The organism is Gemmiger formicilis (genome assembly GCF_900167555.1).
Lineage (GTDB): Bacteria > Bacillota > Clostridia > Oscillospirales > Ruminococcaceae > Gemmiger > Gemmiger formicilis.
In genome coordinates this window covers 1-53,636 of the sequence record NZ_FUYF01000014.1, presented here as the reverse complement: position 1 = coordinate 53,636, position 53,636 = coordinate 1, and the positions used below count along the sequence as shown (strand labels likewise).

Annotated in this window: 50 protein-coding genes; 30 read left to right on the top strand and 20 right to left on the bottom strand. The window is 56.6% G+C overall.

Annotation, left to right across the window (positions count from 1 at the left end; all coding sequences use genetic code 11):
• The 3 genes from B5D32_RS11060 to B5D32_RS11050 form a co-directional block, all read right to left on the bottom strand.
• Positions 1 to 1,418 (bottom strand): transposase (locus B5D32_RS11060; RefSeq protein WP_078785082.1); only part of this gene is annotated, 1,418 nt, incomplete at its 3' end.
• 297 nt (positions 1,419 to 1,715) lie between these two features.
• Positions 1,716 to 3,035: a sensor histidine kinase gene (locus B5D32_RS11055; protein WP_078785081.1), complete on the bottom strand. Its 1,320-nt coding sequence runs from the start codon at positions 3,033 to 3,035 to the stop codon at positions 1,716 to 1,718.
• The gene (locus B5D32_RS11050) at positions 3,032 to 3,754 is read right to left on the bottom strand and encodes a LytR/AlgR family response regulator transcription factor (protein ID WP_078785079.1); all 723 of its coding nucleotides are present in this window, start codon (positions 3,752 to 3,754) and stop codon (positions 3,032 to 3,034) included. The genes B5D32_RS11055 and B5D32_RS11050 overlap by 4 nt, the downstream gene beginning before the upstream one ends.
• Before the next feature lie 187 nt (positions 3,755 to 3,941).
• Here B5D32_RS11050 and B5D32_RS11045 point away from each other — a divergent pair, with 187 nt between their 5' ends.
• From B5D32_RS11045 to B5D32_RS11020, 6 genes are all read left to right on the top strand, one after another.
• Complete coding sequence (locus tag B5D32_RS11045) at positions 3,942 to 4,364, top strand: response regulator transcription factor (RefSeq protein WP_078785078.1); 423 nt, start codon at positions 3,942 to 3,944, stop codon at positions 4,362 to 4,364.
• Entirely contained in the window at positions 4,361 to 6,478 is a 2,118-nt protein-coding gene (locus tag B5D32_RS11040) for a hypothetical protein (RefSeq protein ID WP_078785076.1), read from the top strand. The genes B5D32_RS11045 and B5D32_RS11040 overlap by 4 nt, the downstream gene beginning before the upstream one ends.
• A gap of 316 nt (positions 6,479 to 6,794) precedes the next feature.
• Positions 6,795 to 8,132, top strand: a complete 1,338-nt coding sequence (locus tag B5D32_RS11035; protein ID WP_276327548.1) for a TrkH family potassium uptake protein — start codon at positions 6,795 to 6,797, stop codon at positions 8,130 to 8,132.
• A 15-nt stretch (positions 8,133 to 8,147) separates the two neighbouring features.
• Positions 8,148 to 8,795 (top strand): potassium channel family protein, encoded by a 648-nt coding sequence (locus B5D32_RS11030; protein ID WP_078785074.1) that lies wholly within the window; start codon positions 8,148 to 8,150, stop codon positions 8,793 to 8,795.
• Between the two features lie 209 nt (positions 8,796 to 9,004).
• Positions 9,005 to 10,108, top strand: a complete 1,104-nt coding sequence (locus tag B5D32_RS11025; protein ID WP_242943447.1) for a sensor histidine kinase — start codon at positions 9,005 to 9,007, stop codon at positions 10,106 to 10,108.
• Positions 10,101 to 10,793 carry a response regulator gene (locus tag B5D32_RS11020; protein WP_078785071.1) on the top strand — a complete coding sequence of 231 codons (693 nt, stop codon included), beginning with the start codon at positions 10,101 to 10,103 and terminating at the stop codon, positions 10,791 to 10,793. The genes B5D32_RS11025 and B5D32_RS11020 overlap by 8 nt, the downstream gene beginning before the upstream one ends.
• Positions 10,794 to 11,035: 242 nt before the next feature.
• On the opposite strand, the gene B5D32_RS11015 is transcribed toward B5D32_RS11020, so the two are convergent.
• Complete coding sequence (locus B5D32_RS11015; RefSeq protein WP_078785070.1) at positions 11,036 to 11,701, bottom strand: NAD(P)H-hydrate epimerase; 666 nt, start codon at positions 11,699 to 11,701, stop codon at positions 11,036 to 11,038.
• Between the two features lie 52 nt (positions 11,702 to 11,753).
• A complete protein-coding gene (locus tag B5D32_RS11010; protein ID WP_078785069.1) occupies positions 11,754 to 12,290 on the bottom strand; it encodes a methylated-DNA--[protein]-cysteine S-methyltransferase in 537 nt (178 codons plus the stop codon).
• 354 nt (positions 12,291 to 12,644) lie between these two features.
• On the opposite strand from B5D32_RS11010, the gene B5D32_RS11005 reads away from it, so the two are divergent.
• From B5D32_RS11005 to B5D32_RS10995, 3 genes are read left to right on the top strand one after another with little or no spacing between them, the layout of a single operon-like run.
• On the top strand, positions 12,645 to 13,019 hold the full coding sequence (locus B5D32_RS11005; protein ID WP_078785068.1) for a NifB/NifX family molybdenum-iron cluster-binding protein: 375 nt from the start codon (positions 12,645 to 12,647) through the stop codon (positions 13,017 to 13,019).
• A 16-nt stretch (positions 13,020 to 13,035) separates the two neighbouring features.
• Positions 13,036 to 13,437, top strand: coding sequence for a C-GCAxxG-C-C family protein (locus B5D32_RS11000; protein WP_078785067.1), 402 nt, complete (start codon positions 13,036 to 13,038; stop codon positions 13,435 to 13,437).
• Between the two features lie 6 nt (positions 13,438 to 13,443).
• Positions 13,444 to 14,085, top strand: a complete 642-nt coding sequence (locus tag B5D32_RS10995) for a DNA-3-methyladenine glycosylase family protein (protein WP_078785066.1) — start codon at positions 13,444 to 13,446, stop codon at positions 14,083 to 14,085.
• A gap of 82 nt (positions 14,086 to 14,167) precedes the next feature.
• Here B5D32_RS10995 and B5D32_RS10990 read toward each other — a convergent pair whose 3' ends face one another.
• The gene (locus tag B5D32_RS10990; protein WP_078785065.1) at positions 14,168 to 15,343 is read right to left on the bottom strand and encodes a pyridoxal phosphate-dependent aminotransferase; all 1,176 of its coding nucleotides are present in this window, start codon (positions 15,341 to 15,343) and stop codon (positions 14,168 to 14,170) included.
• Positions 15,344 to 15,510: 167 nt separating this feature from the next.
• Here B5D32_RS10990 and B5D32_RS10985 point away from each other — a divergent pair, with 167 nt between their 5' ends.
• The 8 genes from B5D32_RS10985 (at position 15,511) to hcp (ending at position 24,900) form a co-directional block, all read left to right on the top strand.
• Positions 15,511 to 15,927: an SseB family protein gene (locus B5D32_RS10985; RefSeq protein WP_242943446.1), complete on the top strand. Its 417-nt coding sequence runs from the start codon at positions 15,511 to 15,513 to the stop codon at positions 15,925 to 15,927.
• A 16-nt stretch (positions 15,928 to 15,943) separates the two neighbouring features.
• Positions 15,944 to 16,909: a ketopantoate reductase family protein gene (locus B5D32_RS10980; RefSeq protein ID WP_078785063.1), complete on the top strand. Its 966-nt coding sequence runs from the start codon at positions 15,944 to 15,946 to the stop codon at positions 16,907 to 16,909.
• A gap of 937 nt (positions 16,910 to 17,846) precedes the next feature.
• On the top strand, positions 17,847 to 19,382 hold the full coding sequence (locus tag B5D32_RS10975) for a replication initiation protein (protein ID WP_159447030.1): 1,536 nt from the start codon (positions 17,847 to 17,849) through the stop codon (positions 19,380 to 19,382).
• Positions 19,383 to 19,659: 277 nt separating this feature from the next.
• Entirely contained in the window at positions 19,660 to 20,514 is an 855-nt protein-coding gene (locus B5D32_RS10970) for a ParA family protein (RefSeq protein ID WP_159447029.1), read from the top strand.
• Position 20,515: 1 nt separating this feature from the next.
• Positions 20,516 to 21,778: a ParB/RepB/Spo0J family partition protein gene (locus tag B5D32_RS10965; RefSeq protein ID WP_078785060.1), complete on the top strand. Its 1,263-nt coding sequence runs from the start codon at positions 20,516 to 20,518 to the stop codon at positions 21,776 to 21,778.
• Complete coding sequence (locus B5D32_RS10960; protein ID WP_078785059.1) at positions 21,759 to 22,241, top strand: hypothetical protein; 483 nt, start codon at positions 21,759 to 21,761, stop codon at positions 22,239 to 22,241. Before B5D32_RS10965 ends, B5D32_RS10960 begins: the two co-directional genes overlap by 20 nt.
• 442 nt (positions 22,242 to 22,683) lie before the next feature.
• Positions 22,684 to 23,262: an HD domain-containing protein gene (locus B5D32_RS10955; RefSeq protein WP_078785058.1), complete on the top strand. Its 579-nt coding sequence runs from the start codon at positions 22,684 to 22,686 to the stop codon at positions 23,260 to 23,262.
• A 69-nt stretch (positions 23,263 to 23,331) separates the two neighbouring features.
• A complete protein-coding gene (gene hcp, locus B5D32_RS10950; RefSeq protein ID WP_078785057.1) occupies positions 23,332 to 24,900 on the top strand; it encodes a hydroxylamine reductase in 1,569 nt (522 codons plus the stop codon).
• An 82-nt stretch (positions 24,901 to 24,982) separates the two neighbouring features.
• On the opposite strand, the gene B5D32_RS10945 is transcribed toward hcp, so the two are convergent.
• Entirely contained in the window at positions 24,983 to 25,864 is an 882-nt protein-coding gene (locus tag B5D32_RS10945; protein ID WP_200805190.1) for a DUF362 domain-containing protein, read from the bottom strand.
• 545 nt (positions 25,865 to 26,409) lie between these two features.
• On the opposite strand from B5D32_RS10945, the gene thiM reads away from it, so the two are divergent.
• The 6 genes from thiM (at position 26,410) to B5D32_RS10915 (ending at position 32,386) form a co-directional block, all read left to right on the top strand.
• A complete protein-coding gene (thiM, locus tag B5D32_RS10940) occupies positions 26,410 to 27,231 on the top strand; it encodes a hydroxyethylthiazole kinase (RefSeq protein WP_078785056.1) in 822 nt (273 codons plus the stop codon).
• Positions 27,218 to 27,859, top strand: coding sequence for a thiamine phosphate synthase (gene thiE, locus B5D32_RS10935; RefSeq protein ID WP_078785055.1), 642 nt, complete (start codon positions 27,218 to 27,220; stop codon positions 27,857 to 27,859). Before thiM ends, thiE begins: the two co-directional genes overlap by 14 nt.
• The gene (locus B5D32_RS10930) at positions 27,852 to 28,499 is read left to right on the top strand and encodes an HAD family hydrolase (protein ID WP_078785054.1); all 648 of its coding nucleotides are present in this window, start codon (positions 27,852 to 27,854) and stop codon (positions 28,497 to 28,499) included. The genes thiE and B5D32_RS10930 overlap by 8 nt, the downstream gene beginning before the upstream one ends.
• Positions 28,500 to 28,727: 228 nt before the next feature.
• Positions 28,728 to 29,525, top strand: a complete 798-nt coding sequence (thiD, locus tag B5D32_RS10925; protein ID WP_078785053.1) for a bifunctional hydroxymethylpyrimidine kinase/phosphomethylpyrimidine kinase — start codon at positions 28,728 to 28,730, stop codon at positions 29,523 to 29,525.
• Entirely contained in the window at positions 29,522 to 30,691 is a 1,170-nt protein-coding gene (gene cytX, locus B5D32_RS10920) for a putative hydroxymethylpyrimidine transporter CytX (protein ID WP_078785052.1), read from the top strand. The genes thiD and cytX overlap by 4 nt, the downstream gene beginning before the upstream one ends.
• Before the next feature lie 210 nt (positions 30,692 to 30,901).
• Complete coding sequence (locus B5D32_RS10915; protein ID WP_078785051.1) at positions 30,902 to 32,386, top strand: flotillin family protein; 1,485 nt, start codon at positions 30,902 to 30,904, stop codon at positions 32,384 to 32,386.
• Positions 32,387 to 32,550: 164 nt separating this feature from the next.
• Here the strand turns inward: B5D32_RS10915 and B5D32_RS14975 are convergent, their stop codons facing one another.
• From B5D32_RS14975 to B5D32_RS10895, 4 genes are read right to left on the bottom strand one after another with little or no spacing between them, the layout of a single operon-like run.
• Positions 32,551 to 33,171 (bottom strand): hypothetical protein, encoded by a 621-nt coding sequence (locus B5D32_RS14975; RefSeq protein WP_143402739.1) that lies wholly within the window; start codon positions 33,169 to 33,171, stop codon positions 32,551 to 32,553.
• A gap of 5 nt (positions 33,172 to 33,176) precedes the next feature.
• Complete coding sequence (locus tag B5D32_RS10905) at positions 33,177 to 34,583, bottom strand: ABC transporter ATP-binding protein (RefSeq protein WP_078785050.1); 1,407 nt, start codon at positions 34,581 to 34,583, stop codon at positions 33,177 to 33,179.
• Positions 34,580 to 35,275: an energy-coupling factor transporter transmembrane component T gene (locus B5D32_RS10900; protein ID WP_078785049.1), complete on the bottom strand. Its 696-nt coding sequence runs from the start codon at positions 35,273 to 35,275 to the stop codon at positions 34,580 to 34,582. The genes B5D32_RS10905 and B5D32_RS10900 overlap by 4 nt, the downstream gene beginning before the upstream one ends.
• Positions 35,272 to 35,874 carry an MptD family putative ECF transporter S component gene (locus tag B5D32_RS10895; RefSeq protein ID WP_078785048.1) on the bottom strand — a complete coding sequence of 201 codons (603 nt, stop codon included), beginning with the start codon at positions 35,872 to 35,874 and terminating at the stop codon, positions 35,272 to 35,274. The genes B5D32_RS10900 and B5D32_RS10895 overlap by 4 nt, the downstream gene beginning before the upstream one ends.
• Positions 35,875 to 36,065: 191 nt before the next feature.
• On the opposite strand from B5D32_RS10895, the gene B5D32_RS10890 reads away from it, so the two are divergent.
• The gene (locus B5D32_RS10890) at positions 36,066 to 36,563 is read left to right on the top strand and encodes a cob(I)yrinic acid a,c-diamide adenosyltransferase (RefSeq protein ID WP_078785047.1); all 498 of its coding nucleotides are present in this window, start codon (positions 36,066 to 36,068) and stop codon (positions 36,561 to 36,563) included.
• Positions 36,564 to 36,678: 115 nt separating this feature from the next.
• Here the strand turns inward: B5D32_RS10890 and B5D32_RS10885 are convergent, their stop codons facing one another.
• The 7 genes from B5D32_RS10885 to B5D32_RS10855 all read right to left on the bottom strand — a co-directional run bounded on the left by B5D32_RS10885 (position 36,679) and on the right by B5D32_RS10855 (position 43,993).
• Positions 36,679 to 37,908 (bottom strand): glycerate kinase type-2 family protein, encoded by a 1,230-nt coding sequence (locus tag B5D32_RS10885; protein ID WP_078785046.1) that lies wholly within the window; start codon positions 37,906 to 37,908, stop codon positions 36,679 to 36,681.
• Between the two features lie 1,001 nt (positions 37,909 to 38,909).
• A complete protein-coding gene (locus B5D32_RS10880; RefSeq protein WP_078785045.1) occupies positions 38,910 to 39,347 on the bottom strand; it encodes a hypothetical protein in 438 nt (145 codons plus the stop codon).
• A gap of 4 nt (positions 39,348 to 39,351) precedes the next feature.
• Positions 39,352 to 40,254 (bottom strand): DMT family transporter, encoded by a 903-nt coding sequence (locus tag B5D32_RS10875; RefSeq protein ID WP_143402738.1) that lies wholly within the window; start codon positions 40,252 to 40,254, stop codon positions 39,352 to 39,354.
• A gap of 50 nt (positions 40,255 to 40,304) precedes the next feature.
• The gene (locus B5D32_RS10870; protein WP_200805189.1) at positions 40,305 to 41,756 is read right to left on the bottom strand and encodes a glycoside hydrolase family 1 protein; all 1,452 of its coding nucleotides are present in this window, start codon (positions 41,754 to 41,756) and stop codon (positions 40,305 to 40,307) included.
• A 22-nt stretch (positions 41,757 to 41,778) separates the two neighbouring features.
• Complete coding sequence (locus tag B5D32_RS10865) at positions 41,779 to 42,177, bottom strand: PTS lactose/cellobiose transporter subunit IIA (protein WP_242943445.1); 399 nt, start codon at positions 42,175 to 42,177, stop codon at positions 41,779 to 41,781.
• Between the two features lie 165 nt (positions 42,178 to 42,342).
• Positions 42,343 to 43,593 carry a PTS sugar transporter subunit IIC gene (locus tag B5D32_RS10860; RefSeq protein WP_078785043.1) on the bottom strand — a complete coding sequence of 417 codons (1,251 nt, stop codon included), beginning with the start codon at positions 43,591 to 43,593 and terminating at the stop codon, positions 42,343 to 42,345.
• 82 nt (positions 43,594 to 43,675) lie between these two features.
• Complete coding sequence (locus tag B5D32_RS10855) at positions 43,676 to 43,993, bottom strand: PTS sugar transporter subunit IIB (protein ID WP_078785042.1); 318 nt, start codon at positions 43,991 to 43,993, stop codon at positions 43,676 to 43,678.
• 449 nt (positions 43,994 to 44,442) lie between these two features.
• Between B5D32_RS10855 and B5D32_RS10850 the strand changes: the two genes are divergently transcribed.
• The 6 genes from B5D32_RS10850 (at position 44,443) to B5D32_RS10825 (ending at position 51,622) form a co-directional block, all read left to right on the top strand.
• A complete protein-coding gene (locus B5D32_RS10850) occupies positions 44,443 to 46,329 on the top strand; it encodes a BglG family transcription antiterminator (protein WP_159447028.1) in 1,887 nt (628 codons plus the stop codon).
• A 60-nt stretch (positions 46,330 to 46,389) separates the two neighbouring features.
• A complete protein-coding gene (locus B5D32_RS10845) occupies positions 46,390 to 47,172 on the top strand; it encodes an HAD hydrolase family protein (RefSeq protein ID WP_078785040.1) in 783 nt (260 codons plus the stop codon).
• A 265-nt stretch (positions 47,173 to 47,437) separates the two neighbouring features.
• Positions 47,438 to 48,730: an ATP-binding protein gene (locus B5D32_RS10840; RefSeq protein ID WP_078785039.1), complete on the top strand. Its 1,293-nt coding sequence runs from the start codon at positions 47,438 to 47,440 to the stop codon at positions 48,728 to 48,730.
• Positions 48,731 to 48,932: 202 nt separating this feature from the next.
• Positions 48,933 to 50,252: an ATP-binding protein gene (locus B5D32_RS10835; RefSeq protein ID WP_242943444.1), complete on the top strand. Its 1,320-nt coding sequence runs from the start codon at positions 48,933 to 48,935 to the stop codon at positions 50,250 to 50,252.
• A 121-nt stretch (positions 50,253 to 50,373) separates the two neighbouring features.
• The gene (locus B5D32_RS15225) at positions 50,374 to 50,550 is read left to right on the top strand and encodes a hypothetical protein (RefSeq protein WP_159447027.1); all 177 of its coding nucleotides are present in this window, start codon (positions 50,374 to 50,376) and stop codon (positions 50,548 to 50,550) included.
• A 346-nt stretch (positions 50,551 to 50,896) separates the two neighbouring features.
• Entirely contained in the window at positions 50,897 to 51,622 is a 726-nt protein-coding gene (locus B5D32_RS10825; protein ID WP_078785037.1) for a recombinase family protein, read from the top strand.
• Here the strand turns inward: B5D32_RS10825 and B5D32_RS10820 are convergent.
• On the bottom strand, positions 51,600 to 52,457 hold the full coding sequence (locus B5D32_RS10820) for a Fic family protein (RefSeq protein WP_242943443.1): 858 nt from the start codon (positions 52,455 to 52,457) through the stop codon (positions 51,600 to 51,602). The genes B5D32_RS10825 and B5D32_RS10820 overlap by 23 nt on opposite strands.
• 737 nt (positions 52,458 to 53,194) lie before the next feature.
• Positions 53,195 to 53,636, bottom strand: a 442-nt coding sequence (locus B5D32_RS10815) for a transposase (protein WP_200805188.1), incomplete at its 5' end; no start/stop codon positions are given.

The window sequence follows — 53,636 nt, the reverse complement described above, 5'->3', positions numbered from 1 at the left end:
CGCTCTGTACCGTCCTTCGCATGGGAGGTATAGTGAGAACTGAGATCCAAATGTCTGCCGTTCTTGCAGATAAAGCAGTCATCCGGTTCGTAATAACCCATGTTTTCCATTCTGCCAACCTGTTCCTTTGAAGAACGCTTTTTCCCCGATTCATAGTTGGCGGGCTTAATAAATGCAGTCTGGCCATTTTCAAACAGCCAGCGGTAATTGGCAAGACTTTCATAGCCGGAATCCGCCACGACATTGCGATAGGATTTTCCGTGCTTATGCCATAAATAGGTCAAAAACGGAATCAGCGTGCCGAAGGCCGCTCTGTTGCTGAATACGCCAATGCCGGTTATGAAACCGCTATTGACAGCAAACTGAACATTATATCCGGGTTTTAGCTGGCCATTGCGCATATGGTCGTCTTTCATATGCATAAAAGTGGCATCTGTGTCTGTCTTGGAATAGCTGTTGCGATTCTCCCCGCAAATTGCCTTCTTTCTGTTATACTCCATCCAGCGGCGATACAAGAGAGCCAGTTCATCCCGCTCCCGAACGATTTCCGGCTTATGGTGCCCGCGGCCTTTTTTCACTTCAATGCCCTGTGCCTCGATTTCCGTATTGAGTTGTTCCAGTCTTTTCTCAACCTTAGTCGAGGTCAGATTTCCTTGCGAACATACCAGTTCTTTCAACCGTGCCTTGATTTTCTCAAGCTGTTTGCTTACCTGCTTTAGCCATACGAATGTATACCGATTTGCTTTGCTTTCGATTTTGGTTCCGTCCACAAACACCTCGGAGTACTCGGTATACCCTTTATTCTCCAGCTTCTTTACATATTGAAAGAACAAATCCTCAAACGCTTCCTGCAGGTTACGGTTGCCCCGAAATCTTGCTATAGTGCAGTGATCCAGTGTTTTCTGATCCTCCAGCAGCCAGCGGAATACCAGATTCTCCCTGCACAATTCCTCTATTTTACGGCTGGAATATACGCCCTTCATATAGGCGCACACCGGTACTTTAAATAACACACGCGGCTCTATCTGCGATTTTCGGATTCCCGAATAAGCTCTATACAACTTTGTATAATCCAGTCCCTCAAGCTGGATGCTTGCCTGATAGAGTGCGTTGTGTTTCGATATTCTTATTTCTGTCGGCATCCGAAATTTTAACTGTTGACTTTTTTCCAAAATTTCGATATGCTGTTTTTGCTTTTGAGTTTTTTTGTTCACAACTATTAACTTAAAGCAAAAGACCGAAGTTGTAAAGCCAAAAAAGGCTTTACAACTTCGGTCTTTCTTTTTGGGGGATGTGAAACAGCCCCTCAGACTGTCGAAAAACTCTTGTAGGGGCGAGCATTGCTCGCCCGTGCCCGTTTGCCTTGCAGGAAACTGTCCCGGAAAATGCGTTGCTGCGGTAAGTTGGCGGGCGACCAATGGTCGCCCCTACTAGCCCGTTAAAATTAAAACTTCGCCTTTTCCGGCAGGTTTGTAGGGGACGCATATATGCGTCCCGTGCGGTTTACCCGTTATACCGCATTATCGGGACGGCTGCGGCGGGCGGCATATATGCCGCCCCTACAAGCCAACCCATTATATTCATTATAGTATATGGTCGCGGGCGGGGCGTGCCCTGCCCCTACTAGTCCATTAAAACTAAAAGTAAAGCTTTAGAATTACCACGCTACTACATACGCAATAAGGCAGGAATGCAATTTTTGGACAGTCATTCTCTTATCCGCAGAGCATGACCTTGGCGGTGAAGGTGCCGTTCTGATGGGTAAAGGTACTGGTGCCGCCGGTTTTCTCCGCAATACGGGTGACGGACTGGATACCGATCCCGTTTTCCCTCCGCTTGGAGGAGCGGAAAACGCCGTTCTTTTCGTTGATCTCGCCGTCAAACGCATTTTCAACCTCGATCAGCAGAATCCGGTCGGCGTGAACACAAGCGGTCAATTCGATATGCCGCCTGCCCGGTGCGGTGCGAAGGCTTGCCTCCAGCGCATTTTCCAGCAGGTTGGAAAGCACGAGACACATATCGATCTCGTCAACCGGCAGTGTTTCCGGCAGGTCGAGTCTGGCGCGGAAGGGGATCTCATCGCGCTTTGCCATGGCGCAATAATAGCCGACAACACTGTCAGCCGCACGGTTTTCACAGAAGCACATATCAAGATTCGGGATGCGGGAGACGGTTTTTGCAAGGTAGCTTTTCAGGTTCTCCAGGTCACCTGCCTCGGCCAGCGCAGAAATTTGATTTAATTGGTGGCGCATATCGTGCCGTGCCTGCCGCGCTTCCTCGATGGCGGTCCTGAGGTTTTCATAGCGCTGCTGCTGCATCGAAAGAAACTGGTTTTCCTGCTGCAGCTTCGCATTGCGGTTGAGACTGGTTGCCATCAGCAGGAAAACTGCATTGAAGCAGAACATAAAGACCAGAAGCGCACTGCTCAGCACAATATAGCCCTGCAGTACGCGGCTTGTCTGGAGCGTTGACTGATAGCGCGGGATCATGAAAAGGTTCAAAAGAATGAACGCCAGCGGCAGGACCCAGAACACATACCAGGTCTGCGCAAAATTGTCGTCCTCGACCATCGCACGCACCGTATGTGTCGCAGGATAATACGCGGCCAGCACGATGACCCAGCAAACGGCATTATAGAACACACAGGCGCCCAGGCAGAGCCACGGTCCGTCCGGCGGCAGCTGCAGATTCCGGATGATCGCGGCGCTGACGGCACGGGACAGGCTGTTCACGCACGCGAACACCGCGCAGACGGACAGCGCAATCGTGCCGGATTTCCAGAGGGAGATGGTAAGCGTTCTGGTATACAGGCAGACCGCAGCCAGCGCGACCCCCGCAAGGGCAAAGACCGTGGAAGCATGAAGCCGATAGCAGGCAAGCCCGCTGCCGATGCACAGGCACGCCATCAAGGGAAAAAGCCAGGCGGCCAGCCTTCCGGGGGACTGCTTCAGATAGGTTTTTACAGGGAAATATCCAAGCAAAAGGCCGGGGAGTACGACGAGAAGCTCCAAAATCGGACGCAGAATATCCTTCATTTCATACGCTCCCTTTGCAGCAGAAATTCCATAAACGCCTGCCGGGCAGGCTTTAAAAGCTCCTGACTGACATAGACGCTGCTGCCGTCTGTCATGCAGAAGGCACCGTCCCGAAAATCTGCGGCGTGCTCTAAATTGACGATCATGCCTCTGCCGCAGACGAAAAAGCGGGGATCTTTTTTCAGAGGCTCGGTGAACACCTTAAAGCTCTGGCGGGTGACCAGCGTTTTCAGGGCAGTCGTGCGGATGTTGATCAGATGTGCAAAATGCTCTGCCGAGATAATGTCCCGGTAGCAAAGACGGACATCGCTGCCGCTGACCTTCACCGTCAGGACCGGCTCGGGGCGGGGGAGTCTTGCAAGCATCTCGGCAAGCAGGGCGGAAAGCTCCTCCTCGGAAAAGGGCTTCACGAGATAGTGGAGCGCACGGACCTGAAAGCCCTCCAGCGCGTGGTCGGTTGAGGTCGTGGTAAAAACCAGAAGGCAGTCTGCATCCGTTTTGCGCAGCTCCTTTGCAGCGTCCATGCCGCTCATCCCGTGCATGTAAATATCCAGAAACGCGGCGGTAAAGCGCTGCTCTTTTTCTGCGGCGAGAAAGCTCTCGCCGCTTTCAAATTCCAATAGCTCCGCCTCGGCGCCGCACAGGCGCAGCTGCCGCGCAAGGCGCGTTTTCAGCTGCGCGCGCTCGGTCTCAAGATCATCCACAATTGCTATTCTCATGCCGGACTGGCTCCTTCGGAAAAGATTCTATGTTAATTATACCACAACTGTCCGACTCCGGCACGGCGGAAAAACCCGATTTCGTGCCGGAATTGGGGCTTTCGTGCCAAAAGGCTTGAAAAGCCTGCACCGTTCCGTATACTGAAAGCAGAAACAGTCGACGACGGCAGAAAGGAGGCGGAGCGCTATGTACCACATTGCCGTGCTGACAAAGAGCGAAACGCAAGAGACCTTTTACAGAGAACAACTTTCACGGTTCTGCGCAGAGCGCGGTCTGTTTCCCAGGGTGGACTGCTACCGCGGGCAGGAGGTATTCTTTGAGGTCGCGCGCAAAAATGCGCCGACCAACGCTGTAATTTCCCTTCCGGGCGTGGATGGGCTGAATGCAGTGGAGCACCTGCGGGCGCTTTTCCCGGAAACGCGCATCATCTGGTGCAGCGAGCTGGATTTTTCCCTGCATGCGTTCCGGCTGCGCGTAGACTACTTTCTGCTGGAGCCGATAACGGAAGAAGCATTCCGGCAGGGGCTTTATGTATGGGTAGAGGAAAAACAACCGTCTGCTTCGCCCCGAGCGGATCACAACCAACACAGCAAGGAGGATCACCGATGAAAAAGAGAAACCCGATTTATACTGCAGGCAGCTTCCTGCTGGCAGGAGCATTGACCCTGTCGATGGCAGCCTGCAGCGGAGCACAGGCACCGGCGGAGGCCACGCAGACGCCTTCCGCCACAGCAACACCGGCTGCCACAGCCGCACCTGTCGAGGAAACGACCCCTTCCGCGCCGGTATCCGGCGCACTCCCCGTGAAGGCCTTGCAGCCCAAGCAGGTCGACGAAAACCCCTACATGGCAAAGAGTGATGCGAACATCCATCACGACGGCTATAACACCGATTCAACCGACGAGATCCTGCCGCTCGGCATCTATCCGGAGATCCATGTCTCCTATGAGACGACAAACGCGAATGCGTCTCCTGCCATTTACTTTGACAGCTACGGCCATGCAGTCGTTCCGCTGCTCGGCGGCATCGCCATCCGCGATCTGAATGCGGAGGAGACAAAGACGCTCGGTTATTTTTCCCCGAAGCAGCATGACGGCGGCAGCTACCTGATCCAAAGCTCCTACACCTTCCTGGACGCTGAAAACCGCATCGTCTGCCCGACCAGCAACAACCATGTACTGATGCTCCGCGCAACGGACGAGGAGGGCAATGTCCTTCCCGAGTTTGAAAAGGTGCTTGACATCGACATCAAGGCGGCGGCAGAGGCCGCGCTCGGCAAGGAGCTGACGCAGAATCTTCTTTCCGTGGTATTTGACTACGACGGGAACCTCTGGTTCGCCACCGGCGGCTTCCGCATCTATCCCGAGCGCCAGCAGCAGGGCGTTCTCGGCTATATCGCCCACTCGGCAATCGAAGCGATCCTCAACGGTGAGCAGACAGACCTGTCGAAGGCGGTTTTCGTCTACGAGCTGGCGCCCGGCGAGGGCGCGGAGAACGGCATTGCCGCCTCCAAGGACGGCGCGGTCATTCTGACCAATAAGAATTGCTATCTGCTGCGCGCCAACAACGGTGTCGAGGCTGTCTGGTGTACGCCGTATGAGAGCGTCGGCGCGAAGGTCAGCGGTGAAGGCGACAAGACCACCGGCGGCGGTCTTGCGTGGGGCGGCGGCTGCTCGCCGACGCTGACGCCGAACCTTGTGATGTTCACCGACAATGCAGACCCCGTGAATCTTCTTGCGCTCGACATGAAAACCGGTGAGGTCGTGGCAAAAACGCCGGTGCTCGATGATCTGCCCGATGGCTATCAGGTGGCAATCGAGAACTCTGCAATCGTCTACGATGACGGCGCGGGCACGGTCAGCACGATTGTCTGCAACTGGTTCGGCGCGGGCAACGCAGGCCTTGCCGACCCCAACAACGATTCTTCGATCCAGAGCTACGCCAACATTTATGACCAGAACTGGCTGATGAAGGGCAATGCCATGATCGCCCCCGGCGTCGAGCGCGTGGACACCGTGAAAACCGACAGCGGCTACGAGATGAAGAGCATCTGGACCCGAAACGATCTGAGCGACACCGCGATCATGAAGCTCTCCACCGCAACGGGCTATATCTACGGCTATGTGCAGGATCTGACCACGGGTATGTGGCAGTACATCATTCTCGACTTTGAAACCGGCGAGACTGTCTTTACGATGGATGTATCCAACAAGTACGGCTACAATAATATGGCCATCGGCATGTACACCGGCAACAGCGGAAATGCACTCTACTGCCCAACCGGCTATCTGGAGCTGCTCCGCCTGCAGGACCGCTTTGTCTACCTGCCCGAGCTTCCGTACCGCGAAGTCGATCTCGATCAGGCGGCAAGAAATGTGCTTGCGCAGGATCAGTTTGCACAGGACGGCGGCGAAGGTACGGTTGCAAGCTGGCGCAATACCGCAACCATCCGCAATGTGCACCCCAATACCACGGTTGCCTTCCGCATGAACAACCTGTCCGGCAGCACCTCCGATTTGACGCTCTACGCCTATGGTGCAGACGGCAAGCTTGTAAAGGTTGCCCCCGAGCTGTGGTCGATCACCGACGAGACCGGCGCGGCTGCGACGGAGCTGACGGACGGCGCGCTCTATGAGCTGCGCGTGACCGTCGCCGACGGCGGCGATTTCGACCTGAGCGAGACGGAAAAGGAAATCAAGCTGTCCGTTGTGCTTGGAAAATAAGTGGGTTTTGAGAGGCTGCTGCACATTCCTCCCAAAAAGACCCCAAAAAGACCGAAGTAAAAGCCATAAAATGCTTGGAGGTTCACACCGTCAAGCAGACAGAAAAACAGTATTCGTTATCGTTCGCCGTTTCCACAAGGAAACGGCGAATTTTTCGTGCAAAGAAGAAACAGCCAATGCACGATCCTCTCCGAAGCATCGGATGCAATGCAATCTTAACGCAATCTTAATATTCCGGCAGAAAAGCTTAACACCATCTTTAAACGGGCGGCGCTATACTGTATTGTACGAAAATTCTGCTGGAGTGTGATTTCTCTTGCCATTTCATCGGCGTTTAGCCTGTAAGCTCAATTACTTTCAGTCCATAATTCTGATGTTTGCAGCGGTTATCCTTATCGGGGCGGCACTTCTGATGCTGCCGATTTCTGCGCAGGAGCGCACCGTCACCCCTTTCCATGAGGCATTATTCACAGCAACCTCCGCCGTCTGTGTCACAGGGCTGGTTGTGCGGGATACGGCTTCTCACTGGTCAGCGTTCGGTCAGGCCGTGTTGATGGTGCTGATCCAAATCGGCGGCTTGGGTGTGATCACAGTCGGCGCGTCTTTCTCGCTTTTATCAGGTCGGCGCATTTCCCTGTCCCAGCGCGGGCGGATGCAGGAGGCCATGTCTGCTCCAAAAGTCGGCGGCATTGTACGGCTGACAGGCTTTGTGATCCGTACCTCTTTGATGATAGAAGGAATCGGCGCGCTTTGTATGCTCCCGGTTTTCTGCCGGGATTTCGGCGTTTCCGGGATATGGAAAGCCGTTTTTCATTCCGTCTCCGCTTTCTGCAATGCGGGCTTTGATTTGATGGGTACCCCCGACATGCCTTTTGTCTCGCTGACCGCATATCGCGCAGACCCGGTTATCAACCTGACGATTTCCGCCCTGATCGTTGTGGGCGGCGTCGGCTTTCTGACATGGGATGACGTGCGGACCAATCGGCTTTGCTTTCATCGCTATCGGCTGCAGAGCAAAGTGATTCTGGCGGCAACAGCGCTCTTAATTTTGCTGCCAACGCTATACTTTTTCTGCTTTGAATTCAAAGGCAGCACACTGCGGGAGCGGCTGCTGCTCTCGCTGTTCCAGTCCGTAACGCCCCGAACAGCGGGATTCAATACGGCAGACTATACGTCACTGTCCAGCAGCGGGCGCGGCCTTACCATTCTGCTGATGTTCATCGGCGGTTCACCGGGTTCTACGGCGGGCGGCATCAAGACAACAACGGCGGCAGTGCTTGTCGCCAATGCGTTTGCTGTATTCCACAGGCAGAAAAGCCCCGAAATGTTCGGGCGGCGGATGGAAGAAAAAGCGGTCCATGATGCCGCAGCTATTTTTACACTGTATCTCGTCCTTTCGCTGACGGGAGCGTTTGTCATCAGCACGGTGGAGACGCTGCCGCTGTCCGAATGTCTGTTTGAAACGACCTCGGCCATTGCTACCGTAGGGCTGTCTCTGGGGTTGACACCGCATCTTGGAATCGTCTCACAGGGGATTTTAATTTTCTTGATGTTCATTGGGCGCGTCGGCGGACTGACTATGATTTATGCAGCGCTCTCCGGCAGCAAAAGCAGCGTTGCACGGCTGCCGCAGGAACGCATCACCGTAGGATAAAGAAAGGTACATACCATGAAATCTATTTTACTGATCGGGTTGGGTCGATTTGGCCGCCACATCGCAGAGGAGCTGAACAAGCTCGGCCATGAGGTCATGGCGGTGGACGAAAACGAGGACCGTGTCAACGCCGTTCTGAGCATTGTGACCAACGCCCAAATCGGCGACAGCACCAACGCGGAATTCTTGGAGGCGTTGGGCGTCCGCAATTTTGATGTCTGTATTGTGGCGATCAGCGGAAATTTTCAGAGCTCGCTCGAAACCACTTCTCTGCTGAAAGAGCTGGGCGCAAAAATGGTCGTCTCCCGTGCGGAACGGGATGTGCAGGCTAAATTTCTGCTGCGCAACGGTGCGGATGAGGTGCTTTACCCGGAAAAGCAGCTGGCCAAGTGGGCGGCCATCCGCTACGGGTCCGACCATGTGCTGGATTATATCGAGCTGGACCACGACCACGCCATTCTGGAAGTAGCTGTGCCGTCCGCGTGGATCGGAAAGACCGTTGGCGACATCAATATCCGCAAGAAATACAGCATCAACATTCTGGGCATCAAGCGCAACGGGATTGCCGATGTCAACATTGACTCGGACACGGTTCTGCCCGGTGACGGCACATTGCTGGTGCTGGGCGAGGGCAAGGCCCTGAGCCGGTGCTTTCATATCTGATCGTTTGCAAGGGAAGTGGTTCATTTGAGAACGGCACTGCTGATTTTGCTGTTTCTGGCCGCAGGACTTTTTCTTGTTTTTATCGGTGTCCAATGTGATGCGTTCTGGCGCAGCGTTCGCCGCGCACAATTTGAGCGGCGTGAAGGCTTCCGGCGCTGGTAATGCCGCCCGAAATATGGTATGATACCCTTCAGAAGGGAGGATTTGCTGTGAATATTAAAAAGCCATCTCCTGATACAATGAAAGAACAGGCCGTCCGACAGGCAAAGGATCTTTTGATCACGGTGCTGATTCTGACCGCTGCAACCGGCATCGGCAATATTTTCTGGTATTTCTCTTTTACCAAAAATATCATATCGGTGTATATTCTGGGGACATTGCTGACCTCGCTTTTTACCAAAAGCTATTTCTACGGCTTTTTAAGCTCGTTTTCCAGCGTGCTTCTTTTCAATTTTTGCTTTACAGAGCCCCGCCTGACGCTGCACGCATACGAGCGCGGCTACCCTGTCACCTTTGCCATTATGCTGATCGTTTCCATCATTACGGTCACATTGGCGATTCAGAATATCCGCAATGCCGAGGAAAAAGAGCGCGCTGCCGTCCGCGCCAAGAATGAACAACTGCGCGCCGATTTGCTGCGCACGATTTCCCACGACCTGCGTACCCCGCTGACATCCATTTCCGGCAATGCCTCCAACCTCATCAGCAACTATGAGAAGATGGACGACCCCACCCGCAAGCAAACGTTTCTGGACATCTACGACGACTCTATGTGGCTCATCAATCTGGTGGAGAACATTCTTTCCATCTCCCGCATTGAGGATGGGCGGATGAATCTGTCCATCTCTACAGAGTTAGTAAGTGAAGTGTTTGAAGAAGCCCTGCGCCATACCAACCGGCACAGCGGGCAGCACACGATTACTGTACAGATGGACGATGATCTGCTGCTGGCGCACATGGATGCCAAGCTGGTTGTGCAGGTCCTGATCAATCTGGTGGATAATGCCATCAAATACACGCCTGCCGGGTCGCACATTGTCCTTTCCGCTGCGGCGCAGGGGGAAAGCGCCGTAATTCGGGTAAGCGATGACGGCCCCGGTATTCCCGACGAAGCAAAAGAAAAGGTCTTTGAAATGTTCTCCACCGGGGAAAAACGCATTTCGGACAGCCGCCGCAGCCTTGGGCTGGGACTGGCCTTATGCCGCACGATCATCGCAGCCCACGGCGGCACCATTACACTGTCCGACAATAAGCCGCACGGCTGCATCTTTACTTTTACACTGCCCCTTGGGGAGGTTTCTTTGCATGAATAAACCCTTGATTCTGGTTGTGGAGGACGATGCGCCTATCCGCAACCTGATTACCACGACACTGAAAACGCAGGATTACAAGTACATTGCGGCGGCTACTGCGTCCGAAGCACTCCAACAGGCAACGATCCATGCACCGGATGTGATGCTGTTGGATCTTGGTCTGCCTGATCTGGACGGTATCGAGGTGATTCGCCGTATTCGCAGTTGGTCTGCGATGCCCATCATCGTTATCAGTGCCCGCAGCGAGGACAGCGATAAAATCGAAGCCTTGGACAGCGGCGCCGACGACTACCTGACGAAACCGTTCTCGGTAGAGGAGCTGCTGGCGCGGCTGCGGGTAACGTTCCGCCGCATCTCGATGCTGCAAAACGCCGCCGGTTGTTCGGTTTTTACCAACGGTGATCTGCAAATTGATTTTGCGGCTGGCTGTGCCACCTTGAAAGGGCAGGAACTGCACCTGACGCCCATCGAGTACAAGCTACTCTGCGTCATGGCCAAGAATTGCGGCAAAGTGCTGACCCATACTTATATCACCCACGAAGTCTGGGGCAGTTCCTGGGACAATGACGTGGCCTCGCTGCGTGTTTTTATGGCTACGCTGCGCAAAAAGCTGGAATCCGAGCCGGATTCGCCGCAGTATATCCAGACGCATATCGGCATTGGATACAGGATGCTGAAGGTGTAAAGAGATTTAGCCGAAAGAGGTATAATAAAAACTCGCAAAATTGCGGAAAAGTATGGAGCCTCCCCCTATCCTTCGCTAAACTTTGATTTAGCGAAGTTGTGTATGGAGGGCTTTTACCCTATCGATTTTGGAATCGCAGCGGTTGCTATAGTCCCCCCTAGTGAGCAAGACAAAAGCACTTTCCCTTATTTGCAATGCAAATATAAGGGAAAGTGCTTTTTGGTAAGGGCAAAATTCCGCGTTTAAAGCTGTGCAAGACCTGCCGGGTGCCATTCGTCCCGGATGCCGATGTCGGCACAGACGATCTCACCGCAGAAGGGTGCGGAGCTTGGAGCTGTGTGCAGAGGCTTGCAGCTGTCAAACGTCACGGTCAGGTCTGCGCGGACGGCTCCCTCGGCGGCCTCACCCGTATCGGTGTTGATGCCGCTGGGCAGATCGACGGCCAGCACGAATGCGCCGCTTTCCCGCTGACGATTCATCAGCGTACAGGCAGCCAGCCCGGCCGGGCGAAGGCTGCCGTGAAACCCGGTGCCATACAAAGCATCCACGACGGCGTCAAAGGGCTGTGCTGCCAGCGCTGCCGCATCGCGGCATTTGGTGACCGGCAGGTCTGCCAGGCGTGCATAGTTCGTCATGGCATCGGGCGTTTTAGGGTCGCCCTCGGCCAGCAGGACGACCACGCGCCAGCCATCTTTGGCGGCGGCGCGGGCCATCACAAGGCCGTCTCCGCCGTTGTTGCCCTTGCCGCAGACGATGAGCAATGCCCCACCCTGCGGAAGGCGCGCCCGCAGCTGGGTGTAGGCGGCCAGCCCGGCGTTTTCCATCATTTGCAGATAGGGCAGGCCGTGGGCGTTGCCTGCACGCTCGATCTCCTTCATCTGCGCAGCGGTCACAATGCGGTGCTTCATAATTTGTGCCTTCCTTTATCACGGTATAACATTTTGTAATCAACTGTACAAATTATAGCAGTGCCGTGCCCGTTTTGGGCACAAAAAAGCGGGTCATGTCGGTCTGCTCCAGCGCCAGCAGCTTTACCTTTCTGTCAATGCCTCCGGCATATCCGGTCAGGCTGCCGCCGGTGCCGACCACGCGATGGCACGGAATGATAATAGAAATTTTGTTATGCCCGACAGCGCCGCCCACGGCCTGCGCAGACATCCGGGGCCTTCCCTGCTTTTCCGCAAGCTGCCGCGCGAGTTCACCGTAGGTCACGGTCTGCCCGTAGGGAATTTGCAGCAGCAGCGCCCACACCGCCTGCTGAAACGCCGAGCCAGCCGGGTGCAGCGGCGGCAGAAAGCTCGGCTCCCGCCCCGCAAAGTAAAGGTCCAGCCAGCGCCGGGCCTCGGAAAGGACCGGCGTTTCCCGTTCGGTATGCTCGGCGGGCAGTCCGTCGGCAAAATATTTCGCGCCGTCGAACCACAGCCCGGTCAGCCCGACCTCGTCCGCCGCCAGCAGGATACGGCCCAACGGGGCGTCATAATGTTGAATATATGTCATCGTATATGCACCTCACCGGCTGAAAAACAGGCCGTAACGGCCCGCAGCCTTTTTATCATTATACCGCATTCCGCTGCAAAGCTCTATCCGTATTTTGCAAAATATCCAAGGTGGTTGCCTTTCAGACCGTCTAAAAATTGCACTCTCGCCTTATTGCGTGTGTAGGGGCGACCAATGGTCGCCCGCCAGCCTACCGCCGCAGCGCATTTTTCGGGATAGTTTTCTGGCAAAGCAAACGGACGCGGGCGAGCAATGCTCGCCCCTACAAAAGTTTTTCGACAGTCTGCAAGACTGTTGCCTTTTTCCCGCCAATCCCCTATAATCATGGGTAATGACAAATAAAGGAGCACTACCATGAAAATTGCAATACCCTATCAAAACGGCCAGGTTTTCCCACACTTCGGCCATGCACCGCAGTTTAAATTCTACACCATCGAGAGCGGCATGATTTTACACACCGAGGTCGTCGAGACCGCGGGCAGCGGCCACAGCGCTGTGACGGCCTTTCTGATGCGCGGCGGCGTTGACACGCTGATCTGCGGCAGCATCGGCGCGGGCGCACAGACTGCCGTAGCCGGGGCCAACATCAGGCTGTACGCCGGTGTCAGCGGCGACGCTGACAAGGCCGTGCTGGCGCTGCTGGCCGGAAAGCTCGTCCATGACCCCACTGCTGTTCACTGCGGCCACCACGACGGCGAGCACCACTGCGGCGGGCATCACTGCCACTGACAAGGAGGCTTGCACCATGACCCTTACCGAACGTGCAGCCGCAGCTGCAGAATTAAAAACCACCGGGCAGTGCAACTGCACCCAGTCTGTTGTAAAGGTATTTGAGGACAAGCTGCCCGTGGAGGGCGACACCCTGCGGATGCTGGCAGCAGGCTACGCTGCCGGTATGGGCTGCCTGGAGAGCACCTGCGGCGCACTGATCGGCGCTGTGATGGTGGCCGGCATCCTGACGGAGGGCCGCGGCACGCCCGCTGTGGCACGCGCACTGGTCCGGAGCTTTGAACAGCGGTGCGGCGCGACTATCTGCAAGGAGCTGAAGGGCGTTGCCACCGGCGTGCCGCTCTGCCCCTGCCCCGAATGCGTGCGCAATGCCGTGCTGGCGCTGGGCGACGTACTGCCCGACGCCGTAAAGGAGTGAGCGCCGATGTTTTTTGCCTACGGGGAAGCCGAGCTTGCCTACCTGCGTGCCAGGGATAAGCGGCTGTGTGAGGTCATCGACAAAATCGGGCATGTGGACCGCGTCGTCGATACCGATTTGTTTTCGGCGGTGGTACACCACATCATCGGCCAGCAGATCTCGACGAAGGCGCAGGCCACGATCTGGCAGCGGATGCAGGACGCACTGGGCACCGTGAACGCCGAGACGATCCTGGCTGCCGGTGTTCCCAAATTGCAGGCGCTGGGCATGACCTTTCGCAAGGCGGAATACATCACCGATTTTGCCGAGCGCGTCCACAGCGGTGCGTTCGATCCGGAGGGCATCCGGCAGAAAAGCGACGAGGACGCCATCCGCGAATTGAGCGCCCTGAAGGGCATCGGTGTTTGGACGGCGGAGATGATTTTGCTGTTCTGTATGCAGCGGCCCAACATTTTCAGCTACGACGACCTTGCCATCCAGCGCGGTCTGCGGATGGTCTACCACCACCGCAAAATTGACCGCAAGCTGTTTGAAAAGTACCGCCGCAGGTTCAGCCCCTATTGCAGCGTGGCCAGCCTGTACCTGTGGGCCGTGGCAGGCGGAGCGATTCCGGAAATGCGTGATTATAAACCGAAAACCGCACGATAAAAAAGGCAGCCGACCCGCTGTAGCTCTGTCAGCGGGTCGGCTGCTCTTTTACATTTTAAATTTGCCACGGAGTTATAAAGCCTTACCGCGCTGCTCTTGCCGGAATTTTGCCGCGCAGCGTCTCAAGGCGGTTCAGCGCGTCGTTCAGCGTCTCGTCCTTCTTGGCAAAGTGGAAGCGGATCAGGTGGTTGACAGGCTCCCGGAAGAAGCTCGAGCCCGGCACCGCGCCGACACCGACCTTAGCGGCCAACTCCTCGCAGAACTTCAAATCGCTGTCATAGCCGAATTCGGAAATGTCCATCATCACATAATACGCACCCTGCGGTACGTTGTGGACAAGGCCCAGAGCGTCCAGGCCCTTGCAGAACAAATCGCGCTTGTGCGTGTATTTTGCCAGCAGGTCATCGTAATAGTCCTGGCCGAATCGCAGTCCCGGGATGATGGCCTCCTGCAGGGGAGCCGCCGCGCCGACGGTCAGAAAGTCGTGTACCTTCTTGGCGCGCTCAATGATGGGCGCGGGCGCAATGACGTAGCCCAGCCGCCAGCCCGTGACCGAGTAGGTCTTGGACAGCGACGAGCAGGAGATCGTCCGCTCCCACATATCGGGCAGCGCAGCAAAATAGGTGTGGGTGTGCGGCGCGTAGACGATGTGCTCATACACCTCGTCGGTGATAACATAGACATCATACTTTTTGGCAAGGCCCGCAATCAGCTCCAGCTCGTCCCGGGTGAACACCTTGCCGCAGGGGTTCGAGGGGTTGCACAGGATCAGCGCCTTCGGGTGTTGGCGGAAGGCATTCTCCAACACCTCGGGGTCAAAGGTAAATTCCGGCGGCGTCAGCGGCACATAAATTGGCTCCGCCCCGGTCAGGATCGTGTCCGCGCCGTAGTTCTCGTAAAACGGCGAGAAGATAACGACCTTGTCCCCCGGGTTCGTCACGGTCATCATGGCGGTCATCATCGCCTCGGTGCTGCCGCAGGTCACAACGATCTCACTGTTGGGGTCAATTGTCCGGCCCATATAGCGGGTCTGCTTGGCGGCCAGCGCCTCGCGGAAGTTCTGCGCGCCCCAGGTGATGGAGTACTGGTGGTAGTCCTCGTGCGCGACCTCGGCCAGACGGTCCAGAATTGCTTTGGGCGGGTCAAAATCCGGGAAGCCCTGGGAAAGGTTCACCGCGCCGTATTGGTTGGAGATACGGGTCATGCGGCGGATGACGGAATCGGTAAAGCCTGCGGTACGGTCAGAAAGCGGCTGCATTGGTAGATCACCCCTGTTGTTTATTCCTATCTGTTTGCTTGGTTACTTTGCATTGTACCGCGGCAGCGCGGGTTCGTCAATGCCGTTCCGCGGAAATTTTGCATTTTGGAAAATCGCTGGTATAATAAAGGAAACAGACAAATCGTAAATCGGAAAGGATGTTCCCGATGCCGCAAGATAAATCCTTACAGATGAATCAAACCATCGAAACTGCCATTTTGCAGCTGCAGCAGTCCCCTACCCCGGAGCAGCTGGCCCACACACTGACCGTCGTCCGCCGCTGTATGCAGGCAGGCGGGCAGTGGATCGTGGCCGTCGAGCCTGTCCCCGGTGGCGGGCAGGTGCAGCCCCGGGTCGTGACGACGGCGGACGGCGCAAGCTGGTGGTACGCCTTTACCTCGTTTGAGGAGCAGATGAAAAGCCCTGACACGGTGAAATCGACCTTCCTTGCAGACATTGACAAGCTGTTTGCCGCAGCGCTCTCGACACCGGAAATTGCGGGCATTATTGTAAATCCGTGGCACTGCACCCTGCAGCTGGATAAGGAGCTGATCCGCATCATCCAGCCGGGCCGTGCCGGCTGACGGGAGGATGTAGACGATGAAAATTCAATCTGTTGCTATTTTGGGGGCCGGAGCCGTCGGCTGCTATGTGCTGTGGGGCCTGGCCGACAAGGCCGCTGCCAACACCCTGCAGCTTGGCGTCGTGGCGGAGGGTTCCCGCGCCGAGCGGCTGCGGCAAAACGGCTGCACGATCAACGGGCAGGTCTATCACCCGCAGGTCTGGACCCCGCAGCAGGCCCACGGCGTCGATCTGCTGATCGTCGCGCTGAAATACGGCGCACTGCCCGGCGCGCTGGACAGCATCCGCACCATTGTGAGCGAACGCACCGTTGTCATGAGCCTGATGAACGGCGTTGACAGCGAGGAGCTCATCGCCGCACAGATCGGCGCGGCTCATGTGCTGCCCGCGCTTATCAAGGTGGCCTCCCACCGCACCGAGGACGGTGTGCGGTTTGACCCTGAGACGACCATCGGCATCATCTACGGGGAGCTGACCGCACCGTTTGACAGTGACCGGGTGCAGGCGGTGCGGGCGCTGTTTGCGGACACGGGCATTCATTTCTGTGTGACCGAGCATATCCGCGAGGAGATCTGGTCCAAGTTCCGGCTGAACGTCTGCAACAATCTGCCGCAGGCGATCCTCGGCGCAGGCGTCGGCTGCTACAGCGACAGTGCCCATATAAAGGCCATCAGCGACGGCCTGCGCCGCGAGCTGGAGGCCATTGCCGCCGCCAAGGGGATCGACCTCTCCAAGGCAGCTGCGGCCTCCACCCACGGCAGCACCGTGCCGCCAACCGCGCGCTACTCCACCCTGCAGGACCTCGACGCCGGGCGGCACACAGAAATCGATATGTTCTCCGGTGCGCTCATGCGCATGGGGCGCGAGTTAGGCATCCCGACGCCCTACAACGAATACACCTACCACATGATCAAGGCTCTGGAGGAGAAAAACGACGGCCTGTTTGACTATACGGCAACAGATGCTGTGACCTGCTCCCGATAATAAGGGGGTGCAGACGGCCCTTGCGGGCGGCTGCATTTTTCTGAATTTTTTTATTCTTTTGCAGAAAAAAACTCTCAATAGACGCCCGCGGTGGGACTATTGAGAGTTTTTTTCTGCATTTTTATAAAAATAATTACCTTCGGCTCTGCGTCGCCTTTTGGCAGTCTGCATTTTGGAAAAGCTGTGTTTCTCCTGCCGGCCCTCTCCCCTTCCCTGCCAGTTTCCCCGGATGCGCATGAATTTATTTGCCGTTTTGTATATTATATATAAACTATTACACTTTGTTTCTTTTGTGCTATTTTTGCAGTGGAGAAGATTTCTCGCAATACTTTTTGCTTTTTTCGTATACTTTTACGTACTATCGAAGATTCCGGGAGATTTTTTTGCTCAGAATAAAACTCGCAATACAAAAAGGAGAATTTTTCTGTTTTTTTCTTCTGTTGTCAGAAAATTTCTCTCAATAAGCCTTTTTCTCTTCTGCCCTCTCTTTTTTGTCACTGTACTCTCCCCTGCTCCGCCGGAAAAGCCGCGAACTGATTTTTTCACTGCGCAGCATTTTTCTCTCAACAGCGCAGAAGAAAACTCGCATTTCGCTGTCTGCTTTGCCCGCAGCCGCTTGCGTACTGAGAGTTTTTTTCTGCCGAATTGAGAGTTTTATTCTGGCAAAATCAGCAGAATAGAACTCTCAGCACAGCAGAATATTTCTCTTTTTTCGTGGGAAGAAAACTCTTTTTTCACAGGAATTTTACTCTCAATTCAGCAGAAGAAAACTCGCAATCTACTTATTATATATAAAGAGATAAATTTATAAAATAATAAATAATAATTATAAGAAAAAAATACAAATGGCACATTTATTTTTTATTGCGAGAAGCCGTTGACATTTTCCGCAATTGCGTGTATGCTTAATGTACTGTATTTGTGGAGGTGTAGGTCTATGTCTGAAAAGCGGAAAAATGACACCATCATTGAAGGCGAATACTATGACCCAGACCTCCCTGCGCAGGAAAACACACCGCCACAAAAGCACCGCCGCACCCGCTCTGCAGGCAATGTACCCAAGTACAATCCGGCGTCGGAATCGATCATCACCAAGAGTAATGACCTGATCCAAAAGACAAAATATGCCCTGCCAAAGCTGGAGCAAAAGGTGCTGCTGGCGATGATGGCACAGATCAACCCCAAGGAGACCCCGGATGCGGACCGCGTTTATTCGTTGAGCTTTTCCGACTTCGGGCGGCTGGCCGGGGTCAACATGCACGACAACACCTATCTGGAATACCTGAAGGACACCGTCAAAAGTTTGGAGGACCGCTCCTTCTGGAGCCTGGACCCGGCCAGCGACGGCCACCAGTACAAGGTCCTGTCCTGGCTGCAGCGCGGCTCCACCGTGAATGACCGGGACAAGCAGATTCGCGTGCGCTTCAATCCGGAGATACTCCCCTATCTTTCCCAGCTGAAAAGCAACTATACCTCCTACAACGTGGAATATCTGCTGACGATGAACAGCACCTACTCCATGCGTTTTTACGAAATTTTGCTTTCCTACGACAACGGAGACACCGATTACGGCTACACGAACGGCCTGGTGTTTCAGCCGGTCACAAAAGAGATACTGGACCGTTTCCCGGACAAGGCGCAGGACATCCGCGGCTTCAAGTACAAGGTGTTTGACATTCAGGAGCTGAAGGAGCAGCTCTCTCCCCCGCCGGAAAAGCGCAAAAAGGACAAGGAAAAGCCGCTGACCGAAAAGTACAGCAACTTCCACGATTTTGAGCGCTACGTCCTGACCAAGGCCAGGGACGAGATCAACCAGATGACCGACCTCTGGTTTGACTATATCCCGGTCCGCATCCGCGGCGGCAGAAAATACGAGCGGCTGTACCTGTTCATCCGCTACAAATCCGCGCAGGAGATGGACGCAGTGCGCCAGCTGCACGCGCAGAAAAGCGCTCGCAATGAGGAAGTCCCGCGCCGCAGAAGGACGCGGAAAACCACCGAGCCGGAACGAAGCGCGGCAGCTGTGTCCGTGGCAGAGCCGCTGGGGGACGAGCTGTTTACTATGACGGTGACGCGGGCTGTTCGCGTGCTGGAAAGCAGGGCGCGCAGCCAGACCCTGCAGGAAAAAATTTCACCGGAGCTGTACAGTGCGGTGTCCTCGGTGCTGGTATACACGGCGCGTCTGCTGACCAACACCAACAGCGAGAAAAGGGCAAAGCAGGCGCAGGAAACCCGCGACGCGCTGAACCGCATCCTGGCCCAGCAGCACGATTTGACCTGCTGGGTGCTGGGCATGGCGCGGATGATGCTGACCAAAAAGGAGCACGGCCAGCTCAAGTCGCCGCAGTACAACGCGACCATTGTATACAACGCGATGGAGGATATTACGATCATCCCGAGCGGCAGGGACGAGCTGCGCAGCGCTGGTGCAACGGATCATTTCAAGGCAGATCTGTCCGTCTTTGATGAATAAATTTGCCACGGAGTTATAAGACCAAAAAGCATAACAAAAAGCGTATGGATACCCGCTCCGCAAAAGCTGCGGCATGGGCGTGTCTATATGCTTTTTTCTTTATATAAAAGTTTGCCACGGAGTTATAAGACTTCTCTGCCGCAGAAAAGCCCTGCCAAAACTGCAAAAGTGCTGTTGACGATGCTGGCAAATGTGGTATACTATACATAGATGAAAACGACATAAAAAATAATTTGCCACGGTGTTATAACTACATAATGAAATGGGGAACAAGCGAATGGCTGCAACAGTAATAACCATTGCGGTGGAAAAGGGCGGCTGCGGAAAAACCGTAACGACCTCTAACCTTGCCTATCTGATGGGCGACGAGGGCAAAAAGGTGCTTTGCCTGGACACCGACCCGCAGGGCAACCTGACGTTTGCCCTGACAGGCGGCAACGCCATTACCAGCAAGGCCTTTGCCAACCGCAGTCTGTATGATATGATCGACGGCTTCCGCTACAACACACAGACCAGAGATTTTATCGTCGAGTCGGAATATGAAAACGTGGACCTGATCCCGGCCAACGACCAGACGCCGCGCCTGTCCAAGCGGCTGGAGGATCTGTACACGGACGCCCAGCGGGACTATGACCGTGGCGACCCGAAGTATCTGGCCAGCGATACCGACGTGCTGGACTATTTCCTGCGCCAGGTCAAGGACGAGTACGATTATATCCTGATCGACACCCAGCCAAGCCGGGACAGCCTGCTGCTCTCCAACGCAATTGCCGCGGCGGACTATGTGCTGATCCCGCTGAAGTGCGATTCCTTCTCGGAGGACTCGGCGTTCCGCACCTATGTGCTCTGCAATGAGATGCGCAAGAGCAAGACCTCCCGCATCAAGGGCGTCGGCGTGATGCTGACGATGGTGCAGAAAAGTGCAGCCTCGCAGGACATCCGCAGTGACTGCCGGGCCAAGCTCGGCGCAACGCTGTTCAACGCGGAAATCGCCTTTGGCAAGAGTGTGGATAACAGCATCAACCGCTGCGTGCCGGTCTGCTACTCGGCCCGCACGCAGCCCCCGGCCAAAAGCTATGTGGCGGCGTATGAGGAGCTGAAAAAGCGCCTGGCGGAATTGGAGGAAAAGTAAGATGGCTATGAAAAAGAAGCCCGGCAGATCCAAGGTCGAGGTGGGTATTCCGTCCACCGAGGCGGTTTTCAGCGCCGGAAACAACAACGCCTCCGGCAGCCTGATTGCCAACCTGGCCACGCAGAACCGCGCCGAGCTTGCCTATGAGCTGCGGGAAATTGCCTTGCAGGACATCGAGCTGAACCCGGACAATGCGATTTTCCGCCAGCTGGACACCGACGAGGATGTGGAAACACTGGCCAACGACATTGACCGTAACGGCCTGATGCACAATCTGGTCGTATATCCGCGGACGGATGGCAAACAGACGAAGTACGTTCTGCTCTCCGGCGAGCGCCGCTATAAGGCATTGAATTATTTGCAGGCGCGCGGCGACGCAAAGTGGAACACAGTCAAAAACTGCCGTGTTGTCACAACACCGCTCAGCGACAACGAGAAAAAGGTCATGCTGCTGAGCGCCAATCTGCAGGTGCGCGGCGGCTTTGCCAACGAGATGATCCGCCGCAAGGCGGTTGCCGAGCTGGTGTCCTGCCTGCAGGCAGAGCCGTACAACCTGACAGCAGCCGAGGCAAAAAAGGCCATCAAGGAGGCAACGCCCATCAACGGGCGGCAGATCGATAAGGATCTGAGCATTGAAAAAAATCTGAATGAAGGTCTCAAGGATCTGCTGGATCGTGGCTTTGTGCTGCGCAGCGAGGCGGAGAGTTTTTTGCGGATGACGCCCGAGGAACAGAGAATCGCTGCCCAAATGCTGCAGCAGCTCTATGCTATTGCGTACAACGGCCCGGGCAGCGCAGCCATTGAGGACGAGAAAAAAGCGATTCGCGGGCGGTTCGTGGATGCACTGCGGACGGTGGCCGACACCAGCAGCATGCAGGATGCCCACGAGGCGTTGGTCGCTGCGGTGTTCACGGTCCAGAAGGAGATGGCGTGTCTGAAGGAGACCATCCGAAAGGTCAAGACCATCCCGCCGGAGCAGCCCGCCGCGCAGGTCGAGCAGACAGAGGTCATCCGGGAGGTCAGGGAAAAGACCGCCGGCGCCAAGGCACAGAGCAAAATTACGGGCAAGCTGTCCAGCCAGACAAGCCGCCTGGAAACGATGCTGCGCAGGAAAAACCCCGAGAAGCGCCTTGCAGAAAAATATACCCACGAGGAGCGCCGGCAGGCCATGAAGGAGCTGGACGAGATGATCGCCACGGCCACGCGGCTGCGGGAAATAATTGCAAAGGTGGAGCGCAGCGCCGATGAAGCCCAGGAAGTATAGGCTGCGTATCCGCCTGCACCGCAAAATTTACGACCTGCTTGAGATGGAAGCATTGTGGCAGGACAGTAAGATCGGTACGCTGGCCAACCGCATTTTGCAGGAGGAGCTGGCCAAGCTCCGGCAGGTCGGCCTGGACCACTGCGTGTGCGGGGATGAGGACGCAGCATCCGCGCGGCGCATCGAGGCAGAGAAGCACCCCGAGAGCTATTACGTGCTGTCGTCGTTTGACTGCCGCGAAAAGTACATGCCGACCCATGGCCGCGGCCTTGACACGAAGGGACAGGTCACGCTGCTGGTCACAGCGGAGCAGCTGCAGCTGATCGACGCGCTGTTTGACCGGGAAAGCGGCTGTGTCCGCGGGCTTTACTCGGAATCCCAGGGGCAGACGGTCAAAAGCTACCGCTATCAAATCGTGGGGCTGCTGCTGCACAATCCCTTGCTGCAGGAGTTACAGAAGCAATAATTGTTACAGAAAAGGACTCGCAATGGATTTGCGAGTCTTTTTTTATAGGAAGTTTGTGGCAGGGCAGGGGAGAGAAAGGAGTATTGCGAGAGAATTTCTTGAAAAAAATGAGAAAAAGTAAGAAAAAGCACCTGCTTTGTTATAGAGAGAATGTAGGGGCGAACATTGTTCGCCCGCCAACCTGGTGCAGCAAGGCTTTTCCGGGAAGGCCTTGCACATAGCGCGCGGGCACGGGCGAGCATTGCTCGCCCCTACAGAGTTTTATAACGGCAGAATGATTTACAAACCGTAATAGTAAATTAAATGTTTCCAAATTGTACTTTTAATGCCCTGTATTGCGAGAGACTTTCTGCAAAAAAAAGAAAAAATCAGAAAAAATCTCCGCCTTGCAACTGCGTTTTATATCTGCTACAATAGCGGTAAAAATAGGGGAGGTCTGCACATGGAACCGGAAAAGCTGTTGGAGGCGCTGCACACAGCGGAAAAACTCAAGGACACAACGCGGCATTGCTATACATCGAAGGGACGGCATGAGAGCGTGGCCGAGCACAGCTGGCGCATTGCGCTGATGGCGTTCTGGCTGCGGGATGAATTTCCGCAGGCGGACATGGACAAGGTCATCCGCATGTGCCTGATCCACGATCTGGGCGAGTGCTTTACCGGGGACATCCCGGCGTTTGACAAGACCGCCGCCGATGAGGCCGCCGAGGAAGCACTGCTTTCCCGCTGGGTCGATTCACTGCCCGAGCCGGTCTGCACCGAGATGCGGACGCTGTACGCGGAGATGGCTGCCTTGCAGACGACGGAGGCCAAAATCTACAAGGCGCTGGATAAAATGGAGGCCGTCGTCCAGCACAACGAGTCCGCGATTGCGACCTGGGAGCCGCAGGAGTATGCGCTGAACCTGACCTACGGCGTGGAGCAGTCGCAGTTCTCGCCCTATATGCAGGCGCTGCGGGAGGCCATCCGGCAGGAAACGCTGCGCAAGATGGAGCAGGAGGGCGCGACACCGCAGCCGTGAGAACGGTATAAAAAATCCTCCTGGCGGGCAGAATAGAAGGTGATGATTCTGCCGACAGGAGGAAACCAAATGCGAGAAATGTTCTGCTTTCAGTGCCAACAAACGGCGCATAACACCGGCTGCGACGGCAAGGCCGGTGTCTGCGGCAAAAAGGCCGACACCGCCAACTATCAGGATGAGCTGATCGGGGCACTTATCGGGCTGGCGCGGGCGGCGCGGGCTGGGACACCGACACCGCACACCGATGAATTGATTTTGAAGGGCCTGTTCACGACGATCACGAACGTGAACTTCAACAACGAAACTATCCTGCAATGCAAGACGGAAATCGAAAAGGAAAAGGCTGCCGTCGGCCCCGGGCAGCTTGACGATTACGACCTTGCCGCGCTTTGGGCGGCGGGGGAGGACGTGCGCTCGTTGAAATCGCTGATCCTCTTTGGGCTCAAAGGCATGGCGGCCTATGCGTACCACGCCCGCGCACTGGGGAGAACAGACCCCGCTGTGAACGCCTTTTTCTATGAGGCACTCGAGGCCATCGGCGCAGAGAAAACGCCTGACGAGCTGCTGGCGCTGGTGCTGAAAACCGGAGAAGTCAATCTGGCCTGTATGGCGCTGCTGGACGCAGCCAACACCGGCGCATACGGTGACCCCGTGCCGGTCACGGTGCCGCTGACGATTGAGAAGGGCCCCTTCATCGTGGTCAGCGGCCACGACCTGCACGATCTGAAGCTGCTGCTGGACCAGACCGCGGGCAGGGGCATCAACATCTACACCCACAGTGAGATGCTGCCCGCCCACGGCTACCCGGAACTGAAAAAATATCCGCACCTCAAAGGCAACTTCGGCACGGGCTGGCAGAACCAGCAGTCAGAGTTCCACAACATCCCCGCGCCCATCCTGTTCACAACGAACTGTCTGATGCCGGTGCGGCAGAGCTACAGTGACCGTGTGTTCACGACGTCGGTGGTGTCCTACCCGGAGCTGACCCACATCGGGGACGACAAGGATTTCACCCCGGTCATTGAAAAGGCGCTGGAATGCGGCGGCTACCCCGAGGATCACCCGATGACCGGGATGAACGGCGGCAGCACGGTCATGACCGGCTTTGCCCGCAATGCGGTGCTGTCCCACGCAGAGCAGATCGTCTGGCTGGTCCGGGAGGGGAAGATACGCCACTTTTTCCTGATCGGCGGCTGCGACGGTGCAGCACCGACGCGCAGCTACTACACGGACTTTGCACGGATGACGCCGCCCGACACGCTGATTCTGACGCTGGCCTGCGGCAAGTACCGGCTGAACGATATGGATCTGGGCAGCATCGAAGGCATCCCGCGCGTTCTGGATTGCGGGCAGTGCAACGACGCCTACAGCGCCATTCGCATTGCGCTGGCGCTGGCCGAGGCGTTTGGCTGCGGCGTCAACGACCTGCCGCTTACGCTGGTGCTGTCGTGGTATGAGCAGAAGGCTGTCTGCATTTTGCTGACGCTGCTGTATCTGGGGCTGCGCAATATCTACCTTGGCCCCACGCTCCCGGCGTTCGTCTCACCGAATGTACTGGACTTTCTCGTTAAGCAGTACAACCTGACGCCCACGGGCGACCCGAAAACAGACTTGGAAAAGATACTGAACCGACAATAACAACATCCGCCGTGCAGAGAGACGCCTCTCTGCACGGCGGATGCTTTTTTGCGGCTTTTGGCTTCTTCAGGCAAATGGGCGTTTACACCTTCACCAGCTCATACGCCTGCGTGCCGATGCCAAGGGTCTCGGCGCTGTCGATGGTGTGGGTGCCGTGGCGGCTGTTGACGCGCTCCATAAAGTGGTCGCGGCCCGGGTCATTGCTGTTTATGACCAGATCAATGCAGGCGCGGTCCAGCGCGACGGGGTCAAGGCTCGAGAGGATGCCAACATCGTTCATGCAGGGGTCCTCGGCCACGGCGCAGCAGTCGCAGTCAACGGAAAGGTTCTTCATGATGGCGACATAGGCGATCTTGCCCGCAAAGTGCTTTGCCACGGTGGAGGCGGCGTCTGCCATGGCTTCAAGGAAGGTGTCCTGCTCGGCGCAGTTCTCCCACAGGATGTTCTGATCGGTGACCTTGCCGCCGGTATGGATGTACGTCTTGCCGGCGCTGGACGCGCAGCCGATGGACAGCTGCTTGAGCGCACCGCCGTAGCCGCCCATCGGGTGACCCTTGAAGTGGATGAGCACGAGCATACTGTCATAATTCTCGATGTTCTTGCCCAGATAGTTGACCTTGAGGACATTGCCGTTCTCGACGGGCCATTCGACGTCCGGACCCTCGGCGTCCATGATGTCAACATCAAACAGGTCGCTCCAATGATGCTTCTTCATCAGCTCGATGTGCTTAGGCGTCTCGTTGCGCGCGCCGCCGTAGGCTGTGTTGCACTCAACAACGGTGCCGTTGACGGCGTCGATGACGGGCTTCATAAACTCGGGGTGCAGGTAGTTCTGGTTGCCGTCCTCACCGCTATGGACCTTGACGGCCACCTTGCCGGGCAGCTCGATGCCCAGCTGGCGGTACATCTTCACAACGGCTTCGGGGGTGAGTTCGTTGGTGAAATAGACTGTGGATTTAGCCATAATAGGAGACCTCCGTTTAAAATAGTAACGTGATAAAAGGCTTCCCCCTCGGGGGAAGCTGTCCGCGGAGCGGACTGATGAGGGCAAAGCATGCGATTGCTGCCTGTTCACGGGTGGCCAACGGAGGGCTGCCCCTCATCCGGCCTCGGTCGGGGCCTCGGCCACCTTCCCCCTCGGGGGAAGGCTATTGAAACCGCAGCGGCAGCTCCGGTTCGCACCCGCATTTTTGCCTTTCTGCTGTCTCTAGCATAGCATGAAAGCCGGGTTTAATGTCAAGTGGTTTTGCAAAAAATGAAGCAAAAGCCTTGCAAAACACGACAAACTGTGCTACTGTAAATTTGTACAAAAGGGGAGCTTGCGTAAAGCGGGCTGAGAGTGGGCTGTATCGCCCTGACCCAAAAGGCAGCGCCGCCGCGGTGCTGCCTGAACCTGATTTGGATAATGCCAACGTAGGGAGATACCGTAGCACTGCGCTTCTTGTGAGCTTTTGTGCGGATATGTCTTTGCAGGCGTATCCGCATTTTTACTTATAAGGAGCGTTTTGTATGCTGGGAACCTGTCTTGAAAATGTGCGCAACACTGTGCCGCTGGTGCACAATATCACGAACTATGTCACGGTCAACGACGTGGCCAACATTCTGCTGGCCTGCGGCGGCAGCCCGATCATGTCCGATGAGCCGGAGGACGTCGAGGACATCACGTCGATCTGCGGCGGCCTGAACATCAACATCGGCACGCTGAACCAGCGCAGCATCGAGGGCATGTTCCGCGCGGGCGCAAAGGCGAATGCCCTCGGCCATGTCGTGCTGCTCGACCCCGTCGGCGCGGGTGCGTCGGCCCTGCGCACGAACACCGCCGTCGAGCTGATGGAGAAGATCAAATTCACCGTCATCCGCGGCAATATCTCCGAGATCAAGACGCTGGCGCTGGGCAGCGGCACGACGAAGGGCGTTGACGCTGACGTTGCGGACGCCGTGACCGACGCAAATCTGGACAGTGCCGTCAAATTTGTCAAGGACTTTGCGGCCAAAAGCGGCGCTATCGTCGCCGTCACCGGTGCCATCGACCTTGTCAGCGACGGCACGGACTGCTATGTCATCCGCAACGGACGCCCCGAGATGGGCAAGATCACCGGCACGGGCTGCCAGCTCTCCGGCATGATGACGGCCTTCGTCGTTGCGAACCCCGACAATAAACTCGAGGCTGCCGCCGCGGCGGTCTGCGCCATGGGTCTGGCGGGCGAGATCGGCTGGAGCCGTATGGCCGAGGGCGACGGCAACTCCACCTACCGCAACCGCATCATTGATGCCATCTACAATATGGACGGTGCAACGCTGAATGGGGGCGCCAAGTATGAACTGCGATAAAAATGATCTGCTGCTCTATGCCGTCACGGACCGCCACTGGCTGGACGGGCGCAGGCTTATCGACGTTGTGCGCGAAAGCCTTGACGGCGGTGTGACGATGGTCCAGCTGCGCGAAAAGACGCTGGAGGAGGGGAAGTTCCTCGAGGAAGCGAAGGAGCTGCAAACGCTCTGCCGCGAGCGCGGTGTGCCGTTTCTTGTGAATGACAACGTCGAGATCGCCCGCGAGATGAACGCAGACGGCGTGCATGTCGGCCAGAGCGATATGGAGGCGCAGGACGTCCGCGCGATTTTGGGCCCAGACAAGATTCTGGGCGTCTCCGCCCAGACCGTGGAGCAAGCCGTCCTGGCCGAAAAGCACGGCGCGGATTACCTCGGCGTCGGCGCGGTGTTCCCGACCGGCTCGAAGGACGACGCCGACGATGTGAGCTATGAGACGCTCAAGGCCATCTGCGGGGCCGTGTCCATCCCCGTTGTCGCCATCGGCGGCATCACGCAGGAAAATGTCGCGAAGCTCGCGGGCAGCGGCATCTGCGGCGTCGCGGTCATCAGCGCGATTTACGCAGCAAAGAACATCCAACAGGCATCCGCCGACCTGAAGGCCGCCACGGAGAAAATGCTGCATGACTAAGGCTGCTGTTTTTGATCTGGACGGCGTGCTGCTCGACTCCATGGGCATCTGGAACGACCTTGGCGCGCGGTATCTGCGCAGCCTGGGCGTCACGCCGGAGGAAGGACTCAACGAGATTTTGTTCTCGATGAGCATGGAGCAGGGTGCGGAGTATCTGCACACGCACTATGCACTGCCGCAGTCTGCCGCCGAGGTCGGCGCGGGCATTGCGGACATGCTGCGGGACTTCTATTTTTATGAGGTCCCCGCCAAGGACGGCGCGGCGGCACTGCTGGCCGCCCTGACCGCCCGCGGCGTGAAGCTGGCGGCGGCCACGTCCAGCCCGCGGGAGCACGTCACGCGGGCGCTGGAACGGCTGGGGCTGCTCGGGTATTTCACCCGGCTTTTCACTACGGCCGAGGTCGGCGTCAGCAAGCATGAGCCGACAATTTACCTGCTGGCCGCCGAGGCCCTGCACGCCGCGCCGGCGGAAACGCTCGTCTTTGAGGATAGTCTCTACGCCCTGAAAACCGCGAAGGCCGCGGGCTTTTACACAATCGGCGTCTACGATGCCGACGGCGAGACCGACCAGGCCGGGCTGCAAATGGCAGCGGATCTGTATGTGAGAGATTTGCACGAAGCGAAAGCAGCACTCCTGTAGGGGGCGGCGTACCACTGCCGCCGCACGGCACGGAGCGGTCAAGACCGCTCCCTACAAAGCCCCTTGAAAAATTGCATCGTAGGGAGGGGTCTTGACCCCTCCGCAGGTCGTCGAGGACGCCGACCCCTGCTGCTGCAAAAAAGCCCCCCACAGCGGTACACCGGGGGCACCACCTTGTACCGCTTTATAAAACCTTGCTGTATACAAAAAGGAAAGGAAGTTATCACCATGAGAACAGCATTGACCATTGCCGGAAGTGATTCCAGCGGAGGCGCCGGTATCCAGGCAGACATCAAGACCATGACCGCCAACGGCGTTTTTGCCCTGTGCGCAGTCACGGCCCTGACCGCCCAGAACACCACCGGCGTGACCGACATTTTTGACTCGACCCCGCATTTTCTGGCGGAGCAGCTCGACGCAGTGTTTACCGACATCTTCCCCGATGCCGTCAAGATCGGCATGGTATCCTCGGCAGAGCTGATCGAAACGATTGCGGCAAAATTGAAGGAATACGGCGCAAAGCACATCGTCGTGGACCCCGTCATGGTCGCAACATCCGGCGCAAAGCTGTTGCGCGACGACGCCGTGACCGCGCTGTGCGAAAAGCTCCTGCCGCTGGCCGAGGTCCTGACGCCGAACATCCCCGAGGCGGAGATCCTCTCCGGCATGACCATTCAAAACGCCGCCGATATGGAGCGGGCCGCACAGACCATCAGCGAAAAGTACGGCTGTGCGGTGCTCTGCAAGGGCGGGCACCAGATCAACGACGCCGACGACCTGCTTTGGCGCGACGGCGCGGGTAAGTGGTTCAAGGGACGCCGCATCGACAACCCCAACACCCACGGCACCGGCTGCACGCTGTCCAGCGCCATTGCGTCGAATCTCGCGAAGGGCTATGACCTTGACACGTCGGTGGAGCGCGCAAAGGCGTACATCTCCGGTGCGCTGGCCGCTATGCTTGACCTCGGCCACGGCTCCGGCCCGATGAACCACATGTTCGCACTGAAGGGGGATTTTGTCGAATGAAAAAGACTTCTACCTTTCAGAACGGCCTGATCTGGTTCGGCGCGGGCGTCTCGCTGGCCGAGATCCTGACCGGCACCGCCTTTGCGCCGCTGGGCATGGCAAAGGGCTTTGCGGCCATTCTGCTCGGGCATATCATCGGCTGCGCCATGATGCTGCTGGCGGGCCTCATCGGCGGGCGCACGGGCCGCAGCGCTATGGAGACCGTAAAAATGAGCTTCGGCCAGAAGGGCGGCCTGCTGTTTGCGTTCCTGAACGTTTTGCAGCTCGTCGGCTGGACGGCCATCATGATCTATGACGGTGCACTGGCCGTCGGCGGTATTTTTGCGATTGGCCGCTGGGTCTGGTGCCTTGTCATCGGTGCGCTGATTATCGTGTGGATCGCCGTCGGCGTGACCGATTTAGGCTGGATCAACAAAATTACGATGGCTGCTTTGTTTATTCTGACGCTGGTGTTGTGCAAGGTCATCTTCTTCTCCGGCAACGCCATGGTCGGCATTGACGGCGAGAGCCTGACCTTCGGTGCGGCGGTGGAGCTGGCCGTGGCGATGCCGCTGTCCTGGCTGCCGCTCATCAGCGACTACACCCGCGACGCCGAGAAGCCGACCCAGGCGACCTGGGTCAGCGTGCTGGTCTACGGCGCGGTATCCTGCTGGATGTACGTCATCGGCATGGGCGCGGCCATCTTTACCGGCGAGTATGACATTGCCGTCATCATGGTCAAGGCCGGGCTCGGCATTGCCGCGCTGATCATTCTGGTTTTCTCCACGGTCACGACGACCTTCCTCGATGCGTGGAGCGCGGGCATCTCTGCCGAGAGCCTGTCCGCAAAGCTCAACGGCAAAAAGACCGCCATTGCCGTGACGGTCATCGGCACGGCGGCGGCCATCCTTTTCCCGATGGACGACATCACGGGCTTTCTGTACCTGATCGGCTCGGTGTTCGCGCCGATGATCGCCGTGCAGATCGCAGACCACTTTATTTTGCACCGGGACCGCTTTGCCGTGGCTGCCGACGCGCGCAACCTTGTTATCTGGCTCGTGGGCTTTATCGCCTACCGCCTGCTGATGGGCGTTGACACGCCGGTGGGCTACACGCTGCCCGACATGGTGCTGACCGTAGTGCTGTGCCTGCTGGCCGAAAAAGCAAAACCTACCAAGCAAATGTAACGAGGCGGAGATAACGACGCCTGCGTAAAAGCGCGAAGGACGCGCTGTAAACAGCAAAATAGCACCCTGTATTTTGCGAAACCTGTCCTGTTTTGGAGCACGGGCGGCAGCTATAATGGTAGCATCATCAGCAAGAAAACCCGCTGATGACGACCCTTATCGCTGCCGCTTTTTTTGCGGCCCAATGTGTTCTGAAGGAGGAACAAGAGTATGGGATTCATTATTGCTGCCGCTGTTGCCGCGGCCATCATTGCCTTCTGCTTTCTCTGCTACAAGAAGGCCCCGCCGACCCAGGCCATCGTCGTGACAGGCTTCGGCCTCTCCCGCCCGAAGGTCGTCTGCGGGCGCGGCGTCTTTGTGCTGCCCATTGTGCAGCGCGCAGACCGCCTGAACATGCGCCTGTTGAAAATCGACGTGAAAACGCCGGAAACGGGCGTTAAAACCAAGGAGGGCGTCTCCCTCTGGCTCGACAGCGTCGTCACCGTCCAGGTCTACAGCGAGAACTCCACCGTCTCAGACGAGGAGGTCCGCAACGCCGGATATGACGACATCCGCAAGTACATCAATTCCCGCCAGCAGGCCGCGATCTCGAACTTCCTCGGCATGGACGAGGCGCACATCAATGAAAAGATCAACGATGTGCTGCAGGGCAACCTGCGTGAGATCGTGTCCGAGATGACCGTGGACCAGATCCTGACAAACCGCAAGCAGATGGCCGTCAGCGTCGTGGAGAACGCACGCCCCGACCTGGCCAAGATGGGCTTGGAGGTCGTGACCTTCAACGTGCAGGACGTCAAGGACGCCGTGGACGCCATGGGCCACAACCACGGCGTTATTGAAGCCATCGGCGTCGAGCAGGAGGAGCTTGTGAAAAAGCGTGCCTCCATCGCCAAGGCCGAGGCCGAGCGCGACGTCTCCTGCGCGAAGGCTGCCGCCGCCATGGCCGCGAACGAGAAGGAGATCGAAGCCCAGACCGCCATTGCCCAGCGCAACAACGAGCTGGAGCTGGCAAAGTCCAAGCTGAAGGCCGAGGCTGACAAGGCCGCCGCCGACGCGAACGCCGCCGGTATGATCCAGACGAACCTGCGCGCCAAGGAGGTCAAGGAGTCCGAGGCCGACGCCGAGATCGCCCGCCAGAAGAAGATGGTCGACCTGGCCGCTCAGGAGGCCGAGGTCCAGCAGCGCAAGCTGGATGCCGAGGTCCGCAAGCAGGCCGACGCCGAGCTGTACCGCCGCCAGAAGGAGGCCGAGGCCCAGAAGTATGAGGCCGAGCGTGCCGCCGAGGCCGCGAAGTTTGCCAAGCAGCAGGAGGCCGAGGGCATCGCGCTGGTCGGCAAGGCCGAGGCGGAGGCCATCCGCCAGAAGGGCCTGGCAGAGGCCGAAGCGATGAAGCAGAAGGCCGAAGCCTACAAGCAGTACAACGACGCCGCTGTGGCCGAAATGATGATCAAGGTCCTGCCTGAAATTGCCAGGAGCGTCGCGCAGCCCCTGTCCAGCATCGACAAGGTGTCCATCATCGGCGGCGATGCGTCTGGCGTGTCGGGTGTCTCCGGCAATGTGCCGGTGCTGATGGCCCAGACGATGGAGGCCATGAAGGAGGCCACCGGCATCGACATGCGCGACATTGTCCGCGCCAACAGCATCGAGGCCAAGACGGACCGAAACATTACGATCAAGACCGAGGACGAGGAATAACCGGGAAGCAGAGCGGTAGGGGCCGCACACGTGCGGCCCGCAGCTTACCGAAAGGCGCTTGTATTCCTTACACAGCCAGGCCGGGCATGCCCGGCCCCTACTGAGCAATAAAAGAAAGAAACGGGATGTCACTTTTGCGGGCATCCCGTTTCTTTCTTTTTCTCTCACAGCTCCGGCAGTTCCTCCCACACAGGCAGGCGGTGCAGAGCGCGGACAATGTTGCACTGCTCTAACAGCGTGCCGTCGCCGTCGCACATCGTAGCGTACCACAGCGGGCTGCACAGGGCGTGGGTGTCGGGGTCAAACAGGTGCTCGGGACCGCTGGCGTACTGGAAATGCAGGTGGCTTAAAAGCCCGCCCTGCAGCCGGGCCGCGCGGGGCGGCATCGGCTCCATTGCCAGCAGGCAGCGGAACGGCCAGTCGGCGGGGACGTCCTCGGCGACGAAAAGGGCGTTCTCCTTGCCCTCAAGCCCGCGCTCCAAAACGTGGTCCAGATGATAGACCGCCCGGCCGAGGGTGTTCCCGTCGGCGTCCGTCCACGCGATGCAGAGCTTGCCGCCGTCGGCGGGGGTGATAGTCCAGCCGCCCAGCGTGTGCGGGTTGCCGATGCTCGTCGTCACGCAGGCCGTCTGCCAGAACTGCTTCGCGCCACTTTTAAACATCGGCAGCGCAGCAGCGGCGGCCTCGGCCTCCTGCCAGGCAAGCTGCAAATACGGGTCAGTGCTGGTGATATAGCTCTCAAAATTCTGCCAGCGGCCCAGCCAGTTGTTCGGGTGAAATTCCATGGGGGTCACACTCCTTCCGTATCGTCCCAGCGTATGACGCGGTCACACCAGTTGGCGGCCAGCTCCTCATCGTGGGTGATGACAAGCAGGGTCTTGCCCTGCGCCTTCCATTCCTGCAAAAGCTGCCCGACCTGCTGCATACTGCCCAGGTCAAGGCCGCTCGTCGGCTCGTCCAGTAAGATCAGCGGCTTGTCGGACAGCATGGCCGCCGCTACGACGACCCGCTGCTTCTGCCCGCCGGAAAGGCTCATCGGGTGGCGGTCCGCCAGACCGTCCAGCCCCAGCGCCTGCAAAACGGCGTCGCACCGCTCCGGGTGGGCTGCGCCGAGCAGCACCTCCTCCCGCACGCTGTCACTGAACAGCTGATAGTTCACATCCTGCATGACAAGGAAGCTGCTCCTGAGCCGCTCGCTTGCGTTGGCGGGTCTGCCGTTCCGGCAGATTTTGCCGCTGACCGGCTCCAGCAGGCCGCAGAGCGTGCGGGCCATCGTCGATTTGCCGATGCCGTTGCGCCCCATCAGGCCGACGATCTCACCGGCGGCAAAGCTCATATCGGGCAGGGTGCGCAGCGGGTGCTTTTTGTCGCAGCCCAGCGTGACGCCCTCCAGCGTGAGCACCGGCGTACCGGGGCATCGGGCGCTCTGCTTTGCGCGGATTCCGGCGCGGCAGTCGTCCAGCGTGCGGGCGCGCAGACCGTACCCGGCCAATGTGTCCGCAGGCAGCGCGGCAAACTCCGCAGCGGACCACTGCGCGGCCAGGCGGCCCGCCGCAAAGAAGAAATACCTGTCCGCCAGATCGGTGATCCAGGCAAGGCGGTGCTCCGCCAGCACAACGGTCACGCCCTGCCGCTTCATCACGGCGATCATATCGTGCAGCTGCGCGATGGCGGCGGCGTCCAGGTTGCTCGTCGGCTCGTCCAGCACCAACAGCCGCGGGCCGAGCATACAGGCCGCCGCGAACGCGACGCGCTGCTTTTCCCCGCCCGACAGCTTGAAAACGCTGCGGTCCATCAGCGGGCCGAGCCGGAACTGTTCGACGACCTCGTCCACGCGGCGGCGGATGGCCTGCGGCTCCATGCCGGCGTTCTCACAGGGGAAGGCCAGCTCCGCCGTCGTGTCCACGTTGAAATACTGGGTCTTGGGGTTCTGGAACACGCTGCCGACCTGCGGCACATAGGCTTCGATGGCGGCCTCGCCCGCGGCCAGCCCCGCCGCCGTGCAGCGGCCTGTCAGGGTGCCGGGATAAAATTCCGGGGAAAGGCCGTTCAGCAGATGGGTGAACGTCGTCTTGCCGCAGCCGCTCCGGCCACAGAGGACGACGCATTCCCCGGGCTGCACCGTCAGCGTGACGTCCTGCAGGGCGGGGGAGGGGGCACTTTGATAGGTAAAGCTTGCGTTTTCGGCTTCGATCATAGCAGCGTCACCACCTTCCAGAGCAGGGGCAGCGTGCAGAGCGCGGGATAGAGGAAATCCCACGCGGTCAGCCGCAGCTCGGTCATGCAGGTATGCCGCCCCGGTAGGCCGATGCCCTTGGTCAGCGCGGCGGCGGAAAGATCCTGCGCCACATTGTTGCTGTTCATCAAAAGCGGCATCAGGATGTATTCCAGCGACTGCACGGGATGGCGCAGCAGCGCGCCGCGGCCCGCGGCAATGCCCCGCAGGGCCATGGCCGCGCGGATGTGGCGGTAATCCTCGCCCACGGTGGGAAAGAACCGCACGACGACGGCACAGGGGATGATGATGCTCTCCGGCAGGTGCATCCGGCGCAGCGCGGCGGTCAGCTCCCCGACTGTCGTCGTTGAAAACGCATAGGCGCCGGTGATGATGCAGGGCAGCATCATCCGCACGCCGACCGAGACGAGGGAGAGCAGGTTCAGCAGCACGCTCTCCCCGACGCGGGGCACGACAAAGAGGTCCACGGCCAGCAGACCAAAGTACAGCACCGACAGCCGTACCCCCGCGCGGGCTTTGCCCGACAGGAAGAACAGCAGCAGGCACAGCGCCGTGGCAGCGGCCTCCGCCCCGGTGCCGACGTGAAAGAGAAGCATCAGGTTGGCAAGCAGCAGCAGGTAGAGCTTGGCGCGCGGGTCCATGCGGAAGGTCATGCAACGATCCCCGCCTTTTCAAAGTGCTTCTTCAGCATCTTCTGGCCGAAGAAGCCGCCCACAAGGGCGCAAATCAAAATTGCCAGTATGCTGACCACAAAGCTGCCGCTGTTAATGGGTGCAAACAGCGTGTCGATGTAGGCGGCGTCCTTGCCGCGGGCCGTCAGGTTGGCTATGTAGGCGGATTTCATGAACCACAGCGGCAAAATCGGGCCGGTCAGGCCATAGGAAAACACGACGTAGCTGGCCAGCAGCAGCTTTTTGCTGCGGTATTTGCCCGCAGCGGCCACCAGGTCTGCCGCGACGCCGCAGATGATGTTGGCCGCGAACGACAGCACAAAATGGCCGGAGACGAAGAAGAACAGGCCCATCACAAGGCCCATGATCGTGATGCCGCCGAATTTTTGCAGCTTGGCGGCCAGCAGCATATAGACGCTGCCGGAGATCAGCGCGGCCACGGCGGGCAGCAGAATGTTGCCCACGCCCGGCAGCAGTGCACAGGCGAAGGTCGCCACGGTGACAAGCACAAAGTACAGCGCGGTAAAGACGCCGACAGAGATCAGATCGGGCACGGTCAGCTTGTTGAACTTCTGGTTCATGGGGATTCCTCCTGACTTGTGTTAGCTTATTCTAACTCGTATAGCATAAAAAGCACCATGCCTGTACATGGTGTTCACAGCAGAGGTTAGTTTAGCATAACCGACGTGCCTTTGTCAACTGCCGGTATTTGCAAGCGGCGCGGAGGGTGTGCTATAATAAGATGGAAATTACTGCAAGGGGAGGGGCAGCCATGCTGCATCTGTACTGGGGCGACGGCAAGGGCAAGACTACCGCCGCCATGGGGCTGGCGCTGCGGGCGCTGGGCCATGGCCGCAGGGTGGTCATCCTGCAATTTTTAAAAGACGGCTCCAGCGGCGAAATTGAAATGCTGCGCCGCTGCGGGGCAGTCGTCTACGCCTGCCCCAACGCGAAATTCACCTGGCTTATGACCGACGCAGAGCGCGCCGAGGCACGCCGGACGAACACCCGGACGTTACAGACGATTTTACAGGGCAGCTTTGACCTGCTGGTGCTGGACGAAGCCTGTGCCGCCTGCAAAAATGACCTTGTGGAGGAAGCTCTGCTGCGGGAGGCCGCCGCCCGCGCCGAACAGGGGGCAGAGGTCGTGCTGACCGGGCGTGAGCCCGCTGCCTGGATGCAGGACGCCGCCGACTACTCCACCGAGCTGCGCGCCGTCAAGCACCCCTACACCCGGGGCATCGCCGCGCGCGAGGGCGTTGAATACTGATACATACGGAAAAGGCCCCGCCGCTCCCTCACCATGAGAGCGGCGGGGCTTTCCCGTCCAAAAGAAAAATATAGAAGCAAACAGAGGATGGCGTTTTTGAGCGGTCTGCTTTTTGTCATTCCGTCAGCACAACTGCCACGTCGTTGACGTTTGTGCCGGTGGGGCCGGTCATGATCAGACCGCCAACGGCCTGTAAGGCGTGGTAGGCGTCGTTGTCGGCCAGCGCACGGGGCACGTCCAGGCCCGCCGCAGTGAGGGCGGCTAAGGCTTCGCCGTCCGTGTAGCCGCCCGCGGCATCGGTGGGACCGTCGGTGCCGTCGCTGCCCACCGAGAAAACACAGCACCCGCACAGCCCAGCCAGCGCCGGGGCTGCGGCTAAGGCAAGCTCCTGATTGCGCCCGCCCAGCCCATGGCCTGTCAGATGCACAACGGTCTCGCCGCCCGCGATAAAGGCCCGCTTGCGGCCATGCCCTGCGTGGGTGCGGGCAATGCTTCCCAGAAGGCTGCCGGCCTCCCGGGCCTCACAGCAAAGGCAGTCTGTCAGCAAAACCGGCTCGTACCCTTCGGCGCGGCAGGCGTCCGCAGCGGCGCGGCACAGCTCCCGCACGCTGCCGGTGATTTTTGTGGTCACGTTGGGCAGCGTTTTGGGCGTTTCCTGCCGCAGCAGGGCCGCAGCAGCAGGGGAGAGCGCCAGCCGGTATTTTTCCGCAATGGCAGCAGCCTGCGCGCAGGTCGAGCTGTCCGGACAGGCCGGGCCGCTGGCGATCATATCGAGCGGGTCGCCGAGAATGTCGCTGAGCACCACGCTGTACACCGCGGCGGGCGCACAGGCCAGCGCGAACCGCCCGCCCTTGACGGCAGACAGCCGCTTGCGGATCGTGTTGATCTCAACAATATCCGCACCGCAGGCCAAAAGCGCCTGTGTGATGGCCTGCAGCTCCTCAGCGGGCAGCAGCGGTTTTTCAAACAGCGCGCTGCCGCCGCCGGAGAGCAGAAACAGCACGGTGTCGTCCGCCCGCAGACCGCTGACAAGCGCCAGCGCCCGCTGGGTGGCCGCAAAGCTGTTGTCGTCCGGCACCGGATGCCCTGCCTCGCAGCAGGTCACGCCGGGCAGCGGCCCCCTGACATGGCCGTATTTTGTGATGACGATCCCGCCGTCCACACGGCCCAGCACGGCCAGCGCCGCGTGGGCCATCTGCCACGCGGCCTTGCCCGCTGCCACGAGAAATACACGCCCCTGCGGGTGAAAACGCTCCAAAGCGCGGCGCACCGCCTCATCCGGCAAAACGGACCGGATGGCCGCTGTCCAAATCGATTCTGCGCGTTGGCGCAAGAGCTGCTCCATTGTGTTGCTCCTTTCCTTTCGTAAAAGCAGGGGACAGCCGCCCGGCCCTCTGCTTTTTGCCGGCAGACATAACAAAACCGGGGCGGAACCTTGCGTCCGCCCCGGTGGTATCAGATGATTGGAGTCATAGCCTCATAACCCTTTGCCTTATTTTTCGGTCTGTTTCCGTTTGGTCATAGGAATCATCCCTGTTTTTTTTGTTTCGGGTCTGATGCAGAGGTGTTGCCCTCTTAACTCTGGTACATGGGAGTTTCTCCTTGATGATCAGGTGAAGTTCAGATAGGATCTGTTGGGTGGAGTGGTGGTAGTCATCGCTGCCAGCCTTCTTTCAGCCTAATCTATATTCACGCGGGGGTCTGTTTTGACGGGCCCGTGTGTCTGCTAGCAATTTTGTAAAATACCGTACATCACATTTTTATTGATCTTTTACAGAGAATACTCTGCGGCTTTTGGATGCAGTCTTATTCTGTCAGCAGGCCCACGCCCGCCGGTGATAAATAGGATCCTTGAAGTTTACCATTGGACTTGAGCCTCCTTCCTTGCGAAATCCTGCCGATCAGTCTTTCTGTTTCTCTGTTGAGAAATCCGCTCCCTGGGAACTTTTGGCTTTTTAGCTTCGGCTGTTTTCTTTCTGTAACTATACTATAGCACAGCCCCGGCCTTTCGTCTATTCGCAGACTTCACAACCTTGCAAGGCTGGATTTGTGCATTGTTTCCGAATGGGAATACACATGGTATAAATTTAACAGACTGTCGAAAAAGGTGTGCTCACCCCTTGGCCCCCTCTGCGAGGGGGCTCCGCCCGCAGGCGGTGGGGGAGAAAACTGTACGGTTGCCCGAAATATTTCGGGCTATGGCAAGGTTCTCTCCCTCTGCCCCTTCGGGGCACCTCCCTCGCAGAGGGAGGTTTTTCGACACGCAGCACAAAGCCCCTGCCGCAGTGCTGCGGCAGGGGCTTTGTGTAATATGAGGAATGCTGTGTAACTCAGCAAGGGAATGGCTTATTCGTTGTCGTCCTTGTCGGCTGGTTTGCTCCACTCTTTAAAGGACGGAACTTTTGGGTAAGCTTTCAGTTGCTTTTTCATTTTGCGGATGGCAATGCTGTAGGGGTTCAGGGCGCCGGACAGGTACAGCCCCGCGGCAAAGATGAAAAATACGCTGGCAATCAGCATAAACGCACGCTGCCCCACATTGGCGGCCAGCAAAAAGGTGACTGTCGAGCCGATCACCATCATTTCCGCGGTGGCATTGCCCTTGCGGCGCTGCTCCTTCGGGGTCAGGCGCACGTCCTCCAAGGCCATCAGCCAGTTCATCTGCTCGTCTGTGATGTTCAGCTCGGATTTATAGCGGTGCAGATTGCGGCGGGTCTCGGCATCAGCGTTCTTGTAGGTCTCACTCTTGTGGTAATCCTGTACCGTGGGGGTCTGTTTCTTTGCCATTTGCTTATCCTTTCCGTTTTGCGGGGGCCGGCAGCTGCAAAAGCACCAGCGCGGCGACCTCGCACACAATGCCGGCTACGCCGAATCCATCCATCTTCTGCCCGAACAATACCAGCCCGAACAGCGCGGCGGCCACAGGCTCAAAGGTGGCGGCAATGGACGCACGGCTGGCGGGGATGGTTTTCAGCGCGGCGGTGTACAGCCACTGCGCCGCTAAAGAGCACACCAGCCCCAACCCGAGGTTGGCGGCCAGCGCACCGGGCGTTGTCAGGATATAGGCAACGCCCGGCAGCTCACCTGCGGCGGCGGTAAACACAAGGCTTGCCGCTGCACTGAAAAGGAACATGTAAAACAGATTTGTCATCGGGCTGTACTTTTTCAGCTTGGTGGCCAGCAGAATATTCTGCAGCGTGTAGCACAGCGCGGCACCGAGACCGTAGGCCACACCGCCCGCATCCAGCGTTACGCCGCCTGCCACGCCGCTGACTAACGCACAGCCCAGCAGGCTGAGCACAAGGCACAGCCCCTTGCCGGGGGTGAACTTTTCATGCAGGAACACGACGCTGAACAGCATGACAAGGGACGGCATAAGGTAGATGAGCACGGCAGCCGTGCCCATACCCACAAGCTGGATGGAGTAGGTGTAGAACAGGCCGAACATAAACAGCCCCAATGCACCTGCCGGGACGAACCAGACAAGGTCCCGCAGGTCGATCTTCAGCGCGGCGGGGTTTTTCGCCGCCAGCCAGATGCCTGTCAGAATGGCCATCGAGGCCATACGCACGAGAGTCATTTGGGTGCCGTTGACGCCGTAGGCCGTCAGGATATTGATAAAGATACCGTTTGCGCCCCAGCAGGCCGCTGCCAACAGCACCATCAGCACTGCTGCTGTTTCCTTTTGTTTCACAGTCCGTACTCCATTGTAATCGGATATTTTGCTTTTGTCAAAAAGCTTCCTTAGCCAAGGTCCTCGCCGTTAGAAGCGGTAACTTTCTTGTACCAGTAGTAGCTGTCCTTCAGGCTGCGCTTGCCGGTGCCGTTAAACTGGTTGTCGTAGTCGACATAGATGAAGCCATAGCGCTTCTCGATCTCGCTGGAGGAGCAGGAGATGATGTCAATGGGGCCCCACGGATAGTAACCGCGCACATCAACGCCGTCCTTGACCGACTCGATGACCTGTTCAACATGCTTGCGCAGATAGTCGATGCGGTACGGGTCGTGAATGGAGCCGTCGGCCTCGACCTTATCGTAGGCGCCAAGGCCGTTCTCGGTGATGTAGAGGGGCTTCTGGTAGCGGTCCCAGTACTCGTTCAGCGCAATGCGCAGGCCGAGGGGGTCAATGCCCCAGCCCCAGTCGCTGGCCGGAATGTCGGGGTTCGGCACCTGACCCAGCTCAGAGTGCAGATACGGCTCCTCGCCGGACAGGCGGCTGTAGTAGTAGCTCAGCGATACGAAATCGACCGTGCCCTCTTTCAGAGCCTCCTCGTCGCCGGGGTAGAAGTTGATATGAATGTTGTGCTCATCGTAATAGCGCAGGGCGTAACCGGGGTAATAGCCGCGGACCATGATGTCGCCGTACAGATATTCCATCTGGTTGTGGCGCATATTCCAGTACACATCCTCGGGGCGATGGCTGATGGGATAGGTCAGGTTGGAGCAGAACATCATGCCGATCTCGTTGGCGGGGTCGATCTCATGGGCAATCTTGGTGGCCTTGGCGCAGGCGACCATCTCATTGTGGACGCCCTGATACTTGGCCTCCAGCAGGTTGTCGACCTTGTCGCTGGCAATCCCCAGATGGTTGAAGCTCTCGTGGATGATGAGGTTGATCTGGTTGACCAAAATCCACTTATGGACCTTGCCCTTGTAGCGCTTGAACAGCACCTCGCAGTACTTCACAAAGAAGTCAACGACCTCGCGGCTGGCCCAGCCGTTGTATTTCAGGGCCAGATTCAGCGGCATCTCATAGTGGCTGACCGTGATCAGCGGCTCCATGCCGTTGGCAATGATCGTGTCGATGAGGTCATCGTAGAACTTCAGGCCCTCCTCGTTGGGCGTGGCATCATCCCCGTTGGGGAAGATACGGGCCCAGTTGATGGAGGTGCGCAGGCTGTTCATGCCGGTGCCTGCCAGCAGCTTGATGTCCTCCTTGTAGGTGTGGTAGAAGTCGATGCCGCGGCGTTTGGGGTAGAACTTGTCGTCCTCCTCCATGGCGCGCTTGATGTATGCGGTGTCGATCTCCATGTTGTAGCGCTCGTCCGGCGGGATGTCATACTGGCTGCGGTTGATGTCTGCCAGGCACCAGCCCTTGCCGCCCTCTTTCCATGCGCCCTCCATCTGGTTGGCGGCCAGTGCGCCGCCCCAGAGGAAGTCTTTCGGCATACCGTTGTATTTGCTCATCTTTTCCATTTTAGATTCTCCTTGTCAAAAATCAGCCCTGCACCTTGGCCTCAAGGTCAGCAAGACGCTTTTCATAGTTTTTGGCGATTTTCAGCATACTCTTGGTCATGTTGATCTCGACCTGGATCGTCATAAGGGTATCCTGTGCGTGGGCAAACAGGACATAGTAGCCCATCTTCTCATCACCGCCGCGAATGTCGCCCTGGATCATCTCGGTCTGAACATTGTGGGCCTCGGCCTGCAGCTTGTCAGCCTCCTTCAGCTCAGCCTTGGCCTCGTCCAGCTCACCCTTGGCAATGTGGTCCATAGCCTTGCTGGCGTGCAGGCGAGCGTCACCGGAGCCCATGATGATATCCATGGCCTTGCCCATGACATATTCATCTTTTTCTTCCTGGGTCATACCCGTCATCGGGCTCTTTTCCTCTTCCATAAAAATGCTCCTTTGTATTCGTTATGGTTAAATCGTGTGACTTATAGGATGTTGTGTGACTGCGCCCTGATGAAAATACCGCCTGGTCGAGTAGAGCCGGCCGGACGGTACTTTTTTCACTTTCAACTTACAGATCAAGCGGCACCTGTAAGCGTTTTGCGGCTATCAGGCCTTGATGGCGGCAGCCTCTTCCTTGACCTTCTGGTCGTCATAGGCCTTCAGGAACGGGAACCAGATGACGGCAGAGAGAACAAAGGTCAGGATGGCGAAGATCACGCCGGTGATGCTGCCCTGCGTAGCGATAAAGGTGCTGATGGGGTACGGGCAGTACCACAGGTCGAACTGGATGCGCGGGATGGGGGCAAACGGGATGACCTTCGTGAAGATGTAGGTCACGATGGGAAGGATGATGCCCTGAAGCCACATAGGCAGCATCAACAGGGGGTTCCAAGCGATGGCACCGAAGATGATGGGCTCGTTGATGTTGAAGATGCCGGGCACGATGCAGGCACGGCCAAGGGCCTTCAGCTCGCTGGACTTGCAGATAACCATCATCAACAGGCAGAGGGACAGCGTGCAGCCGACACCGCCGATCCACAGATAGGTGCAGAACATGAAGGTCTCGGTAAAGATGCCCAGGTTCTGGTAGGTGGCAACACCGGCAGCGACCAGCTCAAGGTTGGCGGTGATAACAGCCAGCTTGACAGGCTCATCAACAGGGGTAAGCACCCAAGTGGAGATACCCATGGAGTAGATGAAGCACTTCAGGAATAAGAAGAACACGAAGCCGACAGGAGAAGTCAAAGCACTCTGCAGCGGCATAAAGACGGCCTGCACAGCACCGGCAACATCGACACCGGCGACCTGAACGATCAGCCAGCCGCCCGCGATCACAAGCATGATGGGCAGCAGGGAGTCAAACCACTGACGAACGAAGTCGGGAATGGCGGAATCCTCTTTGAAGAAAGAGAACTTAGCGAACGCACCAAAGACCAGACCAACGATAATGCCGGTGAAGATGGCAACGAACATACCGTTGGCACCGTACAGGGAGTGGCCCTGGCCCATTTCCTCAGCAGACTGCGGGTCGATGCAGATCATAAAGAGCATCATGCCCGTGAAGCCCGCGAGGATGCGCTGCTTACGGAAGCGCTTTTTCTCGCAGTAGTTAAAGGGGATCAGGAAGGAGGCCATCAGGCCGATTTTGCTCATCGTCCAGCCGAAGGGAGTCCAGAAGCTGGGCAGAGCGGGAATGTAGTCGTTCAGGATGGTGCCGACGCAGAAGATAGAGCCTGCCAGAATGAAGGGCAGCAGCTGCATCACCGAGTCCTTGATGACCACGATCCAAGTCAGGTTCGTGATCTTTTGCAGTTTCGGCGCGAAAGAATTTTCGAGCCATTTAATGAGTTTATCCATTGGTTTCCTCCTCATTTATGCTGCCGATGGTCGGCAGCACTATTTAGTGCAGGGCCGCTTCCTTGCTTGGTACCGTAGAGTATCAGGCCTCGCCGAACATGGCAAGGATCTGATCCAGCGCAGCATCGCCGTTCAGGCGTGCGTAGGCAGCCTGCTCAATGACGCCGACCTTGATATCATAACCCTCGCAGATCTCCTCCATCTCGGGCAGGGTAGAGGCGAGGTGAGGTCCGATCATCAGGCAGTCGATCTCATCGACATAATCCTCAACAGTGGACTCGCTGCGTGCATTGACAGTGATGGACAGGCCGCGGGCTGCGGCAGCCTTGCGGATGTTGGCAGCCATAAAGCCGGAAGATGCGCCGGAACCGCAGACGAGCAGAACATTGTGCTTTTTCATAAGTTGTTTACCTCTTTCGTGTTAAATTCCTCATATTTTTGCGGGTCTTCATACCCAGGACCCTTTCTGTGTTTTCAGCATACTGCAATTTTTTGCATAGTGCAACCCGACTTTTGCACACCGTTGGTGCAATCTGTCAATGTGCAAAATAATTGCACACCAAAGTTGTGCACTCTGCTTAAAAAAGCAGCTTTTACAGATTTTTGCAACAGAAAAAGCATACTTTTTGGCATTTTGTACGGCTTTTTGCAGACCCCCTGTGAAAATTGCCGCTTTTCTTTTGGGGCAGGGTTGGGGTATACTATGAATATAAAAGTAAGGCAGGGTGCCCCACCCTGCAATACGGCAGTTACAGCAGCGCCCCGCCCGGAGAGAAAAAGCCGATTTATGCCACACATTCAACGAAACGAAAGGACCCACCGTTCATAGCTAGCAAGCAAAACCAGCTCGTGCAGACATTGCTGGATCAGAACCAGCAGCTCAACGCCACCCAGCTTGCCAATTCGCTGGGGGTATCGGTGCGCACGGTACATAACTATATCAATGCAGTCAATGCGCAATACCAGGATGCCATCGTCTCGACGCCGACAGGATACCGCATTGCGCCCGCTATGGCGCAGCAGATGCTGCACCAAAGCCCGAGCGACATCCCCCAGAACGCGCAGGACCGCTGCACCTACATCTTGAACCGCCTTGTACAGAAGGGCGGCAGCCTGAACCTGTACGACCTGTGCGATGAAATTTATATCAGCGCAACGACCTTTCACGGCCTGATGGGCAAGATGCGCCGCCTGACGCGGGAATACGACCTGAGCCTTGCCGTCAGCGGGGACACAGTGACACTGACGGGCAGTGAGCGCAACAAGCGCCGCCTGCTCAGCGGACTTTTGTACCATGAATCCGCCAGCGCGTTTACAAGCACGGACTCCCTGCAGGCAGCATTTCCCAGCATTGACATTGAAAAAATACGCGCGGATGTCATGGATGTGCTGAACGAAAACCACTACTTCATCAATGACTATTCACTGCTGAATCTGCTTTTGCACATTGCCATCGCCATAAACCGTGTACAGAACGGCTGCGTTTACACGGAAGCCCCCAGTACTATGCACCCGCTGGACCCGCAGAATGAAAGGCTTGCGCAGGAGCTGACCGAGAGATTGGCCCGTAATTTCAACATTCGCTTCTCTGCAGCCGAACAGTATGAAATGGCGCTGCTGCTCGTCTCCCGTACCTCGATGCTGGACTATGCGGCCATCACGCCCGACAATATTGCTGACTATATCGGCAGCGACTGCACCGACCTTGTACACCAGCTCATCAACACCGTAAAGGACTTTTACGACATCAATCTGGACGAGCCGGAGTTTTTCATCCGCTTTGCGCTGCATACCCACAATCTGTTGGTGCGCGCGCAGAACAGGAGCTTCTGCAAGAATCCGCTGGTCAGTGAGATACGCCAGAGTTGCCCGCTGATTTACGATGTGTCCGTGCAGCTTTCGGGCATCATCCGCGAAAAGACAGGCATCACGCTCGATGAGGATGAGATTGCCTACATCGCGCTGCATCTGGGCGGTGCGCTGGAAACGCAGAAGGAACTGGCAAACCGTGTGCCCGCCGTACTGTACTGCCCCAGCTACTACAATATGGACAGCAGCCTTGCGGACCGCATCAGCCGCCGCATGCAGGGTAAAATCCTGCTTACCAACGTATTTACAAAAGAGAGCCTGCTTGACCAGCTTACCGGCAGTGCGCTGGTCATCTCCACCGTGCGGCCCCACAGAGTATTGGATATGCCGCTTGTGCTTATCTCGCCTTTTTTGACGAACTCCGACATTATGGCGCTGAACCGCAAGGTGGAGGAAATCAACACGCAGGCGCGGCGTGAAAACTTCCGCCGCAGCCTGTCGGCTATCCTGACGCCGGAGCTGTTTGAAACAGGCTCCCATTGTACTACGCGGGAGGAAGTAGTCCACCACATGTGCAGCCGCCTGCTGGCGCTGGGCTGCACGACCCCGGCGTTCGAGGCCGCCGTCATGGAACGGGAGAGCATTTCGTCCACGGCGTTCGGGCAGTTTGCGATACCCCACACGCTGAAAATGTGCAGCCCGCGCACCTGTATGGCTGTATATGTCAGCCGCACCCCCATCTGCTGGGACGACACGGCTGTCAACCTTGTGATCATGCTGAGCTTCAACCCCAATGACCGCAAGATTTTTTACGATATTTTTGAGCCGCTGTCCATGATTCTGCTGGACAGCAACAATTTGAAGGGTGCCCTTCTGTGCAGGGATTACACCGCCTTTATTGATTTTTTGGTGGAGCGTATGGAATGATTTCGCTGTGCAGCCATCATATTGCATGGCATTGACCAATCGGGAAAGGAAAGAACTTGGATGATACAGTTTCACACCTTAGTTGCCAGCGATCTGGACGGCACCCTGCTGCCGGAGGGGCAGACCGAACTGTCCTGCGCCGTGTTTGACGAGATACGCCGCCTGCATGACTGCGGGGTGTTGTTCTGTGCTGCCAGCGGCCGCCCCCTTGACGCCTTGCGGGAGTTGTTTGCCCCCGTGGCGGACAAAATTGCCTATATGTCCGAGAATGCCGCCTATGTCTGCTATGGCCGTGAGCTGCTGCATACGATACCCATGCCGCGGGCGCTTTGCGCCGAGCTGGTCGCCTATCTGGGAACGCGCACGGACTGTGTATCCCGTGCCTGCACTACGACAGGCCGCTATTATTTTGTGCCAACCGCTGCCGCCCAAGCGAATCTGGACGCGGTGGGCGTTGAGTTCGGGAACTGCCGTATTGTGAAGGACTTCAGCGAGGTAAAAGGAGATGTGACCCAAATTTCCGCCATCTCCGCAGGGGATATGAACATTCCGGCCAAGGAAATCCTGCCCCTCTGGCAAGACCGCATCGGTGCCGCCATCACGGGCGAGCACTGGCTGGATTTCACCGCAGCGGGCAAGGATAAGGGGCTGCATCTGCTGTGCGCGCATTTCGGTATCCCGCAGGAAAACACATACGCCTTCGGTGACAGCTACAACGATGCCCCCATGCTCCGTGCGGCGGCGCACCCCTATCTGATGCGCATTGCGCCTGCCGATTTAAAGGCAGAGTTTGCCACGCAGATCGATGACGTGACAAGTGTGCTGAAAACGCTGGGACACTGAATAACGGCCTTTGCGGCTTTTCTTTACCGGGGCGGCAATGCCGGGCACACCTGTTTGAGAGCGTCAAAAATAAGAACAGCCGCGGGGCGATGCAGCTTTGGAACGGTGCTGCTATGGAACGTGCGTCAGGGGAAGCGCTGTTTGTGACGGAACTTAGTATAATTTACAAGCGCAATGTAATATTGTCAACTATACTCGACAAAAACGCAAGAATATGATAAACTATACTTGACAAAACAAGCTGCGTTCCTCGGAGGCACACGCTATGAACCATGCACTTTTAAAATCCGTCATCTACGACCAACATGAATTTATCCGTGATTTTCAAATCGTGCCGCGCGACTACGAATTTGAGGAAAACGGCAATTATGTGCTGGTGGGTCTGCGCCGCGCGGGAAAATCCACGCTGCTGTATAAAATCGTGCTGGATCTGGTGGCGTCCGGTGTGGACTGGGAACAGATCATCTACATCAACTTTGAGGACGAGCGCCTTTCCGAGTTCACCGTTGCAGACTTCAACGACCTGCTGTCGGTGCAGAGCGAGATGAGCGACAAAAAAGGCTATTTCTTTCTGGATGAGGTGCAGAACATTGACGGCTGGGAGAAGTTTGCCCGCCGCATGGCCGACGCCAAGGAGCACATCTACATCACGGGCAGCAACGCCAAAATGCTGAGCCGAGAGATAGAAACCACGCTGGGCGGACGCTTTTTTGCCAAGCATATTACGCCCTATGCCTTCGGCGAGTACCTGACCGCCTGCGAGGTTCCCCACGATGAACCGGCACTGCTGGGCACCAAAACAAACGGGAAGATCCGCGCCGCCTGCGCGCAGTATCTGCAATACGGCGGCCTGCCGGAATCGCTGCTGTACAAGGCCAAGCGGGAGTATATTTCAGGCGTTTACCAAAAAGTGCTGCTGGGCGACATCATCACGCGGAACAGCATCCGCAACGACTATGCGGTAAAGATTCTGATAAAAAAAATAGCGGAGTCCGTCCGCAGTGAGATTTCCTATTCCAAGCTGCAAAAGACCCTGCGCGCCGTCAATGTATCGCTGGCCAAGGATACGATCTCCGACTACATCCGTTATGCGGAGGATGCCTATCTGCTGTTCCATCTGCAGAACTATTACGCAAACCTCGTCGAGAAGGAGAGCTACCCGAAGTTTTATTTCTCCGACAACGGCATTGTAAGCCTGTTTCTGGACCGGAAAGAGTCGGTGCAGCTGGAAAATATGGTGGCTGTAGCGCTTACACGTGCCTATCCGGGCGATGTGTATTATCTGAAATCCGCAAAGACGGGAATCGACATTGATTTCTATGTGCCCTCCATCGGTCTGGCCGTACAGGCAGCCTATTCCATTGCCGGGGATGCCCGCGAACGCGAAGTCGGCAACCTGAAAAAGCTGGCGCAGAATTCGCAGGGGGCCGCGCGGCTCGTCATCGTGACCTACGAGGAAGAAGAAACCATCATCGAGGACGGCGTGACCATCGAGGCCGTACCGCTGTATAAGTTTTTGCTGGAGCTGGAAAGCGGAAAATACGGTGCAGCATATTAAATTATAAAACGCAGGGGAGATATTATGTCATGATGACATAATATCTCCCCATTTGCGGTAACTATAAACGAAAACAGGACAAAACAGCAGACAAATATGTTGCGTAAACGGACAAAACGATTTTTCTAGGGGGGCATCCGGCATGGAAAACAGCAGCAATAGTACGTTACAACGAACCGCTGCGAAAAAGATACAGGTTTTTTTGCAGAGCAATACGCACAAGGCGCTGCTTGTTACAGGGGCGCGGCAGGTCGGCAAAACGACCCTGATCCGCCAGCAGGGGCAGGAAGCCTTCCCGAATTTTGTGGAACTGAATTTTTTGGAAAACACAGCCGCGCGGCAGCTGTTTGAAACAGCCACCGACAGCAGCGATTTCCTGCTGCGGCTCTCTGCGCTGGTGGGGGAAAAGCTGGTCCCCGGCAAGACGCTTATCTTTTTGGATGAAGTGCAGGAGTGCAAGGAAATCGTGACCGCCATCAAGTTTTTGGTGGAGGAAGGCAGCTACCGCTATATTTTAAGCGGGTCGCTGCTGGGCGTGGAGCTTAAAGACATTCGCAGCGCACCGGTCGGCTATCTTGACGTACTGGAAATGTTCCCGATGGATATAGAGGAATTTGCCCGCGCCAACGGCGTGTCGGATCGCATCTTTGACCATCTGCGCAGCTGCTATGACAAAAAGCAGGAAGTTGACCCGCTGGTGCATCAGAAGATGATGGAGCTTTTCCGCCTGTACTTGATCGTGGGTGGTATGCCGGCGGCTGTGGCTTGCTACCTGCAAACGCATAATCTGTATGAAGTCGCCCAGGTGCAGCAGTCCATTCTGACGCTGTACAAAAAGGATATTGCCCGCTATGACCCGAAGGAAAAGCTCTATCTCGAGGATATTTTTGACCTGATCCCAAGCGAGCTGAACGCCAAGAACAAGCGGTTTATTTTAAAGGACCTGCATCAGGACTTTAAGTTAAGCCGCTACCACAATAGTTTTCTGTGGCTGGCCAATGCAGGCGTGGCGCTGCAGACCTACAACGTGGAGGAACCGACGCTGCCGCTGCGGCTGAATCGGCAGAGCAACCTGTTCAAGCTGTTCCTCTGCGATGTGGGGCTGCTGGCGGCCACCTACGCCAACGGCATCCAGCTGGCGCTGCTGAACGGCGAAAAGAACATCAACTTCGGCGCAGTGTTTGAGAACGCCGCCGCCCAGGAGCTGGCCGCCCACGGCTATGCGCTGTACTACTTCAACAGCAAAAAGCAGGGAGAACTGGACTTCGTCATCGAGCACGAGGGCAATGTGCTGCCCCTTGAAATCAAGAGCGGGAAAGACTACACCCGGCATAATGCGCTTTCCGGCGTGATGGCAAACCCGGATTACCACATCCCGGCTGCGTTTGTTTTCCACGGCGGAAACGTGAGTGTGAAGGAGAAAATCACCTATTACCCCATCTATATGATGATGTTCCTGCGTGAGCCGGAGCTGGCGCAGGATCTGACCTATACCCCGGATTTCGGGGTGCTGATGGGGTAAACGATAGTACGGTGTATCGATGGTTCGGGGGAGATATTATGACATGGTGACATAATATCTTTTTCGCCGCCTTCTTTTGTATCACCATGGTGATATACTTATAAAAAAGGAGGGCGGCAATATGGAAAAGAAAATTACCCTGTTTCACGGCTCGGAAAAAATCATAGAGTATCAAACCTATCTGGAAATGATGGACGATGAGACAGACGGCATCTATATCAACAAGGCAAGCGCGGAGAGGTTGTATAAGATTTCCAAAGTGCTTGGCTGCGCGATGGAGGACTTGCTGGAAAAATAGAACAGCAGGAACTGTCCGGACAGTTCCTGCTGCTTTATTTTTAGTGCCGCGTGCGCAGAGACGGGTTTGCGTTTCCGCACTCCGGCTTGCTTATATCCGTCTGTGCGATGCCCGTGCGCTCGGAAAACTGCTTTTGCGTCGGGCCTCTTTCCTGGCGAGATATTATGTCATCATGACCTAATATCCTGTTCATTTCGACTCTATATTTATATGCCGCCTGTTTATTTGGGAAGGTAGTAGCAAAAGTAAGGTTATAGAAAAAAGTATCAAATCTCATTGACAGACATCCGGTTTGCACGGTATAATGATCGTATCAAATTAACCGAACGTCAGGAGTGATACCACCATGCCCGTGTACGGCTACTGCCGCATTTCCACACCGCAGCAAAATATCGAACGCCAGGTGCGCAACATTGCCGCTGCCTACCCTGCGGCGCATATCGTCCGCGAGGTCTATACCGGAACGGCCTGCCGCGGACGGCAGGAGCTGGACAAGCTGCTGCACTGTGTACAGCCCGGGGATACCATTGTGTTTGACAGTGTTTCCCGCATGAGCCGCAGCGCCGAGGAAGGCTGTGCACTCTATGAAACACTGTACAACCGCGGTGTGACGCTCTGCTTTTTGAAGGAGCCGCACATCAATACGGACACCTACAAGCAGGCTTTGCAGCGGCAGGTCAGTTCCTCGCCGGAGACCGGCAGCGCCGCAACGGACCGTTTTGTTTCCGGCATTATGGACGCATTGAACCGCTACACCGCCGACCTTGCCAAGGAGCAGATTCGTCTTGCCTTTGCCCAGGCACAGAAAGAGGTGGACGACCTGCACCAGCGTACCCGCGAGGGCATCCTGACGGCGCGCCTGAACGGCAAGCAGATTGGCCAGACACCGGGGCGAAAGCTTACCATAAAAAAATCTGCCCCCTGTAAGGAGCAGATCAAAAAATACAGCCGTGATTTCGATGGAACTCTCACTGATGCCGACTGCATCAAGCTGATTGGCATCGCACGGAATACGTATTACAAGTATAAGCGGGAGCTGCGGGAAGAACTCACTCGGAATATGGAATCCTGAAATAGTCCAAATACGCTTTGAACCGATCTTGTGCTGCAAGGCAGGTATCCATCAGATACCCATGTTCTTGATTCCATTCGTGCAGGCCGCGATAATAGTACAGTTTTGAATCATCTTCTATAATAAACGGTACAATATTGTTTTTCAGGCACTCTTTAAAAAGGATCAGCCGCCCTACACGCCCATTCCCGTCTTGAAACGGGTGAATACATTCGAAGTCATGGTGAAATGCCACAATTTGTTCCAGAGAATGCGTTTTGGATCCATTATACGCAGCCAACAAGGCTTTGATCTGAGACGCTACCTCTTCCGGCTCAGCTATGGCACGCCCGCCAACTTCGTTCGGTACGCGCTTATATTCACCGACCGCAAACCAGTCTTTTCTGGAGTCACTTGTCCCATTTTTCAATGTGAAATGCAGCCGTTTGAGGAATGTCTCTGATAACGGCTGCATCGCGTTTTCAATAACAAAATCAACGCATCGAAAGTGGTTGGTGGTTTCTATAGTGTCATCAACATTCACCACACTATTTTCCATTCCAATTGTATTCGTCTCAAAAATATAGCGGGTCTGTTCATGCGTCAGGCGACTTCCCTCGATATGATTGGAATTGTACGTCAAATCGATTTGAACTTTGTGGTAGATTCCGCCCTTCCTCTGCTTCCTTTTTTCCTCCCGCAGAACAGACAGCAGGTCGTTTTTTATTTTTGCGTTCTTGCGTTTTGGCTTTTCCGCTGTTTCCGGGATTTTCCAAGTCTTTCCGGCAAGAATTGTCCCATGAATTTTGCCTATAGCGCAATAATTCCGGACAGACCGCGCAATATAGTATAGCACATTATCGGCAAAAAATCTAAGTCTTATTCATTTATTTTCTGTTTTTGCCGATATCAATGGCGGTCTTTTCCCCGTCGCAATACGATGATTTTATTTTTTTATTCTATCCAGTACTCTATTAAAGTCCTGCATAGATGCATCGATTATCCATAGTATAGCTGCACCATTTTCGAAATTGTTGATGGATATTCCTTTGAGAATGGGTTTCAGGGTGTCCCTGATATGCTTGTGTGTATAAACACATGCAATGCTTGCTAACGTTCGCTTTCGCTCACGTTACCCCTTCGGACCGCTGCGGCACCGTTTTTTCCGCAGCCAGAGCCGCCCATCCCGCGATAAGCCCAATGAACAAAAAATCCAGTAACTTTATAAATAGATTTCCTTCTTTCTTGCACTACTTGATTCGTATAAGGATAGGGTCATATTGTATTTGTAGCGTAACAAGCAGGGAAACCCTTATGAAATAAGCGATCACAAGATTTCCCTTGCTTGTATATTGTATTAGTATTTCATTCAACCCGATCGAGTGCTCTACGTTTGCCTTCCCTTAATTTTCCGAAGCGGCTGTTGCACAAGGAAAATTTCCAAGTGCAGCAGCCCCTTTACGGTTAAATGTTTCCAGAAGCACAAAAACACTCGCCATAGACCCCCTAATTTCCAAAAAACAGATAACTCAAACAGGCCCTTCTGAATAACGATTGTTTTCCAGAGGAGCCTGTTTTCCGATTCTTCAAGAATCAGAAATTCAGGTATGCTTTAGGCTGAATCAAATGCAGATTTTGCAGTCCACTGTTGCACTTTGCCAGCAGGTGAGCAATGTTTTGGGAAAGCCCCAAAAACAGAAGCTCCGCCAGCACTTTGACCTTGCCGCCGGTAAGGAAACGCTTGAAATTCCGATTGTGCTTTAGCTGTCCGAAGGCACCCTCTGCCTGAATGGAACGGTTGCAGCGCAGCAACTTTCCTTCCTCGGTGGTAATGTTGTGATACGAATTCTTGCGCAGATTCCGAAATTCCCAGCAGACAGAAATTTCTTTGCGCTTTTCGCTGTCTTTAGCCTTGCAGCAGGCTGTACGGTAAGGGCAGCCGGAGCAGTCCTCGCAGCGGTAAACAGAGATTTTGCGCTCTGTACCGTCCTTCGCATGGGAGGTATAGTGAGAACTGAGATCCAAATGTCTGCCG

Bases quoted from the DNA above. Each gene is read 5' to 3' on its own strand.
- B5D32_RS10905 (WP_078785050.1), bottom strand. From the start codon at position 34,583: ATGATCGAAGCCGAAAACGCAAGCTTTACCTATCAAAGTGCCCCCTCC.
- B5D32_RS11045 (WP_078785078.1), top strand. From the start codon at position 3,942: ATGTACCACATTGCCGTGCTGACAAAGAGCGAAACGCAAGAGACCTTT.
- B5D32_RS10960 (WP_078785059.1), top strand. From the start codon at position 21,759: ATGAAGCCCAGGAAGTATAGGCTGCGTATCCGCCTGCACCGCAAAATT.
- thiM (WP_078785056.1), top strand. From the start codon at position 26,410: ATGCTGGGAACCTGTCTTGAAAATGTGCGCAACACTGTGCCGCTGGTG.
- B5D32_RS11030 (WP_078785074.1), top strand. From the start codon at position 8,148: ATGAAATCTATTTTACTGATCGGGTTGGGTCGATTTGGCCGCCACATC.
- cytX (WP_078785052.1), top strand. From the start codon at position 29,522: ATGAAAAAGACTTCTACCTTTCAGAACGGCCTGATCTGGTTCGGCGCG.
- B5D32_RS10895 (WP_078785048.1), bottom strand. From the start codon at position 35,874: ATGAACCAGAAGTTCAACAAGCTGACCGTGCCCGATCTGATCTCTGTC.
- B5D32_RS14975 (WP_143402739.1), bottom strand. From the start codon at position 33,171: ATGGAATTTCACCCGAACAACTGGCTGGGCCGCTGGCAGAATTTTGAG.
- B5D32_RS10980 (WP_078785063.1), top strand. From the start codon at position 15,944: ATGAAAATTCAATCTGTTGCTATTTTGGGGGCCGGAGCCGTCGGCTGC.
- B5D32_RS11015 (WP_078785070.1), bottom strand. From the start codon at position 11,701: ATGAAGCACCGCATTGTGACCGCTGCGCAGATGAAGGAGATCGAGCGT.
- B5D32_RS10985 (WP_242943446.1), top strand. From the start codon at position 15,511: ATGCCGCAAGATAAATCCTTACAGATGAATCAAACCATCGAAACTGCC.
- B5D32_RS10975 (WP_159447030.1), top strand. From the start codon at position 17,847: ATGTCTGAAAAGCGGAAAAATGACACCATCATTGAAGGCGAATACTAT.
- B5D32_RS10930 (WP_078785054.1), top strand. From the start codon at position 27,852: ATGACTAAGGCTGCTGTTTTTGATCTGGACGGCGTGCTGCTCGACTCC.
- B5D32_RS10865 (WP_242943445.1), bottom strand. From the start codon at position 42,177: ATGGAAGAGGAAAAGAGCCCGATGACGGGTATGACCCAGGAAGAAAAA.
- B5D32_RS10840 (WP_078785039.1), top strand. From the start codon at position 47,438: ATGAACCATGCACTTTTAAAATCCGTCATCTACGACCAACATGAATTT.
- B5D32_RS10990 (WP_078785065.1), bottom strand. From the start codon at position 15,343: ATGCAGCCGCTTTCTGACCGTACCGCAGGCTTTACCGATTCCGTCATC.
- B5D32_RS10945 (WP_200805190.1), bottom strand. From the start codon at position 25,864: ATGGCTAAATCCACAGTCTATTTCACCAACGAACTCACCCCCGAAGCC.
- B5D32_RS10890 (WP_078785047.1), top strand. From the start codon at position 36,066: ATGCTGCATCTGTACTGGGGCGACGGCAAGGGCAAGACTACCGCCGCC.
- B5D32_RS10860 (WP_078785043.1), bottom strand. From the start codon at position 43,593: ATGGATAAACTCATTAAATGGCTCGAAAATTCTTTCGCGCCGAAACTG.
- B5D32_RS10870 (WP_200805189.1), bottom strand. From the start codon at position 41,756: ATGGAAAAGATGAGCAAATACAACGGTATGCCGAAAGACTTCCTCTGG.
- B5D32_RS11040 (WP_078785076.1), top strand. From the start codon at position 4,361: ATGAAAAAGAGAAACCCGATTTATACTGCAGGCAGCTTCCTGCTGGCA.
- B5D32_RS11010 (WP_078785069.1), bottom strand. From the start codon at position 12,290: ATGACATATATTCAACATTATGACGCCCCGTTGGGCCGTATCCTGCTG.
- B5D32_RS11020 (WP_078785071.1), top strand. From the start codon at position 10,101: ATGAATAAACCCTTGATTCTGGTTGTGGAGGACGATGCGCCTATCCGC.
- B5D32_RS10970 (WP_159447029.1), top strand. From the start codon at position 19,660: ATGGCTGCAACAGTAATAACCATTGCGGTGGAAAAGGGCGGCTGCGGA.
- B5D32_RS10900 (WP_078785049.1), bottom strand. From the start codon at position 35,275: ATGACCTTCCGCATGGACCCGCGCGCCAAGCTCTACCTGCTGCTGCTT.
- B5D32_RS11005 (WP_078785068.1), top strand. From the start codon at position 12,645: ATGAAAATTGCAATACCCTATCAAAACGGCCAGGTTTTCCCACACTTC.
- B5D32_RS10965 (WP_078785060.1), top strand. From the start codon at position 20,516: ATGGCTATGAAAAAGAAGCCCGGCAGATCCAAGGTCGAGGTGGGTATT.
- B5D32_RS10855 (WP_078785042.1), bottom strand. From the start codon at position 43,993: ATGAAAAAGCACAATGTTCTGCTCGTCTGCGGTTCCGGCGCATCTTCC.
- B5D32_RS11000 (WP_078785067.1), top strand. From the start codon at position 13,036: ATGACCCTTACCGAACGTGCAGCCGCAGCTGCAGAATTAAAAACCACC.
- B5D32_RS10915 (WP_078785051.1), top strand. From the start codon at position 30,902: ATGGGATTCATTATTGCTGCCGCTGTTGCCGCGGCCATCATTGCCTTC.
- B5D32_RS10845 (WP_078785040.1), top strand. From the start codon at position 46,390: ATGATACAGTTTCACACCTTAGTTGCCAGCGATCTGGACGGCACCCTG.
- thiE (WP_078785055.1), top strand. From the start codon at position 27,218: ATGAACTGCGATAAAAATGATCTGCTGCTCTATGCCGTCACGGACCGC.
- B5D32_RS10880 (WP_078785045.1), bottom strand. From the start codon at position 39,347: ATGGCAAAGAAACAGACCCCCACGGTACAGGATTACCACAAGAGTGAG.
- hcp (WP_078785057.1), top strand. From the start codon at position 23,332: ATGCGAGAAATGTTCTGCTTTCAGTGCCAACAAACGGCGCATAACACC.
- B5D32_RS15225 (WP_159447027.1), top strand. From the start codon at position 50,374: ATGGAAAAGAAAATTACCCTGTTTCACGGCTCGGAAAAAATCATAGAG.
- B5D32_RS10955 (WP_078785058.1), top strand. From the start codon at position 22,684: ATGGAACCGGAAAAGCTGTTGGAGGCGCTGCACACAGCGGAAAAACTC.
- B5D32_RS10825 (WP_078785037.1), top strand. From the start codon at position 50,897: ATGCCCGTGTACGGCTACTGCCGCATTTCCACACCGCAGCAAAATATC.
- B5D32_RS10885 (WP_078785046.1), bottom strand. From the start codon at position 37,908: ATGGAGCAGCTCTTGCGCCAACGCGCAGAATCGATTTGGACAGCGGCC.
- B5D32_RS11055 (WP_078785081.1), bottom strand. From the start codon at position 3,035: ATGAAGGATATTCTGCGTCCGATTTTGGAGCTTCTCGTCGTACTCCCC.
- B5D32_RS11050 (WP_078785079.1), bottom strand. From the start codon at position 3,754: ATGAGAATAGCAATTGTGGATGATCTTGAGACCGAGCGCGCGCAGCTG.
- thiD (WP_078785053.1), top strand. From the start codon at position 28,728: ATGAGAACAGCATTGACCATTGCCGGAAGTGATTCCAGCGGAGGCGCC.
- B5D32_RS10995 (WP_078785066.1), top strand. From the start codon at position 13,444: ATGTTTTTTGCCTACGGGGAAGCCGAGCTTGCCTACCTGCGTGCCAGG.